Genomic DNA, 53,387 nt, shown 5'->3' on the forward strand with positions numbered 1-53,387 from the left:
TTTATAGCAGATGGATATGGAAAAGCTAAAATAATGATGATAGGCTTTATTTTAATGGGAATTGGTGTTATTTTTTTAATGCTTAGTTCAAAATTAAATGGATTTTTACAAATGAGTGTTTTAACTTCTGCTTGTGTCATAATTTATATAGCTATGTATTCTAATTTTGGAATTTATTATTCTTTACTTAGTGAGGGAAAAATTCCTATACATTTAGCGGGTATGGCTATAGGTATTGTATCTACTTTTGGGTATTTGCCTGAAGTTTTTGCACCATTACTTGCTGGAGATTTATTAGATAGATACCCAGGTGTAAAAGGTTTTCATATATATTTTACCATCATGATAGTTATGGCTATTTTGGGCGTAATGTTTTGTTTGATTTGGATTAAAAAATACAATAAAAAGGAGATGAAATGAAGGAAATTGTTTTTAACTTTAAAAACAAGGTTAGAGTAATAGAAAATGAATGGATAGTTTTAAAAGATGGCACTAAGCTTTCATCACGAATTTGGCTTCCTCAAGTAAAAGAAAAAGTTCCTGCTATATTAGAATACATTCCTTATAGAAAAAATGATGGAACAAGGGGTAGAGATGAGCCTATGCACGGATATTTTAGTGGTAATGGCTATGCGGTTGTTAGGGTTGATATTAGAGGAAGTGGGGAATCTGATGGTTTATTAGAAGATGAATATTTAAAACAAGAACAAGATGATGCCTTAGAAGTCATTGAGTGGATTGCAAAGCAAGAATGGTGTGATGGGAATATTGGTATGATGGGTAAATCTTGGGGTGGCTTTAATTCTTTACAAGTTGCAGCAAGAAGACCTAAAAATTTAAAAGCAATTATAGTAGTAGGTTTTACTGATGATAGGTTTAATGAGGATATTCATTATAAAGGCGGATGTTTGCTTAATGATAATTTTTGGTGGGGTAATATCATGCTTGCATATCAATCACGCTTTGTTGATCCAAAAATTGATCCAAATGGTAGAAAAAAATGGTTCAATAGGCTTGAGAACATGCCTTTATGGCCCACATTATGGCTTGGGCATACTTTAAAAGATGATTATTGGAAGCATGGGTCTGTTGGGGAAAATTATGATGATATACAAGTTCCTGTTTTTGCATTAGATGGATGGGCTGATTCTTACACTAATCCTGTTTTTACTCTAATGAATGGTTTGAAAGTTCCAAAAAAAGCTATCGTTGGTCCTTGGGCTCATGTTTATCCTCATGATGGCTTACCTTTGCCTGCAATGGGTTTTTTACAAGAAGCACTTAAATGGTGGGATAAATGGCTTAAAAATGAAGAAAACGATGTATTTGAAGCTCCTATGATACAAGCATATATTGAAAATAGCTCTAAGCCAAATTCAAAAACAGAGAAAGTAGAAGGTCGTTTTGTTGCTTTAAATGATTTTAAAAATGATATTAGCTATAAAAGATACTATTTAAATCCGCATAAATTAACATGTAAAAAATCAAGTGAATTTATCAAAATTAACACCCCGCTAAATCATGGGCTTTTATCCGGAGAGTGGATGGGAGCTGGTGTTTTAGGAGAAAGTCCTAGCGATCAAAGGTTGGATGATGGGATGGCAGTTGTTTTTGAAAGTGATTTTTTAGAACAAGATTTGGATGTCTTAGGCTTTCCTATGTTAAATATAAAAATTGCAAGCGATCAAGAAAAAGCTATGCTTTTTGCTCAACTTAGTGAAGTTAGAGCTGATGGTTTTGTAAAAAGAGTAAGTTATGGAGTAATCAATCTTGCATTAAGTGATAATAAAGAGCAATTTATACCTTTAAAAAAAGATGAATTTATCCAAAAGCAAATCAAACTTGATGCTTGTGGATATAGATTTGCTAAGGGTTCTAAGATAAGATTATCATTAGCAAATTCTTTTTGGCCTATGTTTTGGCCTATGCCAAAAATTTCAACCTTGACTTTAGATTTAAATGAGTGTGAATTTAATTTACCATGTTTTAATGGTCAAGATAGCAATAAAATCAATATGCAAGCACAAAGTGCTCCTTTAACTCCAATAACACTTTTAGAAGAAGGTAGGGTAGATAGAAGCATTTCTTATGATATTTTAAACGATACTTGGACTTGTATTACAGATGGTGTTGGCGGGGTTTTTGGAGAAGGTGTTTATAGATTTGATGAGGTTGATGTTTTAGTAAAGCATAATTTAAAAAGAGAATTAAAACTTCAAAATGAAAACCCATTAAGTGCAGAATATACCATTACCCAAACAATGCAAATAGGACGCGAGGGTTGTATGATGGAGGCGGATATAATCTTAACACAAACTAGCGATTTGGAGTATTTTTATATTAAGGGAAAATTAGTAGTTAAGGAAAATAATAAGCTTGTTTTTGATAAAAAATATGATTATAAAACTAAAAGAAATAGTTTATAAAATTTCCCAAAGTAAAATTTACTTTGGGAATTAATTTTCTTGCAAGATTTTAGCTAAATCTTTAGCACCTTTTAGATCCACTTTGCCAGAGCCTAAAAGTGGGATTTGTTCTACTTTAAAATATTTACTTGGTTTAAAAATAGCAGGCATAGTAGAGTTTTTAATCGCTTCGCAAATTCCTTCAAAATCTTGCTCTTGGCATTCTACTAATAAGCATACCATTTCACCTTTTTTATCATCATCTAGTGCAACTGCGCAAAATTTTACTATATCTGTATTGATAAATTTAGCAATTTCTTCTTCTAAAGCTCCTAAAGATATCATCTCACCACCAATTTTTGCAAAACGAGAATAACGATCTACTATATATAAAAAGCCATCCTCATCTACATGGCCTTTATCGCCGGTATTATACCAGCGTATGCCATCGATTTCTTTGATAACTTCATCGGTTTTTTCTTTATTGTTTAAATAACCCACCATAACCTGATGGCCACCAATGAGTATTAATCCATCTTCTCCATGATTTAAACTTTCATAAGTAGATGGATCTACTATGCGTATAGCGCTTCCTGGTAAAGGCATACCTACACTACCTTCTTTATTTGCACGATGTAAAATCCAATAGTCAGGATCAAATTTATTCGGTAAATTCACACTTGCAACTGGAGTGGTTTCAGTGGCTCCATAGCCTTCAAAAATAGGTTTTTTAAATTTAATTTCAAAGGCAGTTCTTACTTCGCTTTTGAGTTTTTCAGCACCTGAAACGATAATCCTTAGGCTTTCAAACATAATCGCATCAAGTTTTTTATTTCTTGCATAAATACCCAAAAAAGTTGAAGTAGCACACATAATGCTAACATTGTTTTTTACTATAGCTTTTGCTACACCTAGTGCATCTGTTGGATCAGCATGTGTTATGCTTTTAATCCCTTCTAATAAAGGCATAAAAGTAGTTACAGTTAATCCAAAAGCATGAAAAGGTGGCAAAGAAGATAAGACAACATCTTCATTTTTTGCACATAATACATCTGAAATTTGAGCTATATTGCTTAAAATATTGCGATTATTTAGCATTACTCCTTTAGGTGTTCCCTCGCTACCACTACTAAATAATATAGCAGCTATGGCAAGGTTTTGTTTATTAGATGCAAATAATGCTTTTATTAAACAAGTAGGTAAGATACTTACTAAAGCAAGCATAGAAAAGATTTTGAGTTTTTGTCTTTTAAAGTTTGCGATAATATCTTCCATAAAAATAATTCTAACATGCTCTTCAAATTCTAGTTTTATGCCTTTATTTTCTAATTTTTCCATAAATTTTCTAGAAGTATAAATTTGTTGAATTTGAGAGCTTTGAATGGCTTGATTTATTGCTTTTACACCTGCTGTGAAATTTAAATTTACCACGATTTTATTTGCAAGTAATACAGCTAGATTACAAAGAGAACTAGCCATGGAAGCAGGGAGTAAAATTCCTATACATTCTTCTTTTGGAGTATAGCTTCCTTGGGTAGGTTGTATATTTAACTCATGTGATCTATTTTTTATAAAAGAGCTAAAAACTAGACTTAAAGCAAGCATTTTTCTATAAGTAATACCACCTATTAAAGGATCAACAATAGCTATTTGACTTAAATTTCTTTTAGCACTATCTATCCAAGCTCTAGCTATAGTATGCATACTTTCACATTGAGATTTCCAAGCAATAAATGAAAGTTCAAAAACCTTTGCTTTAACCACTTCTTTTTTAGTGTGTATTGGCAAGCTTTTTCCAAAAGCAATAGCGATTTTTCTTTTGCTTATTTTGCGGTTTCTTGCTGAAAATTCTTCATCACTTCTTGAAAAAGCACTTCCCCAAAGTCCTCTAATATAAAAAGGTAAAATCACTCCATCTTGTTCTTCTAATTTTGAGCAAACTAACTCAAACCCACCTTTAAATTCATTAAGCTGTCCATGGCGTGAAAGCACTCCTTCTGGGAAAAGGCAAACTAAATTTCCATTTTTAATATGCATAGCAATAAGCTCTAAGCTTGATTTGCTAGAAGCACTTGAAACAGGAATAACTCCAAATTTATCAAGAAAAATTCTAATATACCACTTAGAATAAATGCTTTTTTCCATAACAAAATAAATTTTTCTTGGTATAGCCATTTGCACAATAGCCCAATCTATAAAAGATATATGATTGCCAAGTAATAACGCTCCACCTTTTTCAGGAATATTCTCAAAACCTTCTACCAATAAACGGTAGCGTTGAAAAAACGCTATACTCATTAATAAACGCACTAAAGAAAAAGGCAATTTACTTAGCACATAAATGCTTCCAAAAAATGCCACAGCGATGATAAAATAAAACAAATTTATCACTTCAATTTTAGCATAAGCAGCAAAAGTAGCTAGTGTTAAAAAGCCTAACATAAAAAAATTTTGTATGAAATTATTTCCTGCTAAGACTTTTCCTAATTCATTTTCTTTTGCATGAAATTGTATTAGAGAGTTTAAAGGTATGATAAAAAATGCTCCGCTTAAACCAAAAATAAAAAACACTACACTATAACTTAATAAGTTTTCTAAAAATGGCATTAAAATGCTCATTAGAAAAATCCCTAAAGCACCTAGTGGTATAAGACCTAATTCGATGTAATTTTTAGAAAATTTACCACTAATAAGCGATCCTATAATCACTCCTATACCAGAAAAAGCTAAAGAGCATTGTACATAAAAGGTATTTTCTATAAAAAGATCATTTTTTGCATATACAGGAAAACTCACTAAATAAAGTTGTGATATGGCCCAAAAAAGTGAAATTCCTATAATGCAAAGCCAAATAATTTTATGAGAAAATATTGTTTTTAAATTAGAGGTTAAAAGCTTTCCTTGTAAATATTGTTTTTTATCAAAACTTAAATTTTTATCTTCTTCTTTTAAGCTAGGAAGTTTATAAGCTAAAAAAAGTTCTAATAAAGCAAAAGCTATTAATACAAAACCCAAAGGTGCAATTTGTGTTAAAATATCCGAAGGAGTGTTAAAATTTGACTCAAAAAGCATTTCAAAGCTTAGAGAAAATACTGCCATACCGGCTAAAATAGCCACAATACTTACTGCATTGACAGCTCCATTTCCCATAGCTAAAAGCTCTTTTCCTACTAATTCTTTTATAAAGCCATATTTTGCAGGAGAGTATAAGGCAGATTGCACTCCCATGATAAAAGTCATTGTAAATGCAAGCCAAAATGCTCCAAGATAATAACACAAACAAATAATACAAGTTAATATTACTGAAAATAATGCAGATATTTTCATGATTTTATTTTTAGGAAATTTATCCGCTAAAAATCCAGATGGTGAAAGCATAAGAATAAAAGGCAAAAGCATTAAAGCATTGACAATAGCAGTTAGAAAAAGTTGGGTGCTATCTTCATAAAATTTATAAATGGTATTTTGTATGATGATTTTGTGTCCTAAATCCACAAAAGCATTAATAAAAGCTACTGCTAAAAATGGCAATACGCCAAAAATCTTTAAAAAATTTCCTTGCATTTAAAACTCCATTTTATTTTAAAAATATTATTTTATTATATAAAATTTAAATGGAGTTTTGATATTTGATTAATCTTTAAATTCTACCACTTCATTAAATGCAAAACGAGCTTTTTCTGTACTAGAATTTTTTTGGGCATGTCCTAGAGCAATGAGCATAGATACTCTTTGTTTGGTAGTGTCTAAATTTAAATATTGATTGATTTTATCTTTATCAAAACCACCGATAATACACGAACCTAAATTTAAACTATAAGCAGCATTGATAATATTTGCAATAGCAAGATGACTTTGCTCTTTTGCATAAATAAAACTTTGTTCTAAATCCATTGCGTCTAAAAATGGCTTATAGGTTTGCAAGCGTTTATTTAACTCTTCTTGGCTTAAACCACGCTTTTTTAGTTTTTCTTCAAAATAATCTTTAAAATCAGCTCTTGAGATCACAACAATAATAGCAGCACAATTTGCTACATGATTTTGATTGTTAGCTATTTTGGCAATTTCTTTTTTATGTTCATCTTTTTGAAAAACCAAGAATTTCCAAGGTTCAAGCCCTAAAGAACTAGGAGATAATCTAGCACATTCTAAGATATATTCTAAGTTCTCTCTAGAAATTTTTTCTTGAGTATATGCTCTAATAGAAGAGCGATTTTGCATTAAATTTAAATAATCTTGCATATAATTTCCTTATTTTTAGTTTAATTTATCTTATATCTTATAAGCTTTAAAATTGTTAAAATTATATTTTATTGCTACAATTTTATTTTTACTTCACACAAATGTTTTATTATGCGGTTTTTAAAGGATTAAAATGAAAAAAATAATTTATTTAAGCATATTTTTGATTATACTCATTATAGGGATGTATTTTTTCTTTTTTGCAAATAAGGAAGAATATAATTATCTAACTTATGAGGTTAAAAAACAAGACATTACTCAAAGCATAGAAGCAATAGGTGAAGTTTATGCAAAAACCCAAGTTGATGTTGGTGCACAAGTTAGTGGGCAAATTACTAAACTATATGTAAAATTGGGCGATCGTGTTAATGAGGGTGATTTAATCGCACAAATTGATAAAGATAAACAACAAAATGATTTAGATATTACCAAAGCTAGACTTGAAAGTGCAAAGGCAAATTTAGAAAGTAAAAAAATTGCTCTTGATATAGCTACTAAACAATACCAAAGAGAGCAAAAGCTTTATGCTAAAAAGGCTACCTCTTTAGAAAATCTTGAAAATCTTAAAAATACTTTTTATGCCTTAAGGGCAAATGTGGCTGATTTAAAAGCTCAAACTACTCAACTTGAAATTTCTTTAAAAAATGCTCAAAAAGATTTAGCTTATACTACTATAACTGCACCTAGTAAGGGTGAGATTATCAATGTAGCAGTTGAAGAGGGGCAAACTGTAAATGCAAACCAAAATACACCAAGTATAGTGCGCTTGGCCGATTTAAGTGAAATGGAAATTCGTATGCAAATAGCTGAAGCTGATATTAATAAAATCAGTGTTGGAAAAAAGGTAAAATTTAGCATTTTAAATGAGCCTGATAAAAAATACGAAGCAACTATTTCAAGTATAGATCCAGCAAATACTACCATAAGTGATGCAACAAGCAATACAAATTTAAACTCAAACTCAAGTACTAGCACTAGCGCTGTGTATTATTATGCAAGGGTTTTTGTAAAAAATGATAATAATTTTTTACGCATAGGTATGAGTACAGAAAATGAAATTGCTATTAAAACAGAAAATAATACTTTAGTTATACCAACTTTAGCTATAAAAAGCGATACAAGTGGTTATTATGTAGAAATTTTAAAAGCCAATAATATAAGTGTAAAAACACCTGTTAAATTAGGCATCAAAGATAGTTTAAATACTCAAATTTTAGATGGTATTAATGAGGGCGATTTAGTTATCATAGGTAAAAATAAAAAATGATACGCTTAGAAAATATACAAAAAAAGATTAATAATACAACTATTTTAGAAAATATTAATCTTTATATTCAAAAGGGAGAATTTGTAGCCATTATAGGACAATCAGGAAGTGGTAAAACCTCTCTTTTAAATATTATAGGCACACTTGATGAGCCAAGTAGTGGAAAATACTTTTTAGATCAATATGAAGTTACAAATTTAAGCAAAGATGAAAAAGCAAGAATTAGACGCGAAAAAATTGGTTTTATTTTCCAAAGATATAATTTGCTTAGTCTTTTAAATGCTAAAGATAATGTAGCCTTACCTGCTGTTTATGCAGGAAAAAACAAACAAGAAAGATCGCAAAAGGCTAAAGAATTACTTTCTTTTTTAGAGCTTGATCATAAAGAATTATCAAAGCCAAATGAACTAAGTGGTGGGCAACAGCAAAGAGTTTCTATAGCAAGAGCTTTGATGAATGGTGGTGAGCTTATTTTAGCAGATGAGCCAACGGGTGCGCTTGATTCTAAAAGCGGTAAGATAGTTTTAGAAATTTTAAATAAACTAAATGAGCAAGGACACACCGTAGTTTTAGTCACTCATGATAGGGAAATAGCTGCTAGAGCAAAAAGAGTTATAGAAATTAAAGATGGTAAGATTATAAGCGATAATGGTGTAAAAAAAGCAGATGAAATAAAAACTAAGTTAATGCCAAAAGAGAAAAAAAGCTTTAATTTGCTTAAAAATCAGCTTTTTGAAAGTTTGAAAATGTCTATAACTTCCATTGTAGCACACAAGCTACGCTCTTTGCTTACTATGCTTGGTATTATCATAGGCATAGCTTCAGTAGTTTGCGTGGTTGCTTTAGGACTTGGAGCCCAACAAAATATACTTGCTTCTATTAGCTCTATTGGGACTAATACCATAGAAGTTGTTTCAGGGCGTGGTTTGGGAGATATTCGATCAGGTAAAACAAGGCTAAATTTAAGTGATTTAAAAACCTTAAGTTCTTTGCCTTATTTAGAAGCAGTAGAAGCAGATGTGGGCAAAATAGGGGTAGTAACTTATAAGAATAATTCTTTGCAAGCTAGAATTTATGGAGTAGGGCCAAATCATCTAAGGCTTAGAGGTTTTGTGATGGTAGATGGTAGGTTTATTAATAATGAAGATATAAAAGATAATACTAATATTTGCATTATAGATGAAAATGCTTTGAGAATTTTATTTGATAATATCAGCGCTAAAGATGTTTTAGGTAAAAGCGTGATTTTTAACAAACAGCCTTTAACTATAGTTGGAGTTTTAAAAAAAGAAAGAGATAACAAAGGCTTTAGAGCTGATGAAAATACCATTAAAATTTATACTCCTTATTCTACTTTGATGAATAAAATCACAGGAGATAAACAAATAAGAGCCATAGTAACTAAGGTAAAAGATGAGGTAAATCCTGCTTTAGCTGAAGAGGCTATGGTAAAAATTTTAGAGATTAAACGCGGAAAAAAAGATTTTTTCACTATAAATTCTGACGCAATTAAAAATGCCATTGAGGAAAATACTGCTACTTTGACTTTACTTATTTCTTCTATTGCAGTGGTATCTTTGATAGTAGGTGGTATTGGTGTGATGAATATCATGCTTGTTTCAGTAAGTGAGCGCACAAGAGAAATTGGAGTTAGAATGGCTATTGGAGCTAGAAAAGAAGATATTTTAATGCAGTTTTTAATCGAAGCTGTGTTGATTTGTTCTTTAGGAGCTATTTTTGGAGTAATGCTTTCTTTTATCATCATTGAAGTATTTAATTCTTTAAATTTTGGTTTTACGATGATACTTTCATTAAATTCGGTATTTTTAGGGCTTTTAAGTTCGGTTTTAATCGGAGTGGTTTTTGGATTTTTCCCAGCAAAAAATGCAGCAAATTTAAATCCTATTAGTGCTTTATCAAAGGAATGAGATGAGAATATTTTTATTATTTTTTATAGCCTTTTTTTTAAATGCCTGCGTAGGAGTAAAATTAGAACAAGTATCTCAAGAACAAATAAAAAAAGAATATTTTGAAGATTTTAACGCAAGCAAGGCTTGGTGGGAAAAATATAATAATCAAGACTTAAATAATATCTTAAAAGCTATTATTGATAATAATAAAGACTTAAATATAGCAAGGGTTAATTTTTTAAGTACTTTAGCTAGATATAAGCTTTTAAATTTAGATCTTTATCCTACTTTGAGTGGAAATTTTGGTGCAAATATAAGAAAAAATTTAAACAATGGCACAAAAACGCATAGTTTTTCAAATGGCATTATGTTAAATTATGAGCTTGATATATATGGCAAAATTTCAGATCAAGTTGCTAGTTCTGAATTTTTAGCAAAGGCAAGTGAGTATGAGTTACGCTCTTTAGAGCTTGATACGATTAATTTAGCGATAAATAGTATTTTTGAATTTGTTTATTTCAATGATGTAGATCATTTATTAAACAAACATTTAAAAAATCTAGAGCAAATGCTAGAAATTTATACTACTAAACTTAATTATGGAAAAGTTGAATATATAGATCTTTTAAATATTAAAAAATCTTTATTAAACACTAAACAAAATATCATTACAAATTTGCAAAATAAAGACTTAACTCTTAAAAATATAAAAGACTTACTGGGTAAAGATGATGAGCATTTGATTAATAAAATGCTAAATTATACTCTTGAAGATTTTTCTTTGCAAAAAATTAATTTTGATATAGAATTAAAAATGCTTGCTTATAGACCACAAGTTCAAGCAAAACTAAATCAACTTATGGCTTCTTACAAGGATTATACAAGTGTGCAAAAAAGTATTTTACCTAGCATAAAAATATTGGGAAATTTAGATGGGAATGATAAGAATATTGATGAGAGTTTTAAATTTTTAATTTTAGGAGGCAATGTCGCCATTGACTTACCATTTTTGGACTTTTATAGAGTAAAACAAAATGTAAAAATTTCTGAATTAACATACCAAGCTCGTTTGGTTGAATATAAAGATGTATTACAAAGAACTATCCATGAATTTAATTTTTGTTATGAAAATGACAAGTATTATAATGATTTGTTAAAATTAGTAAAAGACATTAATGTTAATCAAGAAAAAATTACACAGCTATATTTAGAAAAATATGAATTAGGTCGCAGTGAACTAAAAGATTATCTTGATGCGGATGCTTTGCTTATAAATTCACTCCAAGAGCTTAGCAGAGCAAAGCTATCTTTGCTTAAAAATATTAATTTATATCATAATATTGTTTTAATTTCAGAGTAAAAAAGACTAAAAGTGTTTCATTTTGTAATATTATAAGAAAAGAGTGTTGTTTATTTGCGTTGTTTTAAAGTCATTTAGAATACAATTGATAAATAAATCAAACAAAGGAGAATTATGAAATTTGATTTTTATGCAACGCTAGTTACTATGGTTATAGTATTGCTTTTAGGCGTATTTGTCATTAAAAGGGTAAAATTTCTTCGTGATTATAATATCCCTGAGCCAGTTGTTGGTGGTGGGATTGCTGCGATTATTCTTTTGATCTTACATAGTTTCTTCTCATTGGATATTAAATTTGATGAATCTATGAAAGATCCTTTAATGCTTGCATTTTTTTCAAGTATTGGTTTGTTAGCTGATTTTGCTTCTTTAAAAAAGGGTGGAAGAAAATTAGCAATTTTTTTAGTTGTTGTTGTTGGCTTGCTTTTTGCGCAAAATATAGTTGGCATAGGTGTGGCAAGTGCTATGGGGCAAAATCCACTAATGGGACTTATAGCAGGTTCTGTTACAATGAGTGGTGGTCATGGAACAGGTGCAGCATGGGCAGCTGAATTTATTAAAGAACCTTATTTTTACTCTAGTGCAACTACTGTTGCTATTGCTTGTGCTACTTTTGGGCTTATTTCAGGTGGTATCATAGGTGGGCCTGTCGCAAGATATTTAGTCAATAAATATAAGTTAGTAGTTCCAAAGCAAAATGATGATAAAGATGCGATTTTAAATTTCCAGTCTCCAGAAAAAGAAAGACTAATCACACCTTCTTCTTTTATAGAATCTTTGGCATTAATTGCTTTATGTTTATTAATAGGTAGTGCTTTGTCTACTTATATTAAAACAAATACAGGTTTTACTTTACCAACTTTTGTGTATTGTCTTTTTGTAGGTGTGGTTTTAAGAAATGTTTTATCAGCTACAAAAATTCATCATGTATTTGATAGAGAAGTATCAGTTTTAGGTAATGTAAGCTTATCTTTATTTTTAGCTTTAGCTCTAATGACTATTAATCTTTGGGATTTAGTAACTCTTGCACTACCGATGTTGGTAATTTTAGCTGTTCAGGTTGCTATGATGGCTGCTTATGCTATATTTATCACTTTTAGGGTATGTGGAAAAGATTATGACGCAGCAGTTTTAGCAGCAGGACATTGTGGTTTTGGTTTGGGCGCTACTCCAACAGCTATGGTAAATATGCAAACTGTAACAAATCACTATGGTATGAGCCATATGGCATTTATTATTGTACCTTTAGTGGGTGCGTTTTTCATAGATATAGTAAATGCTTTAGTGATTAATGCTTTCTTGTATCTACCATTCTTTCATTAAAATCATCTAGCACTAAATTGGTGCTAGATTAAATTTTCTTATCTTTACTTTTGCATAAATGATTTAAAAAGCACTCTTTGCATAAAGGATTTTTAGCTTTACATGTATAACGCCCAAAAAGCACCATAGCTTGATGAAGATAGTTTAGATTATCTTTAAAAATTTTAGTTAAGTCTTTTTCGGTTTCTTCAGGAGTTTTGGCTTTGCTAAGATTAAGTCTGTGTGAAACTCTAAATACATGGGTATCTACAGCCATGCAATTAGCCCCGCACCATTCTATCATCACTACATGTGCAGTTTTTTGTCCTACACCTGCTAGAGTTTTCAAATCTTGCTCGTCCATTGGAATTTCACCATTAAATTGCTCGCAAACTGCTTGAGCCATTTTGATTAAATTTTGTGCTTTATTATTATAAAATGAGCAAGAATTAATCAAAAGTTTTAAAGAAGATAAATTTGCCTTAGCTAAATCTTGCACACTAGGGTAAGCTTTAAATAAAGCAGGTGTGATGAGATTAACCCTTTTATCAGTACATTGAGCTGAAAGCATAACACAAACTATAAGTTCATAAGCATTACTAAAAACTAATTCTGTTTTTGCTTGTCCAAAATGTTTTAAAAATAATTCTTTAATTTCTAAATTTCTTTTCATAAACTTATTGTATGTTAATCGGCTTTAAATAAAGTTTAGATATAATAAAATTAACAAAACTATTTCAAAGGAAAAACAATGAAAAAAATTTCTTTAGTTGCTGCGGCTTTATTAACAGGTTTGAGTTTAAATGCTGCGGTGGTTGCAACCCTTGATGGAAACAATATTAGCGATACAGAAGTAAATGAGTTTTTTGCTCCTATGTTAAGAGGTGCTAAAATCACTGACTTACCAGCTGAACAAAAAAAAGCAATCATTGATCAATATATCATCCAACAACTTGTATTAAAAGACGCTAAAGCTCAAAAAATAGAAAATGATCCTTCATATAAAGAAGAATTAGAGCGTGCTAAAGAAGCTATCATGGTAAATATCTATCAAAAGAAAATTTTTGATTCTATCAAAAATGATGATGCTAAGGCTAAAAAATACTATGAAGCAAATAAAGATAAATTTACTAAACCAGCTCAAGTAAAAGCTAAGCATATTTTGGTAACTAGTGAAAAAGAAGCTAAAGATATTATTGCCGAGCTTAGTAAGTTAAGTGGAAAAGCTTTAAATGATAAATTTGCTCAACTTGCAAAAGAAAAATCAATCGACAAAGGTTCTTCAGCTCAAGGTGGTGATCTTGGATGGTTTGCTGAATCAACTATGGTAAAACCATTTGCTGATGCAGCTTTTTCTATGAAAAAAGGTACTATTTCTAAAACACCAGTAAAAAGTGATTTTGGATATCATATTATTTTAAAAGAAGATGCTAGAGCGAAAAGTACTATGAGTTATAATGAAGTAAAAGCAGGTATTGAAAGCAATATCAAAATGGAAGAATTTAAAGAACTTATGAATAAAAAAGCTCAAGAGCTTCGTCAAAAAGCAAAAGTGGAATATAAATAATGGGTGTATTAGATCTTGTCAAACCAGGTGTTTTAAGTGGCGATGATCTAAATACCGTATATAATTATGCAAAAAAAGAAGGATTTGCTATCCCTGCGGTAAATGTCGTGGGGACAAATTCTATTAATGCGGTTTTAGAAAGTGCTAAAAAAGTTAATTCACCTGTGATTATTCAATTTTCAAATGGTGGAGCTAAATTTGTAGCAGGAAAAGCTTGTCCAAAAGCTGATGTGCTTGGTGCTATAAGTGGTGCAAGACATGTACATTTAATGGCAAAAGCTTATGGAGTTCCAGTAATTTTACACACAGATCATGCTGCTAGAAAATTACTTCCTTGGATTGATGCTTTGATTGAAGCAAATATTGAGTTTAAAAAAGAAGCAGGTAAGCCTTTGTTTAGCTCTCATATGATTGATTTAAGTGAAGAGGATTTAGAAAGTAATCTAGGCACTTGTGAGAATTATTTAAAACAAATGTCTGAGCTTGGAATTTCTTTAGAGCTTGAGCTAGGATGTACGGGTGGTGAAGAAGATGGAGTGGATAATACTAATATTGATAATGCAAAATTATACACTCAGCCTGAAGATGTAGCATTAGCTTATGAGAGACTTTCTAAAATTAGTGATAGATTTTCAGTTGCAGCTAGTTTTGGTAATGTACATGGAGTATATAAACCAGGAAATGTGATTTTAAGACCTGAAATTCTTAAAAACTCTCAAAATTATGTAAAAGAAAAATTCAATCTTGGTGAAGATAAACCAATCAATTTTGTTTTCCATGGTGGCAGTGGTAGCGATATAGAGGATATCAAAGCAGCACTTAGCTATGGTGTAATTAAGATGAATATTGATACAGATACACAATGGGCTTTTTGGGATGGTGTTAGAGAGTATGAGCTTAAAAATAAAGCTTATTTGCAAGGCCAAATTGGTAATCCAGATGGAGAAGATAAGCCAAATAAAAAATATTATGATCCAAGAGTATGGCTTAGAGCGGGCGAAGAGAGTATGATCAAACGCTTAGAGTGCGCTTTTAGCGATTTAAATTGTATCGATAGAAACTAAGAGTTTTATAACTCTTAGTTAATTTTCCTGTGAAGATTTTAAATTTTTAGAGTAAAATTAACAAAGGTTTATAAAATGGAAGTTAAAACAACTGATGATTTTTCTGATCTTGTATTACCTGAAGGAAAAGGTAGCACAGGAATTGTTGCTTATTTAAAGATTATTTTTATCCCTGCTATATTGTATATTTTAGTGCTTTTAGGGTATTTTGGAAAGATTGATTTTAAAGTAGAATTACATAGTGTTGTAATGATAGGGATTATCTTTTTAGTGGCTTTGATCTTTGCTAGACATAGTGCTGATTATGCTTCAAGTATTTTTGAGCAACAAAAAGATGAGTTTAAGCTGATATTAAAACGCTATATTATGAAGCATTTTTTAGTTATAGGTAAAGAAACAAAGTCAAATGCTAGCTTTGATGATTTTGCATATGCTTATGTGAAAGATTTGAGAAATGAAAATTTTGCTTCTGTGGGTGCAGCTATTTTTCCTATGCTTGGTATTTTAGGAACTTTTATAAGTATAGCCATGTCTATGCCAAATTTTAATTCAAGCGACACAGCAGGCTTAGAACAAGAAATTTCAGTTTTATTAAATGGAGTAGGAACAGCCTTTTATGTATCAATTTATGGAATTTTCTTAGCACTTTGGTGGATATTTTTTGAAAAATACGGTAGTAGTAAATTCCAAAAACTTCTAAATCGTCAAAAAAATGCAACAAACGATTTTTTCTGGTCTAAAGAAGAAATTGATAGAAAATACCTTCAAGAAAGTTTGCAACATTTTGAAAAAATAGGCACGATTTTTGAACATGTAAGCAATGAGGAATTTTTTAAAGAACTAGATAATACAATAGATAGAAAATTTAAAGTTTTTCAAGAACTTGTAAATGCTGAAGAAAAAGCTGTAAGATTAAGCAGTGAGCATGTAAAACAAACTATGAGTGATTTATCTAAAACCCAAAGAGAGCAAAAAGATATTGTTAAAACTTATAGCGAGATTGCAAATGCGGTAAATATGTTAAATTCAAACATAAAAGATTTAACTTTAAGAATTTCAGAGCAATATAATAGACTCTTAGATGTGAGTTCAGATAAGATTGTGCATTTAGATAAAAGTGTGAGTGCTTTAGATGAAAAGGTAAATAATTTTTCAAATAATATTGAAAAATATCAAAATCTTATGCTTGATAATCAAACTAAGCTTTTTGAAGGCTTTAGGGCAAGTATTATAGAGGGTATGCATACTTTTAAAGAAGCTTATGAAGATGAAAAAAATATTGACGAAAAAATTTCACTAATGCAAGAATTTAAAGAAGAAAGCAAAGAGTTAGATGAGCAAACCACACAAGTTATTGCAAAGCTTGAAAATCAAAAAGAAGATGAAAAAATAGATGATAAAAAATAATTCTAGCAATGAAGAAAATAATTTTTGGATAGCTTATGCAGATTTAATGGCGGGCTTGCTTTTTATATTTATTTTGCTTATTGGAGCTATAGTTGTTAAGTATGTTTTAACTCAAAGTGATTTACAAATCATAAAAGAAAATTTGCAAAAACAAGAAGAACGCTTAAGAGAGAATAAAGAAGAATTAAATCAAAAAGAAGATATTTTAAAAAGTCTTAGCCAAAAATTAAGTAATACCTCAAGTACACTTGATAATATCAACAAGCAAAAACAAGCTTTAGAAGCTAATATTACTAAACTTAATCAAGATTTAAATTCAAGTTTAGATGAAAAAGATCAGCAAATTTTTGCTTTACTTGAAAGATTAAATAAAAAAGATGAGGAAATCAAAGAATTAGAGCGTAATTTTGATGAGGCGAAAAGCAAAATCAAAGAACTAGGATTAATCAAAGAAAATACCATCAAAAATCTTCAAGCAAAATTTGATACTAATATTACCTTAGATTCTAATACAGGCGCGATAGTTTTACCTTCTGAAGTGCTTTTTGATACAAATTCTTTTACTCTAAAAGCTCAAGCAAAAGAGAATTTAAAGGCAATTTTAACACAGTATTTTGACAATATCTTAAAAGATGAAAATATCTTAAATAGTATAGAAAATATAGTCATAGAAGGGCATACGGATAGTGCAGGCTCTTATATATATAATCTTGATTTATCACAAAAAAGAGCTTATGCTGTGATGAGTTTTATACACTCATTTTACAAAGATCCAAGATTGCAAAAACTTTTAATGGCAAGTGGTAGATCTTATTCTGATGTGATTATGAAAGATGGTAAAGAAGACAAAGGGGCAAGTCGTAGAATAGAGATTAAGTTTAATATCAATACAAATAATGCTTTAGAAAAGGTTGAAAAATACCTTGATAGCAAGTAGAATTGATGTTTTAAAATACAAAGATTTTGAATTTTTACTCAAAAGAGATGATTTATTAGGTTATATTAATGGAAATAAGGCTAGAAAACTAGCCTTTTTTGAAAAAAATAAACATTTATTTAAAAAAGGACAAAGATTTATTTCTTTTGGCTCCTCTCAAAGTAATGCTTTAGTTGCTTTAGCTAAGTTTTGTTACGAAAATGATTTTTTGCTCATTTTTGTTTGTGAAAAAATGAGTTCTTTTTTAAAAGAAAATCCCCATGGAAATTTAGAATTTGCATTAAAACACAATGTGAAGTTGATAGAAAATATAAATTATCCCACAAGAAGACTGCAAGCTTTAGCCTTGAAAAAAGATGATGATATTTTTATAGAAGAGGGTGTGGCTATAAAAGAAGCTGAATTTGGATACCAGCAACTAGCCTTAGAGCTTAGTGAGCAGTTAAGTGAAAAAGTAAGTATTTTTTTACCTTCAGGTACAGGAACTTCTGCGGCTTTTTTGGCTAAACATAGTAAATTTAAAGTTTTTACATGTGCTTGTGTGGGCGATAGTGCATATTTAAAAGAGCAAATTTTAAGCTTAGAGCCAAATTATAATTTTAATAATTTAACCATACTAAATCCACCTAAAAAATATCATTTTGCTAAGCTTTATTTGGAATTTTATGATCTTTATAAGGATTTAAAAAAAGAATGTGGAGTGGAATTTGATTTGCTTTATGATATGGTGGGTTTTAAAACTTTATTAGCTCATAGAGAGCAATTTGGTGGAAAAATCTTATATATCCATCAAGGAGGCCTTGAAGGAAATATAAGCATGTTAAAGCGTTATGAGTATAAATTAAAAAATTCCAAAATAAAAAATCACTAAAATAATCAAAGGTATAATAAATTTAACATAATAATACCATAGTTTAAAAATACTTCCTTTTAGGATATTTTGATTGGAAAGTTCATAAATAGCATCTTTTTTAAGCACCCAACCTACATAAATACAACAAAAAAATGCGGTTAAAACAAAGAATATATTTCCACTAATAAAATCAAAGCTATCAAAAATATTTTTTCCCTTGATGATAGTAATATCTCTTAAAGGACCATAAGTAAGTATGCATGGTAAATTTCCCAAAACAAAAATACTTCCAAGTGTTAGATTGATAGCAGTATTTTTAGCTAGTTTAAATTTTTCCTCTAAAACACTAATGATTACTTGATAAATTGGCAAGCTTGTAGTAAGTGCAGCGATGATTAAAAGTAAAAAGAAAAACACGCAAATTATACTTCCAAAAGGTATATGTGAAAATGCAACAGGTAGGGTTTTAAAAACCAAAGATGGCCCACTATCAGGGGTTAAACCTACGCTAAATAAAGCTGGGAAAATCATAAATCCAGCAAGCACTGCTATGAGGGTGTTTAAAATTCCTGTATAAACAGAAGTTTTGATTAAATTCTCATTTTTCTTAAGGTGAGATGATAAGGTTATCATTACACCAAAACCCAAAGATAAGGCAAAAAATACTTGCCCTAAAACATCTATAAACAATTTGGGAGTGATTTTAGAAAGATCAGGAGTAAGGTAAAATTTCACACCCTCGCTTGCTCCTTCAAGAGTTAAATTGCGTGCAACAACAACCAAAAGGCAGATAAACAAAAATGGCATAAGATATTTTACTGACTTTTCTATGCCATCAATCACACCTTTTTTTAAGATAATCCAATTAATTATCACAAATATAGTAGTAAAAATTCCTATTAATAAAGGATTATTTTCTATAGTAGAGCTATAAAATTCGCTTGTATATTGAGCGTTAATGGGACTTGAAAGATTAAAATCGCCTATGATAATTTTAAAAATATAAGCTAAAACCCATCCGCCTATTACCATATAATAAGCCATGATTCCAAAACTTCCCAAAAGTCCCATATAGCCAACACTTTGCCAAGAATTAGATATTTTAACTCCATCGTTTGTTTTTCCGCCAAAAGCATCGACTGAATTTAGCATTCTGCGTCTTCCTATGACATTTTCGACCAAAATCACAGGAATTCCTATAAAAATCATAGCTATACAAAAGGCCAAAACATAAGCACCGCCTCCATTTTCACCCACTAAATATGGAAAACGCCAAGTGGCTCCAAAACCAATAGTCGCTCCTGCTACTGTAAGGATATAAGTTAGCGTATTACTCCAAGTTTGTCTTTGCATGCTTTTTCCTTGCTAAATTTAAATAAAAAATATTTTAAGATAAAAAATAATACCATTATGCCAAATTTTTATTTATTTTTTTATCAAATTAAAGGAAAATCCATGCAAAAAAAGAAAATTTTGTTTTTAGGTGCAGGATATGCTACTTTATCGGCTATAAAAGCCTTACCTGATGAGTTTTTTGAAAAAGCACAAGTGAGTTTGATTAATAATAATTCTTATCATTATCATACTATTTTACTACACAAAGTAGCTTCCAATGAAGATATTTATAGTTCAAAATATGATCTTTTGCCTTTATTAAATCCAAAAATCAACTTTATCCAAGATGAAGTTTTAAAAATTTCTAAAGACAAAGTTTTTACTAAAAATAATGAATTTGACTTTGATATTTTAGTATGTGGGCTTGGTTTTGCCAAAGAAACTTTTGGTATTAAAGGCATGCAAGAATATGCTTTGAGTATAGATAATTATGAAAATGCTTTAAAAATTAATGAAATAATATATGAGAAAATAAAAAATTATAAAACCACCCAAAATGAAGATGATTTAAAAATCGCAGTTTGTGGCGGGGGCTTAAGCGGGGTTGAATTTGTAGCTTCTTTAGCTAAAGAGCTTAAAATATTTTGTCAAAAAGAGCAAATTTCTTATGAGAAATTAGAACTTTCTATTATTGAAGCTATGGATCAAATTTTACCTATGTTTGATAAAAGTTTGGCTCTAAAAGCAAAGCAAAGACTAGAAGCACTTGGTGTAAAAGTATATGAAAAATCTAAAATTATAGAATGTGAAAAAAATGGTATAAGGCTTGATGGGGGAGAATTTATTAAAGCTAATACTATCATTTGGACTGCAGGAGTTAGAGGTAATAGCGTTATAGAAAATAGCTCAGATTTTCCAAGCACAAGATCGCGTATAGAAGTAGATGCTTTTATGCATCCATTAAATGTTGAAAATTCATCAAAATATTTTTTTATAGGCGATAATAGTTTATTTAAAAACCCTAAAACTAACATTCCATATCCTCCAACAGCTCAGCTTGCATTAAGAGAAGGAGCTTATGTGGCTAAAGCTTTAATGGCTATGATTGATGAGAAAGATTTTAAACAAGAATTTTCTTTTGTGAGTGGAAATACCGTTTGTTCAATAGGAAGAGATTATGCAGTTGGCACGGTTTTACATAAACCAATTAGTGGTCTTTTGGCAATAAAACTTAAAATTTTTATAGAAAAACTATGGCAATATCAGCTTGAAGGATTGAAAGGTTTTTTGAAATAAAATTAATTTTAAATAGAGTCCTTTAAGGAACTCTATTTAAAAATTCATTTGCATCTACATAGCCTATAATGCGTCCTTTTTCTTCACTTTTGTTAAAAAATATCATCACAGGAGGTCCAAAAACTCCAAATTCTTTCATAAGAGCTAAATCTTCTTGGCTATTATGTGTTACATCTGCTTTTAAAAGTGTATAATTAGCAAGTAAATTTTGTACTTTAGCATCTGTAAAAGTATATTCTTCTAAGAGCTTGCAGTTTTCACACCAAGCGGCTGTAAATTCAAGCATAACAGGTTTGGTAGAATTTTGTAATTCTTGCTTAAGTTCTTTTAAATTTTTAATGGTTTTAAAACTTAAACTAGGACTATTTTCTTTTGAGGCAAGGTTAAACTCAAGAGGTTTTAGTAAGCTTTTTGAACCCATTGAACCACCTAAAATTAGGCTTAAACTGTAAGTTAAAACTAAAATCATACTCGCTTTTTTAAATTTGTCAAAATTAGTTTTAGCTTCATCAAATAAACCCATAAAACTAGCAAAAAATACCCCTATAATTCCATAAAGCATCAAAATGATATTTGCACTAAGTATTCTTTCTAGCATCCAAACTGCCATAATGAGCATGATAAAACCAAAGAAAATCTTTATCTTAAGCATCCAAGCTCCGCTTTTTAAAAAACTTCCTCCAAGACCTATTAAGAGTAAAGGCATGCCCATACCAAAACTCATCACAAATAAAGAAAGTCCTCCTAAAAATACATCACCACTATTAGTAATATAAAGCAAAGCTCCTGCTAAAGGTGCAGCCACGCAAGGACCTACAATAAGAGCTGATAAAAAGCCCATGATAGCTATACCAAAAACTCCATTTTTACCTTCTATTTTTTTATTGATAAAATTTTGAAATTTAAGCGGTAATTGTAATTCATAAAGTCCAAACATAGAAAGTGAGAGCAATACAAAAATACCTGCAAAAGTAATGATAATCCAAGGTTGTTGCAATAAACCTTGTACATTAGCCCCTGCAAGGCCTACTAAAGCACCTGCTATAGCATAAGCTAAAGACATAAAAAAGACATAGATAAAAGATAAATAAAAGCTATGTTTTTTAGATGGTTTGTCTTTGAGCTTCATTGCAATTAATGAAGAAAGAATAGGTATCATTGGTAAAATGCAAGGAGTAAATGCTAGTAATAAGCCATAACCAAAAAAAGTTAAAAGTGTGATAAATATATTTTGTGTGCTTAAATCATTAGCAATTTGCTCATCTTCGTTTTGCTTTTTAAATTGATCTTTAGTGGATTTTATAGTATAAATTCCATTTTGTTTATTAAGTTCATAATTTACATATACAGGACGATAGCATAAACCTTCTTCTGAACAACCTTGATAAGCTAGGGAAAGTTTTGCTTTGTTATTTTTAATAAAATCATCTAATAATAATTGAGGTATGAAAAGTTCAAGTTGGCTAAAAATTACTTCTTTGTTTTCTCTAGTTTGAGTTTGTGGGAAATTTAATAAAGAAGTAATATCATTAGAGTCTAATTCTACTTTGATTTGATCTTTATAAAGATAAATTCTATCTGCAAGATTGATTTTTAAAAAAATTCCTTGATTATTGCTGTGAGTATTGAGTTTAAAGGCTTCATTAAGTGATAATACTCCATTGTTAGCAAAAGCTAAATTTAAAAAAATAAAAAATACCGCTAAAAAACGCATTTTTCTCCTTGAAATTGAAAATTAAATTTGTTTTATTTTACTTATTTGTGGTAAATTTAAGTTAATAATTATCCTAAATTAAGGAGTTTGTTGTGGATAAGGATAAATTTACTCTTATTAAAGTGAAAAAATCAACACTTGAGTATGAAAGCGAGCTTAGAAGATTACAAATTGAGCTTTTAAAATTTCAAAATCATGTCAAAGATAAAGGATTAAAAGTTTTGATTTTAATTGAAGGGCGTGATGCAGCAGGAAAAGGTGGTGCTATTAAAAGATTAATTGAACATTTAAATCCTAGAGGTTGTCGTGTGGTAGCACTTGAAAAACCAAGTGATGTGGAAAGAACTCAGTGGTATTTTCAGCGTTATGTGACACATTTGCCTGCAGCAGGAGAGATAGTGATTTTTGATAGATCTTGGTATAATAGAGCAGGGGTGGAACCTGTGATGGGCTTTTGTACTCCAAATGAGCATAAAAAATTCTTGCGTGAGGTGTCTTCTTTTGAAGAAATGCTACTTGATAGTGGAATTTTATTTTTTAAATTTTATTTTTCAGTTTCCAAACAAGAGCAAAAAAGGCGTTTTGAGCAAAGGAGAACAGATCCGCTAAAACAATACAAACTTTCTGTTGTTGATGAAAAATCACAAGAATTATGGGATAAATACACTCTAGCCAAATATTCTATGCTTTTAGCTTCTAATACACCAAAATGTCCTTGGGTGATCATTAATTCAGATAGTAAAAAGAAAGCAAGGATAAATTTGTTTAAATATCTACTTAATTCTTTAGAGTATCCAAATAAAATTAAAAATAAGTATTTTAAATATGATAAAAAATTAGTCCGTAGCGGTGAGGAAGAAATTCGTAAGATGGAACTTAGTTTAAATGATGAAAAACTTAAAAAATTTGATAAAAAATAAAGGCTAGAATTGAATCATCTTTTTATAGTGCGTAATAAATTTAATGAGCATAAAAAAATCAGTCCAAAGGTGTTTGCAGTTAATGCCTTTTTGCTGGCATTTTTATTGTTTTTATTTTTTTATTTATCTTTTTTAAGTGCTAGTTATAATTTTGATTTTATGGCAATTTATGAGTATAAAAACAAAATGATACAAGGTTTTTTTACGAGTTTTTTTATTAGTGTTTTGTCTTTGATTGTAGGTGTGATTTTTGCTTTGATTTTGTGTTATATGAGTCTTTGTAAAATCGTACTTTTTAATATGTTTGCAAGAGTTTTTATAGAGCTTATTAGAGGCACACCTTTGCTAGTGCAAATTTTATTGATTTATTATATTTTTGCAGATAATTTGGGGCTTGATAATCGTTATGTTTGTGGAATTTTGATTTTAGCTTTATTTGCTAGTGCTTATATTTGTGAAATATTTAGAGCAGGGATTTTAAGTGTTGATAAAATGCAATATGAAAGTGCTAAGGCTTTGGGTTTGAGTGAGTTTGAAATTTATAAAAGTGTGATTTTTCCTCAAGCTTTAAAAAATATCTTAGCACCACTAAGTGGACAACTTAGTAATTTGATCAAAGATAGCTCTCTTTTAAGCGTTATAGCTATTTCAGAATTAACTCAAAATGCTCAAGAAATTAATGCTTTTACCTTTTCTACTTTAGAAATTTATATTCCCTTAGCGCTTTGTTATTTGGTTTTAACTTTACCTATTTCTATGTTTTCAAGAAAGCTTGAAAAGAGTTTTTCTTAAAAGAAAAACTCAAGCTTTTGTTCTTTGAAAACTTCTTGCATATCTTTGAGATATTTTTGACTTAGCTTATCAAAAAGACCATTTTCTTTAGATTTTAAAATAAACTCATTGAGCTCTTCTTTTAATTTGGTATTGTTTTTATTTAAAGCTATAGCCCATTGCTCAGGTGTTTTTTCAAAAGGGGTAAAAATAGCTTTTGTTTGCTCAGGATGTTTTTTCCATGCTTTATAAATACTCATTTGATCATAAATAAAAGCATCAGCTTTTGCTTGAATGACTTCTAAAATAGCTGCATTTTCTTTATCGAATACTAATATTTTTGCATTTTTAAGATTTTTTTGAGCATATAAATGCGCACTTGAACCTCTTTTTAAAGCAAGGATTTTTCCTTTTTGATTTAAATCTTCTATGGAATTAATATTTGATTTTTTAGCGCTTAATATCGCTAAATTTGCCTTAGCATAAGGCAAGGTAAAATCTATTACTTTTTTTCTTTGCTCGCTTATACTCATAGAAGACATGATGAGATCTATTTTTTGAGTCCTTAAAGCAGGTATAAGTCCATCCCAAGCTATGTTTTGAATTTTTAAATCATAGTTTTTTTCCTTAGCAAAGGCTTGTAAAAACTCTACACTAATACCACTTGGATTGCCTTTAGTATCACTCATTTCAAAAGGAGGGTAGGCTAACTCCATGCCTACGATTAATTCTTTTGCATGGAGTGTAAAAAACAAGCTTAGTAAAAAAAGTATTTTTTTCATTTTTTAACTCCAAATTTAGCCAAAGCCCTCTCGTAATCTTCTTTTGTATCTATACCTATGCTTTGACTTTGTATTTTTAACATTTTGATTTTTTTGCCATTTTCTAAGGCTCTTAATTGTTCTAATTTTTCACATTCTTCCAAAGCTGAGTTTTTCAAAGTACAAAATTCTTGTAAATTTTTAACCCTATATGCATAAATTCCAAGGTGGGCTTTAAAATTTTGTTTATAATTTGCCCTTTCATAAGGAATTTTAGATCTTGAAAAATATAAAGCATAATCATTACTATCAGTAACTACTTTAACCAAATTTGGATCATCACAAGCTTTTGCATCTACTTCTTTGTAGCAACTACTCATAAAACAAAGCTCATCTTCAAAAGCTTTTTGGCTAAATTCTTTAAAATCTTTAATATTTTGTGTTTCTATAAAAGGTTCATCAGCTTGGACATTAATGATTAACTCATTTTCATTTAGTTTTAAAATTTGACAAGCTTCGTTGATCCTATCAGTGCCACTTTCATGATTTTTGCTTGTTAAAACTGCTTTTATATTGTGTTTTTGTGCTATTTTTAAAACCTCTTCATCATCAAGTGCCACACACACTTCATCAACTTCTTGCATTTTTTTAGCTGTATAAATAAACATAGGTAAATTATCAATTTCACATAAAATTTTATTTTCAAAACGACTTGATTTTAATCTTGCTGGTATGATTATCATTGTTTTATCCATTCTATAATAGTTTGTTTTAGATTTTTGAGTTTGCAAACTTGATTTTGCTTTTGTGTGCTTATAAATAAGCTTGCGATATTTGGATGAATTTCTTGCTTAAATTCTTTTGCAAGTTCTTGCATGCAAACTTGTTCATCTTGGCATTCTTTGTTATAAATTGCTTGATACATGCTTGGGGTAAATTTACTCCATTGTGCTGTGGAAGTAATAAGCGTAGTGGTGTTAGAATCAAGCATTTTAAAGCAAGTGCAAGTGTGAGGGTCTAAAAGTCCTAAGTGGCTGTATTGTTTGATATATTGCATACACTCATCATCATTGCAAAAATCAGCTTCAAAGTCTTCTTGTAAAAGCTCTAGCTCTTTTTGGCTAAGCTCATAATATTTTTCATTCTTTAAAGCTTGCATTAACTCTTTGGTGCGTTCATCTTTGAATTTATCAAAAAGCAATCTTTCTATATTTGATGATATGAGTATATCCATAGCAGGGGAAATAGTCTTTTGTAAGTTTTTATTTCTTAAATCATATTTACCTGTATTAAAAAACTCACTTAAGATATTGTTTGAATTGGAAGCAATTTTAATTTTACCTATATTTGCTCCCATTTTTTTAGCATAATAAGCTCCCAAAGCATCGCCAAAATTTCCACTTGGAATGATGATGTCTATTGTTTTATCAATTTTTAAGCTAGCATAATAATGATAGATGATTTGAAAAAGTATTCTTCCAAAATTAACTGAATTTGCAGCACTTAGACTTAACTTTTCTTCTTTTAAGGTGTTTTTAAAATCTTCATCATTTAAAAGTGTTTTTAGGGCATTTTGTGCATCATCAAAATTACCTTCAATGGCTATGGATTTTAAATTGCTTGCATTTGAGTGTGTCATTTGTAAAGCTTGAGTTTTGCTTGTGCCTTCATTTGGGTAAATGCAAACTACTTTTATGCCTTTTTTATTTTCAAAGCTTTTTAGCGTAGCAGGTCCTGTATCGCCACTTGTAGCACACATGATTAAAAAATCATCATCTTTTTTTAAGCATTCCAAAAGCACGCCAAAAGGCTGCAATGCCATGTCTTTAAAAGCTCTTGTTGGCCCATGAAATAATTCATTAATATAAAGCTTATCATTAATTTTTCTTAAATTAATAGGGCAGGTTTTATCATCAAAACTCTCATAAGTTTTCAAAGCTTTTTCAAAAACTTCAGGCTCTAAATCAAAATCAAAAGCTGCGATGATTTTTAAGGCTAATTCTTTGTAGTTTAAATTTTTTAAAGCTTCATTATCAAGCTTTGGTAGATTAAGTGGTGCATATAAAGCATTATTAGGTGCACTAGGGCTAAGTAAGGCCTTTGAAAAGCTTACTTGGTGATTTTTATCTTGGGTTGAGTGTAGTAACATTTTTTTCCTTATTGTTAAATTTATCAATATAATCTTGCAAAATTTGCTTAAAGCTGTCTTTTAAAATAATATCAAGATGAATTAATTCTGTTTTAAAGCCAAAATCTTTTACCTTGACATAGTCTTTAAAGGTTAGCATTAAGGTATCACAATTGTGTTTTTTTAAAAGTTTTTCTAATTCTTCTTTTTGAAAAGTGTAATGATCAGCAAAAAAATAACAAGCCCTAGCTTTGATAAAATGCTCATATAATCTAAAAGGCTTTGCAATAGAGCTTATTAAAATAGCTTTTTGATTTTCTTTTACATGAGAATAACGCACAAAATCTTCATTTTCTTTAGCTATAAAATCAGCCCTTTTAGCAAAAGATTTTGGCAAACGATAAGCCCCGCTAGGTAGGGTAAAATCAAAAAAAGGCTCATCTTTGCTTTGTAATAAAATACTAAGTTTTTTAATATGAAATTTAGAAAAAGCATCGTCTAAAAGTATGATCTTTGCTCCAAGTTCGATAGCTTTTTGTATGCCTTTAACTCTATCTTCACTTACTATCACTCCATTAATGTGCTTTGTAAGTGCATACTCCATAGCTTCATCGCCACTTTCTTTAATGCTGCATAAAATTTTATCTTTGTGTTTAACGATGATTAAGCCTTCACTTTGTCTTTTATAGCCTCTTAAGATGATAAAACAATTTTCAAACTCAGCAGCTATGGCTTTACAAATGGGAGTTTTTCCATTGCCTCCTAGGGTTAGATTACCTATGCTTATAATGGGTAAATTAAAATCAAGTTCTTTTTTAAATTTAGTATTTAAAATAGCTATAATCATATATAAAAAGCTAAAAGGTAAAAGCAAAAAGGCTAGAATTTTTTGCAAAAAATTAGGTTTAAAAAAATACCGATCAAGCCAAGTCATATGTATTCTTTAATGTTGTTGGAAGTTTTCTTTTAAAGGCATTGTTTTGCATACGCTCTAAGATTAAATTTTTTAAATTTTCATCAAAATTTTCTAAGCTTTGATTGTTTTCTAAAGCTTTTAAAACTTCATCTAAAACTTCATATTTATAGCCAAGATCTTTTTCATCACTTTGATTTGGCCAAAGATCAGCACTAGGAGCTTTTTGTATGAAATTTTCATGTACACCTATAAATTTAGCAAGCTCAAAAACTTCACTTTTATAAAGTGTAGCTAAAGGATTAAAAGCGCAAGCTAAATCTCCATAAATAGTTCCATAACCAAGCATAAGTTCACTTTTATTAGAAGTGCCTACCACTAAAGCATTATGCAAGGCTGAATAATCATAAAGCAAGCTCATACGCACTCTTGCAGCTAAATTCCCAAAGCGTAAATGGCTTAAATCTTGACAAATTTTTTCATAAGCACAAAGTACTTCATCAATATAAATGATCTTGTGATGAATTTGCAAATGATCACATAGCATTAACGCATCATCTAAATTTTCTTTTTTAGAATATTTTGTAGGCATTAAAAGCACAAAAAGTTTTTCACCTACTGCTTTTTTGCAAAGATGAGCTACTAAAGCCGAATCTATCCCACCGCTTAAACCTAAGATGAGATTTTTATCTCTTGCTTGTTCTTTTATAAAATTGATCAATAATTCTTGTAATTTTGTATAATTCATAAAAAATCTTTAAATATTAATTTTTTAAAATTATATTTGATTTAGTTAAAAGGAAGTTTATATGCGTATTTTGAAACAACCATGTGGAATGTATGAAACAAATTGTTATATTATAGATCATAATAACAAGCAAATTATCATCGATCCAGGAGAAAATGCTTATAAGTTTATCAAAGAAAATACAAGCAAACCTTTAGCTATTTTAAATACCCATGGTCATTATGATCATGTTTATGATAATGCTAAAGTTAGAATGGCTTATGAAATTCCAATTTTTATCCATAAAGATGATGCTTTTATGCTAAAAGATCCTTTTAATTATGGTTTTGAGCATTCAAGTGCTGATGTATTGATAGAAAATGAAAATGAATTTAGTATAGATGAGTTTAAGTTTAAATTTCATCATTTCCCAGGGCATACTCCAGGGTGTTGTATGATAGAACTTGTGGGCGAAGATGTGCTTTTTAGTGGGGATTTTTTATTTTATCGTAGTATTGGTAGGTGGGATTTTCCTTACTCAGATGCAACTAAGATGAAAGAGAGTTTGCTTAAAGTTTTAGCTTATGAAAAAAATTTTAAGCTTTTTCCAGGGCATGGAGAAGAAAGTTCTTTAAGAGAAGAGCAAAGTGCAATTCCTGCTTGGTTAAGGTATTTTCATTAATGGATAAGGTTTTATATTTTTTAAGTTTTTTACTGATTTTAAGTGCGATTTTGAGTTTTTTAAAACCCAAAGAAACAAAAAAGAAATTTTTTCACAAATGTCCATGTTTTAGAGCAGTAGAAAATGGTTTAATGAGTAGAATTTGCATTTATGTAGGAAGTTTTGGTTTTATGTATTCTGTGCTTTATATTGGTTTTGGAGTGTATGATAAAAAGCTTTTTATGATTTTGCTTTTATCTTTTGCGATATGGTATTTTGCTTGGGTTTTAAAAAAAGAATAGCTAGAATTAGCTATTCTTAAAAATTATTTTGTATTAATATATAAAGGTTCAAAAGGACCATAACGATGTTGCTCTATACTAAATTTATCATGTTTAGCATAAGGTTTTACATCCATATCTGCAGGTTTTACATCACGATCTGGAAAGTCTTTATTTCTATTCTTTTTAATAGGTCTTGGTTGAGAATTAATATAAGCTGCCACATCATAAGCTTGTTCTAGAGTTAAGGTTGCATCATCTTTTGGCATATTTGCTTTGATATAACTTGCAGCTTTGATAAGTCTATACATGCCAGCACCTGTGTTGTAACTATCATTTCCCCATAAAGCAGGATATATGTAATAACTCATACTAGGATCATTACTTTTTACCCCCTCTCCATTTTCTCCATGGCAGGCTACGCACTTATTTTGATAAATTTCTTTACCTTTTTTAGGATCTGCTGCTCTTTTTAAAAAGGATATTTTAGGTAATCCTTGTCCTTGTGTTTTTGCTCCTACTTCTATACCTTGAGAAATATAATGCATATAAGCAAGTATGGCTTTCATTTGAGGAGAGTTGTTTGGAAGCCTTTTGCCATTCATGGATCTTTCCATACAGCCATTAATCCTATCTTCTAGAGTGATTATTTTATCCGCTCTTGCATTATATTGTGGAAAGCGTGCATAAATTCCTACAAAACCTGATTGATTTTTTATAGTTCCAGCATTAGCATGACAGCTTGAGCAAGAAAGATTATTACCTGTATAACGATTTTTAGGATTTTTTGCTTGAGGTCCTATATAGCTTGTGGTGTAATTTAAAATTTTATTACCCAAAATGACTGCTTGAGTATAAGGTGAATTTGGAAGCTTATCTTCAATGATAATACCATTTTCTATAGTATTTGGGACTTTCCATTGTGCACTTTGTAAATGGATACCTGTTTGCTTTTTTGCTTGAAGTTTTGCTTGATCAATGGCAAAAGCAGAACTCATTAAAAAAGATAAAGATAAGACAGAATATACAATTTTTTTCATTTTACCTCCTTGAACTTGTCTTATTTTCATCCTATAACTTGAAATTTAAAAAAATATTAAATGTTTTTAATGTAAAAGTATCTTTAAATACTACTATGCCGTTTTTAAAGATAAAAATGATATTATTAATATTTTTTAGAATATGTAATTAATGTTACCTTTTTATACATTTTATCCAAAGGAAATTATCAATGAGACAAAGCATAGCAGAATGGGAAAAACAGGAACTACTTTTACTTTCATTACCCCATAAAAATAGCGATTGGAGTCCTTATTTAGAGGAAATTATGCAAAGCTATGAGGAATTTATTAAAGCTGTGGCAAATTTTCAAAAAGTTTTACTTATTACTCCAAGTGAAAAAGATTTTCAAAGATTTAAACATATAAAAAATGTAGATTTTTTTAAGTGTGATACTAATGATACTTGGATTAGAGATTTTGGTGCAATTGATGCGCGTGAAGATGATAAAATTATAGGGCTTGATTTTACTTTTAATGCTTGGGGTGATAAATTTCAAAGCACTTTAGATAATGCGGTAAATTCAAAACTTTTTGCACAAAAATTATCTGGAAAATTAGAAAAAATTGATCTTATTTTAGAAGGTGGGAGTATTGATTTTAACGGGCAAGGAGTAATGCTTACAACGAGTGCTTGTTTGTTAAATGAAAATAGAAATTCACATTTAAATAAAGAGCAAATTGAAGCTAAGTTAAAAGAAATTTTTGGCTTAAAACAAATTATATGGTTAAATCATGGTTATATAAAAGGCGATGATACTGATCATCATATAGATACTCTAGCAAGATTTATAAATGAAAAAACTATTGCTTATTGTGTGTGTAAAGATGAAAATGATGAGCATTATAAACCTTTAAAGGCTATGGAAGAGGAACTTAAAAAAACAGGATTTGATTTATTAGAGCTTCCTTTACCTAAGCCTTTGTATTTTGAAGGTAAAAGACTTGGTGCTACTTATGCAAATTTTGTTTTTGTTAATGGTGGTTTGATAGTGCCAACTTATAATGATGAAAATGATGCTTTGGTATTAGAAAATTTACAAAAAGCATGCAAAGATAGAAAAATAGTAGGGGTTGATGCAAGGGTGTTTTTAAGACAAAATGGTTCTTTGCATTGCTCTTGTCAAAACCGCTATGAAGGTCAAAGATGAATTTGCAAAAAAGTGCGACTATCATTGCAAGTGTATGTGCTATTTTTTTAGCTATTATAAAATTTGCAGTAGGATTAGCTTCGGGTTCTGTTGCAGTACTTTCTAGTGCGATTGATTCTTTGCTTGATTGTGTGATTTCGGGTTTAAATTTTTTAGCTTTGAAAAAAAGCTCTCAAGGCTCTAGCAAGGAATATAATTTTGGCCTTAGTAAAATTGAAGCTTTAATGGGGCTTTTTGAAGGTCTTGTTATTAGTGGGATTGGGGTTTATATTTTTTATGAGAGTGTTTTGAAAATTCACAATCAAGAAAGTGTAGAAAAACTTGATCTTGGAATTTTTGTCATGGCTTTTGCTATGGCTGTGACTTTGTGTTTGGTGGTTTTTTTAAATTATGTTGCTAAAAAAACAAAAAGCTTGATTATAAAAGCTGATAGCTTACACTATAAAATAGATTTCTTGACTAATGCTTTAACGCTTTTAGCACTTGTGATTATAGCTTTTACAAATTATCATTTTATTGATGGATTATTTGGCATAGCTATAAGTTTATATACGATTTTTTCAGCTTTTAAAATCATTAAGGAAAGTTCCAAAATTTTATTAGATGTAGCTATTGATAAAGAACAAGTTGAAGTGATTAAACAAATCATAAGTGCAAATAAAGAAGTCAAAAGTTTTCATCATTTAAAAACTAGAAAAAGTCCTGATATGCTTTATGTTAGTGTGCATTTAGTTTTTGAACCTACAATATCACTTTTAAAAGCTCATGAGATTGGTGATGAGATTGAAGATAGCATAAGAGAACATTTTAAAGATGATTTTTGGAATATCCATATACATTTAGATCCTTATGATGATTCAGAAGAAGAAAGGAGTAAAAATGAAATTAGCACTCATTCAGCAAGAATTTAAACAAAATAAAGAAAAAACTATAGAAAAAACATGCGAACTTATTAAACAAGCAGCAAAAGAAAAGGCTGAGCTTGTGTGTTTGCAAGAGCTTCATCAAACGCAGTATTTTTGTCAAAGTGAAAATACAAACTTTTTTGATTTGGCAAATGACTATGAAGAGGATGTTAAATTTTGGTCTAATGTAGCTAGGGAAAATAAAGTTGTTTTGGTAACTTCTTTATTTGAAAAAAGAAGTGCAGGGCTTTATCATAATACTAGTGTGGTATTTGAAAAAGATGGCTCCATAGCAGGCAAATATCGCAAAATGCATATTCCTGATGATCCTTGTTTTTATGAAAAATTTTATTTTACTCCAGGTGATTTGGGTTTTGAGCCTATACAAACAAGTGTTGGAAAGCTTGGGGTTTTAATATGCTGGGATCAATGGTATCCTGAAGCTGCTAGGTTAATGGCTTTAAAGGGAGCTCAAATTTTAATTTATCCTACCGCTATAGGTTGGTTTGATAAGGATGAAAAAGAAGAAAAACAAAGACAGCTTGAAGCTTGGATAGGTGTGCAAAGAGGTCATGCTATAGCTAATGGCTTACCTGTAGTAGCTATTAATAGAGTGGGTTTTGAAAAAGATGAAAGCGGTGTGGAAGATGGCATAAGATTTTGGGGGAATTCTTTTGTTTTTGGGGCTCAAGGTGAAGAGCTTTTTAGGGCTGATGATAAACAAGAGCTTTGTAAAATCGTTGAAATTGATATGCAAAGATGTGAAAATGTGCGTAGATGGTGGCCATTTCTACGCGATAGACGCATAGAATATTTTCATGAATTAAATAAAAGATTTATTGACTAAAAGGAGGAAAAATGAAAAAAGTTTTAGTGCCTTTGGCAAAAGGTTTTGAAGAGGCTGAATTTATAGGTATAGCTGATGTTTTAAAAAGAGCAGGGGAGGCTAGTGGAAATTTAGAAGTTATTATTGCTTCACTAGATGATGAGCTTTTAGTGCAAGGAGCTAATGGAATTAGCATAAGGGCTGATGTGAGTTTGGCTAGTGTTGATCAAGAAAATTTAGATGCAATCGCTTTGGCAGGTGGATTTGAAGGTATGATGAATTTAAAAAACAATTCACTTATCATAAAAATCATACAAGATTTACATGCTAAGAAAAAAATCGTAGCTGCTATTTGTGCTTCACCTATGGTATTGGCAAAAGCAGGAGTGATTAACGGGGAGTTTTCTTGCTATCCTGGTTGTGAAGTGGGTATTGAAGGTATAAGAATAAATAAAGCAGTTGTGGTAAATGAAAATGTCATCACAGCAGCTGGGCCTGCTACGGCTATTTTATTTGGTTTAGAGCTTGCTAAACATTTATGCTCAGAAGAAATTTATCAAAAACTTTATGAAGGTATGCTTGTTCCTTTAACAAAATAAACCCTCGCTAATGAGGGTTTAGCTTACATTTGTTTCATAAGCTTGGTAATTTCACCCTCATGAGGAAATCTATCTACTTCACAATTAAACAAGTCTTTTTTAGAGTAAATGATTTTACCATCTACTTCTACTATAAAATGACCACCACCTTTTTCTATGGTAGAAATTTGCGCATCTTTGAATTCATTTTGTATTTCTTCTGCAACCCTTGCAGCTTGTGGTTTGTAATTTCAAAGATTACAATAATAAATTTTTACTTCCATTTTTTACTCCTTTTTTGAAAGTAAGCTATTATACATTTTTTATGCTTGTAAGTTTTAAATTTAAGGTTTTTTTTTATAATAATAAAAAAATACAAGGAAAAATATGAGCCAATTTACACATTTGCATTTACATACAGAATATTCTTTACTTGATGGAGCAAATAAACTCAAAGAGCTAGCTAAAACGCTAAAAGCACAAGGTGCAACAAGTGTTGCTATGACTGATCATGGAAATATGTTTGGTGCTATTGATTTTTATAAAACAATGAGAGCTGAAGGAATTAAGCCTATTATAGGGCTTGAAGCATATTTACATAATCACGATGATTTAAGTGATAAAAGCTCAAGACAGCGTTTTCATCTTTGTTTATTTGCTAAAAATGAAATTGGTTATAAAAATTTGATGTATTTGAGCTCGCAAAGTTATATACATGGCTTGTATTATTACCCAAGGATTAATAAAAAGCTTTTAGAGGCTCATAGTGATGGTTTGATTTGCTCTTCTGCGTGTTTGCAAGGTGAGATTAATTGGCATTTAAATACCAAGAATGAAAGAAATATAAAATTTGGCGCAAAGGGTTATGAGGGTGCAAAAGAAGCAGCTTTATGGTATAAAAATGTTTTTGGAGATGATTTTTACCTTGAAATTATGCGTCATGGTATTGATGATCAAAAATTTATTGATGATTCTATTATCAAACTTGCTAAAGAGCTTGATATAAAAATTATTGCAACTAATGATACGCATTACACTTTTAAAGAAAGAGCGGCTGCTCATGAAGTATTTATGTGTATTGCTATGGGGGTTAAGCTTGATGATCCAGGGCGTTTAAGACATGAGGTGCATGAGTTTTATGTAAAAACACCAGAGCAAATGAGCGAACTTTTTGCTGATATTCCTGAAGCCATTGAAAATACTCAAGAAATAGCTAATAAATGCAATTTAGAATTAAAACTAGGCGATCCAACCCCACCAAATTTTAAATTTACCCGTGAATATGCAAAAAAATATAGTTTAAATCTAGCACAAGAAGATCAAGAATTTAGCTTTGATAATGATGATATAGTTTTTGAGTATCTTTGCAAAAAAGGCTTAGAAGAAAGACTTCAATTTATCGATGAGAGTAAGCACCAAGAGTATAAAGATAGGCTTGATTTAGAAATTAGTATTATTAAAAATATGAAATTTTCAGGTTATATGTTAATCGTTCATGATTTTATCGCCGCAGCTAAGGAAAAAGATATACCAGTTGGCCCAGGGCGTGGGAGTGCAGCGGGGAGTTTAGTTTCGTATTGTTTGAAAATTACAGATTTAGATCCTATACCTTATAATCTTCTTTTTGAGAGATTTTTAAATCCTGAGCGTGTATCAATGCCTGATATTGATGTGGATTTTTGTCAAGATAGAAGAGGGGAAGTGATTGATTATGTGATCGATAAATATGGAGCTGAAAAGGTTGCACAAGTCATTACCTTTGGTAAGCTTTTAGCAAAGGGAGTAATCCGTGATGTAGCTAGGGTTTGTGATATGAGCATACCTGATGCGGATGCTTTGGCAAAATTAGTTCCTGAAGAACTAAAAATCACTTTAGAAAAAGCTTATGAGCAAGAACCAAAAATCGCTGAATTTGTAAATTCTCATCCAAAAGGACGTCAGGTTTGGGACTTTGCTAAAGCACTAGAGGGTTTAAATAGAAATGCAGGTATGCACGCAGCCGGAGTTGTGATATCTAATGAAGCTTTGTGGAATAAAGCTCCTCTTTTTAGGCAAAGCAAAAATGATGAGCGTCATTTAGTTACGCAGTATTCTAAAGAATATCTTGAAGATGTGGATTTAATCAAATTTGACTTTTTGGGTTTAAAAACTCTTACAGTGATTGATAATGCGATTAAGCTAGTGAAAAAGCGTTATGGTAAAGATGTAATTTGGGAAAAGATTGATATGAATGATCCTAAGGTTTATAAAACCATACAAAGTGGAAATACCTTGGGCATTTTCCAAATAGAATCAGGCGGTATGCAAAGTTTGAATGCTAGGTTAAAGCCTGAAAGATTTGAAGATTTAATCGCGGTTTTAGCTTTATATAGACCAGGCCCACTTGATAGTGGGATGGTGGATGATTTTATCGATATCAAGCATGGTAGAAAGGCTGCTACTTATGCATTTGAAGATTTAAAACCTATACTTGAAAACACTTATGGGGTTATAGTTTATCAAGAGCAGGTTATGCAAATAGTGCAAAAAATCGGTGGTTTTTCTTTAGGTGGGGCTGATAATGTGCGCCGTGCTATGGGTAAGAAAAAAAGAGAAATTTTGGATAATCTTAAAGCAGAGTATTTAGAAGGAGCTAAAAAACAAGGCTATGATGAGAAAAAGGCTGATGATTTGTTTGAGCTTATTTTGAAATTTGCTGAATATGGTTTTAATAAATCTCACTCAGCTGCTTACGCACTTATAACCTTTCAAACAGCGTATTTAAAGACTTATTATCCAAGTGAGTTTATGGCTGCGCTTTTAACAAGTGAAGAAAGCAATGTAGATAAGGTCGCAAAATACATTGAAGAGATGAAAAGAATGAATATTAAGCTTTTGCCACCAAGTATTAACAAAGCCCAAAGAGAATTTAGTGCAACTAAGCTTGAAGATGGTTCTGAAGCTATTATTTATGGGCTTGGAGCGATTAAGAGTGTGGGAATTCCTGCGATAGAAAATATTATGGCTATTCGCAAGGAAGAGGGCTTTAGTGATTTTGATGATTTTATAAGCTCGATTGACCCAACTAAGATCAATAAAAAAACCATAGAAAATTTAGCCAAATCAGGCGCTTTTGATGAGTTTGGCTATACTAGAAAATGTTTAGTGGATAATCTTGAGCTTATTTCAGAAACAAGTAGAAAAATCGCTGAAGTTAAAAGAAACTCTACTGCTTCGCTTTTTGGAGAAGAGGAAATAGCTGCAGATATCAAAGTAGGGCTTCATGATAGCAAGATAGAATTTGAATTAATGGAAAAACTAGGCTATGAAAAAGAAATCTTAGGAATTTATGTATCAGGCCATCCTTTAGATAAATTTGCAAGTCAAATAGAAGGTATAGAGTATTTTAAAAGTATGGATTTTGAAACACTCAAAGGCGAAGGTGAGCTTTTGGTTGTAGGAAAGATTGAAGATTTTAAATCGATGATGAGTAAAAGCGGTAAAAGATATGCTAAGACTGTGGTTTTAGACTTTTATTCTACTTTTGATATGATTATCTTTGAAGCTCAAGTAGAAAAAGTTGAGGCACTTTTTAAAGAAAATAAAGATGAAGCCTTTGCTTTTTTACTAAGATATAAAAACAACGACAATGACTTAAGTTTTAGTTTAAATGAAATTTACACCCTAGAAGAAGCAAAGGAAAATGAGCTAAAATCTTTTAGTAAGAAAAAAAGCTTTGCAAAAAAAGAAAACAAAGAAGAATTTACCCAAGAGCCTATGAAATTTGAAGAAAATATCATAGAACTTGATATTAACAAGCTTAGTAAAGATATGGTGTATGAAATTTATGATCTAGCTAATACAAGACACAATCCAAAAGATACTAATAACAAAAAGCTTGTACTAAAAGTACTTGATATGGGTAGTTGCTTGCTTTATCATACAAATTTTGTTCTCTCACAAGAAGCTATGGATGTGATAGCTCAAAAATGTAAAGGTTAAATATTAATTTAAGCTATGATAATCATAGCTTAAATTAATAATATGTTTGAAATTTTTTCTATTAAATCTTTCTCTCTTTTTTCAAGAGACTTTACATTCCACTCAGCATAATTATGTATTATATCTTGAGTTATTGTATAGCAAGTTAAAACCTCTTTGTTTGCATAAATTTCTTTTTTTCTAGTAAAATCATAATTTAACGCTTGAACATTTTTTCTCATAGATATTAATGTTAAATTTGCTAACGCATTAGTCCAATCTTCTCTTTCATCTTCTGTAAATATTTTATCCCAGTTATATTCTTTGTATTTTATAGGTAATACATGTTCTATTTGTATATCTGCATTTAAAGGTATAAATTTATGATGATTATTATCTGTGGCAAAATATTCAAGCATTAGTAAGATAGGTTTATCCCATTTTTTACCATAAACATAATGATATTTTAGGTTTTCCATATAATTTTCTTCTGTGTTATTATTTTTTATATTTTCTAATATTTCGCTTCTTATTTCCTGAATATCGGATTTTTCTTTTACTAATTTTAAAATTCTAAAACTTGTTTGTTTTATTGTAGCAACTGTATTTCCAGCAACCCAATTTTTATAATAATAAGATAATAGTAATTTTTTAAGTTCATTAAAATACTCATAATTATTAAATAAAGCTGTTGTTAATATGCTAGTCCAATATATTTCATGTCTTAAATATTTTAATAAATAAATATACTTATCTTCCATTTTTAATAAATCTATATATGATTTTGAAAAATTTTGTATATCATTAATTATTTCTAGTGAATTTTTATTATTTTTTTTAAAATTATCTAATAATTCTTTATCTAGTCTAGTTTTAGGATTTGAAGTTATGGTGTAATATAAATATACATTTAATAAAGAAAATAACTCTAAACCATTATTTTCAACATTATCATTTATGGAATTCCAAGTAGCTTTAAATATTTTTCTATCTTCATCATCTAAATTATACATCAATGATGATTTTAAAATATCAACAGGACTTAGTGGCATACCTCTATCATTTAAAACATTAAATATTTTAATAGCACTATCTTGAGATGGACAAATTATAACTGTTAATACTACTTTTTCATATATCCAAACTATAAAATCATTTATATTTATTTCTTTATATTCATTTAATTTATTTTGTAAAAGATTTTTAAAATAATAAGCATTTATAATATATTTATTATTTTTTAAATCATTTTCCATTTCTCTGATATTTTTAAATTCTTTAAAATTTATACCTTGTAAAACATTTTGCTCAAAACTATTTTGATTATATTCATTTGTTAGAAATCTTAACTTTCTTTTTGTTTCTTCATATCTATCTTGAATAGATTTTAATATAAAATCTTTTGCTTTATCATTTATTTGTTCCCAATATAAAGCTTTGAAAACACAAGATAAAATTATAAAAGTGGTCATTCTTTGTTGCCCATCTATAATATCAAATCTTTGGTCTTTTTCATTATTTACTAAAACTAAAGAACCGCAAAAATAATTTTCGTCTTTATTGTCAATATATGCATTAAATAAATCGTCAATTAAATCCGATAGATTTTCTTTATCCCAAGAATATGGTCTTTGATAGTCTGGTATTTGATAGAATTTTCTATTATCAGCTAATATATCCTCCAAACTACTTATGCTAGCTTTTATTTCCATTTTTACTCCTTTTAAAAAATTTATTTATTATAGTTAAAATTTAATTTTTATTTGCTTAAAATAAAATTCCTGTTATTATTACTACTAATATAAGGATTATATCAAATAAATTATTTTTTATATAAGCGTAAATTCTTTTCATAAAAATCCCATGTTGATTTTTTCATCATCTGATTTGAGTTTTGATTCTTTTTCTAATTTTTCTAAAAACTCATCGGCGTTTTTGATTTTAAAAATTTTATTTTGTCTAAGGATTAGCGCAAAATCGCCCAAACAAATGTTTTGAAGTCTTAAGAGTCTTTTTGCAATTTGCTTTTTATCAAAGCTTAAATTTAATTCTTTAGCAAAAAATTCAAAAGCCTTTAAAAGCTTTTCTTGTTTTAGTGCCTGAAATTCTATCTTTAGATCAAATCTTCTTATGCTAGCTTTATCAAGGTTTTGTAGGTAGTTTGTAGAAGCTATGAAAATACCTTCAAAATTTTCCATTTGCATAAGCATTTCATTGACTAAGCTTTTTTCCCAGCTTTTATTTGCTTCGTCTCTACTATAAATTAACGCATCGATTTCATCAAGTTGTAAGATAGCATTATCATTAGAAGCTTTTTTGAAAATGTTTGCGATATTTTTTTCATTATTGCCCACAAAAGGATCTAAAATATCACTAAGTTTATAAGAATGTAAAGTTTTGTTTAAAACATTAGCTAGTTCTTTGCCAAATTCGCTTTTTCCACTACCTGCTATGCCATAGCTTAAAATTCTCAAACTTGAATTTTTATCGATATTGTTTATTAGTTCCTGTAAATTTAAATCACATTCTATCAAGCTTAAATCGTATTTTTTGTCTTTTTTTGGCATTGAAATGCCCTGAAGTGATCTTGCTTTTAAATTTTCATTGATCAATCTTACAAATACTTCTTGGCTTTTGCTTTTAAAGATCTTAGCATTATTTGCACATTTTAAAATAAGCCCTTGAGAAAGTTCAGGATGAGAAGCTATATTTTCTATAATGGCTTCATCTATTTTTATATTTTTCTTGTTGAATAACTTTTTTACATTTTGAATTTTCTTTTCTTTGGGCATACTTTCAAGCTCTAAAATCACATCAAAACGCCTCAAATACGCTTCATCCATGTCTTTAGAATTTGATAAAAATACACAAATGCCATTTTCTTCATCTAAGATTTTATTGATTTTTAATTTTTCTTTTAAAGAATCATAGCAAAGGCTATCTTCACACTCATCAAAGACTACCATTTGTTTTTTTGGATTGAGTATCTTTTTAAGTGCGTAAAAATTTGAAATTCTACTTGATTTTTTATCATTTTCGCAATCTTTAACGCACAATGCTTCTTTATCAAGCTCTTTAGCTATGAGTGCGCTAAGCTCGTTTTTGCCTACGCCTGCTTTTCCATATATAAAAATATTTCCTTTTTGGCGTTTTTTTAAAAAAGTAATGATAGTATTTAATTCTTCTTGTATATAGTCAAAATCACTCAAATTTAGTCTAGTTTTAGGTAAAAAATACGAAAACTCACCCATAAGTGTAGTTTTGCTAATATCTTGAGTGAAAATGCTTTCAAAATTGTTTACATCTATACCAAAGGCATCACTATCATAATAGCACAAGGCATCTAGCTTAAAAAGCATAGAATCATCACTTAAGGCTTTATTGACATCTTTTGAAGTGTGGTTGAAAATTTTTTCTATGATCTTTTTGCCCAAAGCAGTGCTATAACCTTGGTGTAAAGCAAATCTACCTTTGTTTGCATAGTAAAAAAACGCAAACACATCACATTCTGCTTGAGTAAAATTTAAGTATTTTTTAAGATAACTTAGATTTTTCTTTAAAAAGCTAGGATAGATAAATTTGGAGTATTGTTTGTAGATAAAACTAGTGATTTTACCATCTTTTTCTAGTGTATCTTCAAATTCGCTGTAAAAATCTTTTTTGATTTGTTTGCTGTTTGAGAGCATTTGTGCGTGTAGTGAGATGACTTTTACATTATGTGAGTAATAATCAAAATCCGTAATGTGAGTAAGAGTAGAAGTATTTGTTTGCATTATAAACCTTTAAACTAAGATATATAATGCAATTATAAACAAAATAACTAGACTTTAGTTGTCTAGTTATGAGAATTATTTGGTGTTTTTTCTAATAATGCACTATAAAATTTTTTGATACTCACGCTAAAATAATCTTTAAAGTCACTAGTACTTATCATATCGCTTTTTGCATTATTGCAAATACAGCAGGCTAAAACACAATTTTCTTCATTGTAGCCTTTATCTGGATTTAGCCTTTCAATTTGCAATGAGCTATTAAAAGATGGTTTTTTGGAAGTTATAAGCTTGTTTTTAAATAGATTTGCTAGATCACTTTGCGCTATTTTGCAGTAATAACATTCTTTCTCTTGTTTTTTATACCATGATATAAATTTTCTAGCACTTCCAAATGGTTCTTTATTATCATTTCTTCTTTTTGTAGAGCGATATCTGCTTTTTAAATCTTTTAATGAGCTTTGCATTTTTTTATAAAGTTTATCATATTTCTCATTGTCAAATTCTCCATGCGACTCATTTGACTTAAAAACTATATAGTCTTTAAGTAACTTATGCTTTTTCTTTAATTCACTCTTTGTTTCTTTTTCATTAAGTTCTTTTATTGCTTTATCCCATTCTGATAAAGCGCCTTTTAGATAAAGCTCTTCAAATTTTTCTTCTAATGTTTGATTTTCCATTTTTAATCCTTTAAATAAATTTAATCATTGTAAAATATTAGCACTAATGCAATGCAAAGCACCACCTTTTTTGATAATAGGCTTTAGATATATACCTATGATTTGCTTGTCTTTATAGATATTTTGTAAAAAGCTTAAAACTCTCTCATCCTCATCTATATCATAAGTTGGCACAAAAATCACCTTATCAAGCTCTAAAAAATTTAAATACGCACCCCATTTGTATTTTTGCATAAATTCTTTAGAATAGCTCATTTTTGTAACCTTAAAATCTTTTAAAGCGGTGTGTAATTTCTCAAAAAATTGCACATTTTCTAAAGAAAAATCATTGATTAATACATGATCTTTGCTTATAAATCTTACCATACTATCGATATGTGCGTATCTATCATAAGCTAGTCTTGGTAAAAAGACTATGTGTTTTAAATTTAGACTTTGTTTTAAAGTATGGATAATATTTTCCTTGCTAAGTGTTGGATTTTGGCTAAAAATTTTCTCACACATAAAGGCAACATCATGTTTTCTTATGAAATTACCTCCATCAAGGATTAAATTTAAGTGATTTTTTAGAGGTTTTATAGTGGTTTTTAAATGTGGATAATTTCTAAGATAATCAGGATCATAAATATAGCTTGTTGCCGTATTTTCATACACTAAAGGCATGAAATCTCTTAACCATATATCATTACTTGGTATTTCTTTAAAAGCGATGTTAAATTTAGCAAAATTTTGCACAAGATTTTGATAAATTCTTTTATGTTTTGATGATAAAAGTGTAGAAATAGCTATCATTCATCGCTCTTTTGCATGCTTAAAACTAACAACTCATCATCATAAATAATGTCATATTGTAAGATATCTCCCCAAAGCTTTAATTTACCTTGTGAATTTTCATAATGCTTTATAGCTAGTTCTTTGAGCTTTTGCATGACTTGTGTTTTATCAAGATAGAGCATATCATTGCTAATAGGAAATTTAAGCACACGCAAATGAGATAAAAACATCAAAGCATGCAAAGGCTCGCTTTTGCGTTTAAAATTTGTTTTTATGATGGCTTTTGCTTCTTGTAATTTTATGTGTTTATCTTTTAATAAAATACTTTGTTCTAAAATTGAATTTAAAATTTCTTTATCTAAGATAAAATCAAATTTTTGTATAAATTCTAAAGAGGAATTTACCATATCATAATGTCCTTTTAAAAGCCATTCTTGTATGCTTTCGCATTCTAAAAACAAAGTTTTTGTTTTGGTAAATTTTTCTACATTGTTATAACCAAATTTCTTTGCAAGCAAAGTCTCATCGGTGTGAGTTAGGATGTGTTTCATGGTTTGAAGCATTTTTATCCTTTTTAAATGATTTGAAAAATCATAGCTAAAAAAAGCAGACAATGGTAGTCTATATTTTTGTAGTATAATTGTGAAAAATATTTAAAGGCATTGTGAATGAAAAATTTTATTGAAGAATTATTAAAGGTTAATGATAAATTTGAAGAAAATACCAAAAAAGGCATGAGTGATATAAATATTTTCGAAGCTTTGGGAGTTGAGTATAAAGAAAACTATCATTCTAAATTTATAGCTTATTTGATCGATCCGCATGGTGATCATTATCAAGAGCTTTTTGCAAATGAGTTTTTAAAAAAGCTTGGAAGATACACAAAAGCTAAGAAATTTAAAAATCTTACAGCCCATGACATAGAAAGCGTAGAAACAGAAGCTTGTGCTAAAGATAATAGAAGAATCGATATACTCATAAGTTTAAAAGATAAAAGATATATCATCATAGAAAATAAACTTTATGCAAAAGATCAACCAGATCAACTCAAAGATTACATAAAACACATAAGAGAAAAAGTTAAAAACATAGATGATTTTCATGAAAATATACTTACTATTTATTTGCATAAAAATGAAGATACCGAGCCTAGCAAATATAGCTTAGGCGCAAGAAATGGATTTAAAATAAATAATGGTCTTATATATGATAGCTATGATAAAAAAATGAGTTTTTATCTAAAAATGGATTATAAATGGATAAAAGAGTGGATTAATGCTTGTATAGGTGTGTGTGAGAATAAAGTTAAAAACAATGAAATTGATAAAAAATTTAAAAATGATATGCAAAATGTAATTTTTACTTTAAATCAGTATAAAACTCTTTTAACTTGGTATGTAGCTATAGATGATTATGTGGCTAAAGATTATGTCATGGAATTTTTGAAATCGAGTAAAGAAAATTTAAACAATGCTACAAATTTATATAGATATACTAAAAATAAAAGTGATTTTAAGGATATAGATTACGATAAATATAAAAAAGCAAAAGAAATAGTAAGAGAGAAATGGGATGAAATTTGTGAAGAATTAGTAAATGATTTTTTTAATGAGCTTGAAAAAGAATTTGAAAAAGAACGAACTATATGTGATGAAAAATGGTTTGGATATAAGCTTGATGAGAAAAGAGTTAATTACGATTGGTTTGATTTTTATCCAAAAATTTATGAAGATGATAATGATGTGTGGCCTAGTGTGGGTGTTTTTTTTGGAAAAAGTGATTATGATAATTTCGGATTGACTTTTAAAATTAATTGCAATGAAGAGGATGAAAAATATAAAGAATTCTTTCAAAACTCAAATATGAGAAATGATAATATCCGCAGAAGTGGCGATCATTATTACTATGATGTATTTGAAAATTTTAACTTTAAAGAAAAATATGCTTTTGCGTATTGGCTAATAAATAATCATGGTAATTGGATGACAGAATTTTCCAAAATTTTAGAAGAGTTTTTAAATAAAGAAACCATAAAAAGCACTTTAGAAAATATAAACAATGAATTAAAACCAAACAAATAAGCATTTATTTGCTTATTTGATCAAGATATTCTCCAACTACTTCTTTGACTTTATTTGCTATAAAATCAGGTTCTAAAACCTTTATATAAGGTATGTAATAATACACTAAAGGTAAAATTTCCATTTCATGAGTTATCTCAAGCTCTATTTCTATGGAGCCGTCTTTGTCTTTACCGGTGATGATTTGTGAATTTAGAGGCTTTCTTTCAAAGTATTTTCGTATCGGTTTTTCTACTAAAAGCCTTACTGTAAAAGGCTTATCAAGGCTAAACCATATAGAATTTACTCTTTGAAGTTTTACTTCTAAACTCTCATCGGTTTGAAAATGCTCTTGGGTTAGGGTGATGTTTTGGATATTTTTTAAATAAAATTTTTTGAAAATATCACGTTTTTTCATATCAAAAGCAAGCAAATACCAAAAGCCACTAAAAAAAGCTAGTTTTAAAGGTTTTACTTGGAAAAGTTTATTTTCGTATTTAAAGACAATTTGTGTTTTGGTGTTGATAGCTTGTTCGAGGATTTGAAAATTGCTTAAATCTTTTTCTTCTAGCTTTTCTGCATCTAAACTAGTATGGATGGGGTTAGAGATATTTTGAGAAAGTTTAGAAAGTAGGGGATGAGCCTTAGCATAAAAGCTATTTCCGGCGCTTTTTGCCATGGTATCAAGCACTTCAAGGATTATTTTTTCATCATCTTGCTCTTGAGCGTCTTTGTTTGTATCAATACGCCATTTTCTTCCATTTTTAATAAGCCCCATAGGCTCAAAAACCCCTTGCATATCTCTTTTTATGGTTTTAGCGCTTACATTGAGTTCTTGGGCTAGTTCTTTTATGGTTATGCCATTTTCAGACTTTACTAATTTTTCATATAAAACTTCAAGGCGTGTTAGTTTGGAATTTGCGATGTATTTTTTAAGATCTTTCATGATTTTTCTCTAAATTTTTTCAAAATATTAACAACAATTGCTTTATAAACAAATAAAGTCTAGTTTATAAACGCTGTAAAACTTATAGTTTGGAAATGAAAGTTTATTTAGAAAACAATGTTTGAGAGTAAAAGATGATAAATATATAATTATTAGAATACAAAAGGTTGTTTTTACTAGGTTTAATTAAGAGTGATGAAAGTATAGGTCAAAGCAGACAAGCTTGTAAAAAATTATATGACTTGTTATATCAGCAAGATTTATCAAATATAAAATTAGAAATCACAAATAAATTTTAGAAAGGAGATAAAAGTTTAAGTAGGCCAAGGTGGTATTCTAACTCCCCTTTTTAAAGGGGAAATCAAAGCTAATAAGCCTTGACTATAATTATACAAAGTAGTATAATTATTACTAGAATTTTATGATTCAATTTAATCACCACCTAACTGAGTGTTGATTAACACCAAAGGCGGCCACCTTTGGTGTTCCACCCTTTGAAATTATACTCAAATCTTACTTAAACTTCTAAAATAAGAAATGATAAATCTTTTATTTAAAAACACAAAGCTTTATATTGCTTTAGCTCTAATGCTTATGCTTAATGTATTTTTATATCTTAAGCTAGATAGCACAAACGCAAAATTAGAAAAAAGTCAAAGTGATTTAAATTTAGTTTTGGGTGTAAATAATGAACTCACGAGGATTACTCAGGAGTTGAAAACAAGACACGAACAAGAGCTAAAAGCACTCTTTTATGCAAATACTCAAAAAAATCAAATCAAAACAAGGGTTGATGATGTTAAAAACTATATATCCAAAAGCAATGAAACTAATACCACTAAGCTTTTTAATGCTATGCTTGATAGGCTGTGGGAGCAAAACACAAGTATTAACCAAAATACAAATTCAAAAGGTATAAATACTAATTGAAGTATAAAAAATGTAGTAAAATTTTTTAAATAGTGTTATGTTGCATTATAATATACTACTTTCTTTTGGATTTTTAGTATATGTTGTGACAATATATCGTTTATTGAAATTACCATTCCAAAAGCCAAGAGATAATTTAGCGATAGATTCTAACAATGATGGTTTTAACGGATAATAAGTATCAATGCGTTCCATTTCCTTGTAAAGAAGATGAAAAAAGCTAGCAAAACTCAATAAGCAAAATAGATGTGTAGAAGTTGGTGAATATTGCTCTAAAAAAATTAAATTCATAGCTTGTATTCAGCATAAAAAAACACATTGTTGTTTTAATTCAAAATTAGCAAGAATATTTAATGAACAAGGACGCCCACAAATTGGAAGAGGTTGGGGTTCTCCAAAAAGTCCTGATTGTAGAGGATTTACTCCAGAAGAATTTCAAAAGTTAGATTTTAGTGAAATAGATTTAAGTGAATTTATTGCTGATATTGTTGGAAGTATTGATGTAGATAAAATACAAGCTGATTCTATAAAAATACAAGAAAAGATTGAAAGCAATCTTGAGAATTTAATAAGAAAACCTACTAATTAAAAAGAAAATAAAATTATAGAAAGGAGATGAAGTTTAGTTAAAAGTTTGTTTGGTAAAAGCCACAAGGGAGTTTCGCCCCTATAAAAGGGGCAAGGTTAATAAGCCTTGACTATAATCATACAAACAAGTATAATTATAAGTACGAAACGAAACATAATTATTTCACCCCCTCTCTAGGGCGTGATTATGCCACAGGGTTGCAGCCTTGTGGCAAACCCTTCTATAATTATACCAAACAAACTCTTTAACTTCTTTAACACAAACAATGGAAAAAATTACTTTTTTTATTATTTAAAATTTATTTTTTTGTGCCTTTATTTAACACAAATGCTAAAAAACAATATATAAAACTAAAAGAAAGGAGATGAAGTTTAGTTAAAAGTTTGTTTGGTACCGCAGGTAGCTCACTCTAGTTGCCCCAAAAAGGGGCTTGGTTAATATATCTTGACTATAAATAGGCAAAGTAGTATAATAACCACTAAAATGAGCTTTACGAACCTCATTGAGTTACCTCCTTTCAGGGGTTTCACAATTTAGCCGTAGGGGGTCAGCCTGCGGCTTAAACCCTTAATACAATTATATCAAACAAACTCTTTAACTTCTTTAATACAATTGATGAAAAGATTTTACATTTTATTCCTTAGTGCTTTAATTTTTGCACCTTCTTTATTATTTGGTGCTACAAATATAGATGATAATCATATTATCTTTACTTGGGGCTATGGTGAAGTAGCAAATGATATTTTACAAGCCATAAAAGGTATAACAAGTGGTGCTGATTATATGGTTAAAATTGTTATGGCTATTGCCTTTTTTACTTTTGCTATTAAAAAAGTAATGGATGAAAGAACTAGCCCTATATTTGAATTTGGTAAAATGATTTTTATCATGGTTATTATTTGGCAATGCTTTTTAAAAGCACCAAATGACGCTCAGCATAGATATATGATACATGATAATATAACAGGTAAAGATTATATAGTTTCTCAAGTTCCACTTGGTATTGGTTTGACTTTTTCTTTCATGTCAAGAATGGAAGATTCCATTACTAAAGCTATGGAAAAATTTTATTCTACTCCACAATCTACTAATTTTTCTAATGCTGGATTTGGTTTTACTTTAAGATCTACTATGGATTTACCAGATTTAGAATTAAGTCAATTTAGTCCTAGAACACAAAAAAATCTTGATTTATTTTTTAGAAACTGTGTTATTTATGGAATGGAATTAAATAAAGGCAGAATGGATACTAATTTTAGACATAGTGATAATTTATATGAGGATTTATTTGAAATAGGCAAGGGTAGTCAATTTACTTTATATTTTGGGGAAAAAGATAAAGGTAGTATTAGATCTTGTACTCAAGCAGGTGCTTTGATTAAACAAGATTTAGGTTCTTTAGCTCCAAAAATAGAAACTATCCATGCGCGTATTTTAGGTAGTAAAGATGAAAATGCTTATAGAGCTTCAATGCAGGGTGTTTGGGAAATTTTCTCAGGACAAGCTACACAAGCAAGATCTCAATTAATGCAAGCTATGTTAATTAATGCTTCAAGAGATTCTTTAATTAATACTGCAAAAATGGTAGGACTTGATCCAAATGCAGTAGCTACAAATACAGCAGTAGCTGAGCAAAACTTCATGTCAAGTATGCTAACTCAAGGTATGATGGCTCAAACTTATTTGCCACTAGCTAAAGCTTATTTAACAGTTTTAATTATAGGTTTATCATGGATTATGGCTTTACTCTCTATTATGTTTGGTGATTTTAGACATATAAAAATGTTTTTTACCTTATGTATATGGATAGTTTTATGGACTCCTATATTAAGTATTATTAATTATTTTAATGATTTAAATCTATCAAAAAGTGTTCAAGTGTTATTAGACGGCTCATTAAGCTTTTCTATGAGTAATAGCTTATCTTTCTTTAAACAAATATCTGAGCAAACAAATTTCATTAATTATCTTGTAATGCTTACTCCATTATTAGCTTTTGCAGTAGCTAAAGCTAGTGAGCAAGGTTTTGTGTCAGTAGCTTCATCTTTATCACAAACCCTACAAGGTGCTTCAAGAAGTGCAGGAAGTTTTACAAATCAGCAAGCTTTATCTACTGAAACCAAAATAGCTTCTCCTTTAGGTGAAGAAGTTATTGCTAAGCATGCTGGTGTAACTTCTTATTTGGGGGCGTATAATGTAGGTAATCATAGTTTTTCTGTTAATTCTATATCTGGTGGTGGAAATACTGTTACAGATGTTAATACTAATTCAAAAGTAAGCTATGATAATAATGGGGTGAATTCTGCAAATATAACTGGACTTGACGCAAGCTCTATTAAGACAATGCAATCTAGCGCAAGCAATGATGTATCAAAAGCAATTGGTGATACCCTAAAAACTGGAAGAACTTCTCAGGATATTGCTAACATGGCATTTGATCATTCTTCTTCTCATGGTATTAACGCTCAAGCGCAAGAAGTATTTAAAGCTTCTGCCACTAAAGCATTTGATAAAATGGCTCAAGCTGGAGATACTAAAGCAAGTGAAATTTCTGGCGCATTAAAAGCTGGAGCTAGTGTAGCAGGTATAGTAGGTGGTAATGTGAGTATTACAGAAAAAGATGGAACTAGTAGGACTTATACCTTATCAGATAAAGAAATGGAGCAATGGAATAAAGAATTTGCAAACAATGTTTCTTCTACTTACTCTAATGATTCATCTGTTAGGGCTTCTCTTAATAATGCCTTCTCAACCTTTACAGGTAAAGAATTTTCTCAAGTACATTCTGCTATTGATAAATATAGTTCAACTGAAAGTTTATCTCAAAATGTCAATGTAAATTCTATTCCTAAAGCGCTTAATGACTATATAAAATCTGGTGATAATACAGAAATTACAAACGCATGGAATACTGGAAATAAAAACCATGCTATTACAATGGCTATGAATGACTTCCAAAATTGGGCTGTAAATAATCCACAGCAATTATCTAAATATTTTAATGCTGGAGAATTTGACAATCCATCGAATAATATAGGAGAAATTAGTAATAAAAATTATCACGCTAGTGGTGAAGTTGCTTCGTTTAACAATAGTAACATATCAAAAGTCGATGGTTCAGCAACTAAACACGCTGATCAATATCAAAATAATGTTAAAACGCTAAAAGAAGGACACCAAGATCAAACAGGACAAAGTACTACTTGGGGAGATTCTAGTGGTAATACTCAAAAAGAAGTATCAAGTGGTCTGCAAAATACAGAAAAGGATTTCAAAGATGGAGCAGTTAAGAGAACAGGTGGTAATATTGTCAAAGGAAGTAAAATGGTTACTGACGCATTTGCTGAAATTACAAAATAAAATAACTCCCATAGAATTATGGGAGTATTATTTCCATAAAACCATTTTGTTTCCTATAAAAGTTACATTGCTTATTCTATCAACCAATAAATTAATTAAAAAAAACCTTTTCGCCTTTTTTATTTTTTGTATATAACTCTCCTATACCTTCAGCATTAAGGAAAGAAGGATCATACATATGTTTATTATTTTTTAGCTCAACTGTATCTTCGGTTTGATTTCCGAGATATTTGATTCTACCTATAAGAAAAAATCTTATTATACAATAAGGACTTTTTAATATAGAGAATAATATATCTTTAAAAGTTGGTTTAATGTATTTACTGTCTTTAATACTTTTAATAGTGTTTATCCAAGATAAAACATAATGTAAAATGAAAGTAATTGCTATTAAACCTATGAGAGTTTTAGTAAATATTTCATTTTTGCTTATAAATAAAATACCTATATTAATTAAAATTAATCCAAATAACACAACAAAAGCGATCTTTGATTTAGCATTTTTCCTTACCACATTTTCCATAATCTCAACCTCTTGTTTTTGATTTTCTAATTTTCCTATATATATATTTATACTTCTTTTAACTCTAAATAAATCATACTTAATTACATTAGCAACAGCACTTAATCTAATTTCCTTATTATCGTGAGCTGCGAAATTTCTAGTGTCATTTATTCTTTTTAAATCTTTTTTGTCAAATAAAGATAAGATTTCATCATCAGCACTTTCTTTGATTTTTTTAAAGCTTTCACTGATTTTAATTAGAGAAACAAAAATAAATCTTTGTGAATTTTCATCGTGCAATGTTTTTAATACATTCTCATCTTTGATTTGCTGATAAATTAAATTAATCTCATTTGCAATTTTTTGTAATCTTTTTATGTTCTCTAATCTTATTTCATTTGACATTTAAATTCCTTTACATTTAATATTAAAATTATACCAAAATTCACAATAAAAATCAAGTTTTTTAGTGCTTTTAAATGCCTATTTTATAGTATTTTGCAAGGGTTTTTTATATTTTACATTTTTGTCCTTTATAAAGTTTATTTTAAGTGCTTTTTAAGCGTATTTTTTACACATAAAAGTCCTTTATATATCCCCTAAATGTCCTTTATAAAGTCCATTTTTTCTTTTTTTTATTATTTTTTGCTTAAAATCTACCAAAAAAGTGCTTTATTTCACCCCTAAAGGTGCTTTATATATCCCCCAAAAGTCCTTTATAAAGTCTTTTTTATAAGCATTAAATATTGATATATTAGTATTTATTCTGTTTTATAATTTAACTTGTTAATTTTAACTTTAAAATTAATATTGGTAAGATAAAAAATATTTTTTGTAAGATAAAAGCTGTTATTTTTATTAGCTTTAGAGAGTATAGATTAAGATTGTATTTTTAATTCTTTGTGAGTTATTTTGATATTATTCTTTTCAGTAATTTTTAAATAATTTACTATGACTGCCTAGTTTTAAAATATTTAACTCTAGTTCTTTATCATGTTTTTGATAAATCAATAATAAATTAGACTTTATGTGACACTCTCTAAAATCTTTTAATGCGCCTTTTAGTTGATGATCTTTATATTTTGGTTCTAAAATTTCATCGTTAGAAAGCTTTATAATAACTTTATCTGTTATTTTACGCTCTTCGTTGCTTATTTTTTTATAGGCTTTTATAAAATCTTTATGATAATAAATTTTATATTTTGCCATCTTGATAAGCTTTCACAAAATCTTGATGTGAATTAAAGCTTAATGCAGTGTTATCTTTTTTTTCCTTACTAAGCTCTTTGCTTGCATTTAATATCTTATTTTCAAAACTACTTAGTTTAGGTTTAGAAACTTTACATTTAGCATTTATACTTTTAGCTAAACCTTTAAATGCAGGCAAAAAATCTTCACTGACATTTTCAATAATAAGAGTCATGAAATTCCTTTCTCAAAATCATATAATATAATTATATTGTATTTTAATCAA

46 protein-coding genes and 2 pseudogenes (1 of these 48 only partly in view) are annotated in these 53,387 nt (G+C 29.4%); 26 read left to right on the forward strand and 22 right to left on the reverse strand.

The window, feature by feature from the left end:
• Positions 1 to 420: the final stretch of an MFS transporter gene (locus CAMP5063_RS01900; protein ID WP_337194708.1), read on the forward strand. The gene continues 831 nt to the left of window position 1, outside the view; only the last 420 of its 1,251 coding nucleotides appear in the window; its start codon lies beyond the left edge, outside the window; the stop codon is at positions 418 to 420.
• Positions 417 to 2,426, forward strand: coding sequence for a CocE/NonD family hydrolase (locus CAMP5063_RS01905; RefSeq protein ID WP_337194709.1), 2,010 nt, complete (start codon positions 417 to 419; stop codon positions 2,424 to 2,426). The genes CAMP5063_RS01900 and CAMP5063_RS01905 overlap by 4 nt, the downstream gene beginning before the upstream one ends.
• A gap of 30 nt (positions 2,427 to 2,456) precedes the next feature.
• Here the strand turns inward: CAMP5063_RS01905 and CAMP5063_RS01910 are convergent, their stop codons facing one another.
• Positions 2,457 to 5,969 carry an acyl-[ACP]--phospholipid O-acyltransferase gene (locus CAMP5063_RS01910; RefSeq protein ID WP_337194710.1) on the reverse strand — a complete coding sequence of 1,171 codons (3,513 nt, stop codon included), beginning with the start codon at positions 5,967 to 5,969 and terminating at the stop codon, positions 2,457 to 2,459.
• Positions 5,970 to 6,038: 69 nt separating this feature from the next.
• Positions 6,039 to 6,647 carry an NAD(P)H-dependent oxidoreductase gene (locus CAMP5063_RS01915; RefSeq protein WP_133318817.1) on the reverse strand — a complete coding sequence of 203 codons (609 nt, stop codon included), beginning with the start codon at positions 6,645 to 6,647 and terminating at the stop codon, positions 6,039 to 6,041.
• A gap of 133 nt (positions 6,648 to 6,780) precedes the next feature.
• Between CAMP5063_RS01915 and CAMP5063_RS01920 the strand changes: the two genes are divergently transcribed.
• The 4 genes from CAMP5063_RS01920 to gltS all read left to right on the forward strand — a co-directional run bounded on the left by CAMP5063_RS01920 (position 6,781) and on the right by gltS (position 12,507).
• Positions 6,781 to 7,914: an efflux RND transporter periplasmic adaptor subunit gene (locus CAMP5063_RS01920; RefSeq protein WP_263709352.1), complete on the forward strand. Its 1,134-nt coding sequence runs from the start codon at positions 6,781 to 6,783 to the stop codon at positions 7,912 to 7,914.
• On the forward strand, positions 7,911 to 9,842 hold the full coding sequence (locus CAMP5063_RS01925; RefSeq protein ID WP_263737248.1) for an ABC transporter permease: 1,932 nt from the start codon (positions 7,911 to 7,913) through the stop codon (positions 9,840 to 9,842). Before CAMP5063_RS01920 ends, CAMP5063_RS01925 begins: the two co-directional genes overlap by 4 nt.
• Position 9,843: 1 nt before the next feature.
• Positions 9,844 to 11,184: a TolC family protein gene (locus CAMP5063_RS01930; RefSeq protein WP_263737249.1), complete on the forward strand. Its 1,341-nt coding sequence runs from the start codon at positions 9,844 to 9,846 to the stop codon at positions 11,182 to 11,184.
• 114 nt (positions 11,185 to 11,298) lie between these two features.
• The gene (gene gltS / locus CAMP5063_RS01935; RefSeq protein WP_133318821.1) at positions 11,299 to 12,507 is read left to right on the forward strand and encodes a sodium/glutamate symporter; all 1,209 of its coding nucleotides are present in this window, start codon (positions 11,299 to 11,301) and stop codon (positions 12,505 to 12,507) included.
• Positions 12,508 to 12,535: 28 nt separating this feature from the next.
• Here the strand turns inward: gltS and nth are convergent, their stop codons facing one another.
• On the reverse strand, positions 12,536 to 13,159 hold the full coding sequence (nth, locus tag CAMP5063_RS01940) for an endonuclease III (protein WP_133318822.1): 624 nt from the start codon (positions 13,157 to 13,159) through the stop codon (positions 12,536 to 12,538).
• Between the two features lie 78 nt (positions 13,160 to 13,237).
• Here nth and CAMP5063_RS01945 point away from each other — a divergent pair, with 78 nt between their 5' ends.
• The 5 genes from CAMP5063_RS01945 (at position 13,238) to CAMP5063_RS01965 (ending at position 18,332) form a co-directional block, all read left to right on the forward strand.
• Entirely contained in the window at positions 13,238 to 14,053 is an 816-nt protein-coding gene (locus CAMP5063_RS01945; RefSeq protein WP_133318823.1) for a peptidylprolyl isomerase, read from the forward strand.
• Entirely contained in the window at positions 14,053 to 15,117 is a 1,065-nt protein-coding gene (gene fbaA / locus CAMP5063_RS01950) for a class II fructose-bisphosphate aldolase (RefSeq protein WP_263737250.1), read from the forward strand. The genes CAMP5063_RS01945 and fbaA overlap by 1 nt, the downstream gene beginning before the upstream one ends.
• A gap of 75 nt (positions 15,118 to 15,192) precedes the next feature.
• Entirely contained in the window at positions 15,193 to 16,524 is a 1,332-nt protein-coding gene (locus CAMP5063_RS01955; protein WP_263737251.1) for a MotA/TolQ/ExbB proton channel family protein, read from the forward strand.
• Positions 16,511 to 17,461, forward strand: a complete 951-nt coding sequence (locus CAMP5063_RS01960; protein ID WP_263669786.1) for an OmpA family protein — start codon at positions 16,511 to 16,513, stop codon at positions 17,459 to 17,461. Before CAMP5063_RS01955 ends, CAMP5063_RS01960 begins: the two co-directional genes overlap by 14 nt.
• Positions 17,448 to 18,332 (forward strand): 1-aminocyclopropane-1-carboxylate deaminase/D-cysteine desulfhydrase, encoded by an 885-nt coding sequence (locus tag CAMP5063_RS01965; protein ID WP_263737252.1) that lies wholly within the window; start codon positions 17,448 to 17,450, stop codon positions 18,330 to 18,332. The genes CAMP5063_RS01960 and CAMP5063_RS01965 overlap by 14 nt, the downstream gene beginning before the upstream one ends.
• Here CAMP5063_RS01965 and CAMP5063_RS01970 read toward each other — a convergent pair.
• The gene (locus CAMP5063_RS01970) at positions 18,303 to 19,667 is read right to left on the reverse strand and encodes a sodium-dependent transporter (RefSeq protein ID WP_263709355.1); all 1,365 of its coding nucleotides are present in this window, start codon (positions 19,665 to 19,667) and stop codon (positions 18,303 to 18,305) included. The genes CAMP5063_RS01965 and CAMP5063_RS01970 overlap by 30 nt on opposite strands.
• Positions 19,668 to 19,769: 102 nt before the next feature.
• Here CAMP5063_RS01970 and CAMP5063_RS01975 point away from each other — a divergent pair, with 102 nt between their 5' ends.
• A complete protein-coding gene (locus tag CAMP5063_RS01975) occupies positions 19,770 to 20,945 on the forward strand; it encodes an NAD(P)/FAD-dependent oxidoreductase (protein ID WP_337194711.1) in 1,176 nt (391 codons plus the stop codon).
• Between the two features lie 22 nt (positions 20,946 to 20,967).
• On the opposite strand, the gene dsbD is transcribed toward CAMP5063_RS01975, so the two are convergent.
• On the reverse strand, positions 20,968 to 22,659 hold the full coding sequence (gene dsbD / locus CAMP5063_RS01980) for a protein-disulfide reductase DsbD (RefSeq protein ID WP_337194712.1): 1,692 nt from the start codon (positions 22,657 to 22,659) through the stop codon (positions 20,968 to 20,970).
• Positions 22,660 to 22,736: 77 nt separating this feature from the next.
• Between dsbD and ppk2 the strand changes: the two genes are divergently transcribed.
• Both ppk2 and CAMP5063_RS01990 read left to right on the forward strand, forming a co-directional pair.
• On the forward strand, positions 22,737 to 23,579 hold the full coding sequence (gene ppk2, locus CAMP5063_RS01985; RefSeq protein ID WP_220567128.1) for a polyphosphate kinase 2: 843 nt from the start codon (positions 22,737 to 22,739) through the stop codon (positions 23,577 to 23,579).
• A 9-nt stretch (positions 23,580 to 23,588) separates the two neighbouring features.
• Entirely contained in the window at positions 23,589 to 24,371 is a 783-nt protein-coding gene (locus tag CAMP5063_RS01990; protein ID WP_263669780.1) for an amino acid ABC transporter permease, read from the forward strand.
• On the opposite strand, the gene CAMP5063_RS01995 is transcribed toward CAMP5063_RS01990, so the two are convergent.
• Genes CAMP5063_RS01995 through CAMP5063_RS02015 form a run of 5 tightly spaced genes read right to left on the reverse strand, consistent with a single transcriptional unit; the run spans position 24,368 to position 28,900 of the window.
• The gene (locus tag CAMP5063_RS01995; RefSeq protein WP_220567099.1) at positions 24,368 to 25,132 is read right to left on the reverse strand and encodes a transporter substrate-binding domain-containing protein; all 765 of its coding nucleotides are present in this window, start codon (positions 25,130 to 25,132) and stop codon (positions 24,368 to 24,370) included. The genes CAMP5063_RS01990 and CAMP5063_RS01995 overlap by 4 nt on opposite strands.
• The gene (kdsB, locus tag CAMP5063_RS02000; protein WP_220567098.1) at positions 25,129 to 25,854 is read right to left on the reverse strand and encodes a 3-deoxy-manno-octulosonate cytidylyltransferase; all 726 of its coding nucleotides are present in this window, start codon (positions 25,852 to 25,854) and stop codon (positions 25,129 to 25,131) included. Before kdsB ends, CAMP5063_RS01995 begins: the two co-directional genes overlap by 4 nt.
• Positions 25,851 to 27,260 (reverse strand): threonine synthase, encoded by a 1,410-nt coding sequence (gene thrC, locus CAMP5063_RS02005; protein WP_337194713.1) that lies wholly within the window; start codon positions 27,258 to 27,260, stop codon positions 25,851 to 25,853. The genes kdsB and thrC overlap by 4 nt, the downstream gene beginning before the upstream one ends.
• A complete protein-coding gene (locus CAMP5063_RS02010; protein WP_337194714.1) occupies positions 27,235 to 28,173 on the reverse strand; it encodes a tetraacyldisaccharide 4'-kinase in 939 nt (312 codons plus the stop codon). The genes thrC and CAMP5063_RS02010 overlap by 26 nt, the downstream gene beginning before the upstream one ends.
• Positions 28,160 to 28,900 (reverse strand): NAD+ synthase, encoded by a 741-nt coding sequence (locus CAMP5063_RS02015; protein ID WP_337194715.1) that lies wholly within the window; start codon positions 28,898 to 28,900, stop codon positions 28,160 to 28,162. The genes CAMP5063_RS02010 and CAMP5063_RS02015 overlap by 14 nt, the downstream gene beginning before the upstream one ends.
• Positions 28,901 to 28,961: 61 nt before the next feature.
• Here CAMP5063_RS02015 and CAMP5063_RS02020 point away from each other — a divergent pair, with 61 nt between their 5' ends.
• Together CAMP5063_RS02020 and CAMP5063_RS02025 are read left to right on the forward strand one after the other, a co-directional pair.
• Positions 28,962 to 29,561, forward strand: a complete 600-nt coding sequence (locus CAMP5063_RS02020; protein WP_337194716.1) for an MBL fold metallo-hydrolase — start codon at positions 28,962 to 28,964, stop codon at positions 29,559 to 29,561.
• A complete protein-coding gene (locus tag CAMP5063_RS02025) occupies positions 29,561 to 29,842 on the forward strand; it encodes a hypothetical protein (RefSeq protein ID WP_337194717.1) in 282 nt (93 codons plus the stop codon). The genes CAMP5063_RS02020 and CAMP5063_RS02025 overlap by 1 nt, the downstream gene beginning before the upstream one ends.
• Before the next feature lie 23 nt (positions 29,843 to 29,865).
• Here CAMP5063_RS02025 and CAMP5063_RS02030 read toward each other — a convergent pair whose 3' ends face one another.
• Positions 29,866 to 30,861: a c-type cytochrome gene (locus CAMP5063_RS02030; RefSeq protein WP_337194718.1), complete on the reverse strand. Its 996-nt coding sequence runs from the start codon at positions 30,859 to 30,861 to the stop codon at positions 29,866 to 29,868.
• Positions 30,862 to 31,052: 191 nt separating this feature from the next.
• On the opposite strand from CAMP5063_RS02030, the gene CAMP5063_RS02035 reads away from it, so the two are divergent.
• The 4 genes from CAMP5063_RS02035 to CAMP5063_RS02050 are packed head-to-tail and all read left to right on the forward strand — an operon-like array spanning position 31,053 to position 34,360.
• A complete protein-coding gene (locus tag CAMP5063_RS02035; protein WP_337194719.1) occupies positions 31,053 to 32,030 on the forward strand; it encodes an agmatine deiminase family protein in 978 nt (325 codons plus the stop codon).
• Positions 32,027 to 32,941, forward strand: a complete 915-nt coding sequence (locus CAMP5063_RS02040) for a cation diffusion facilitator family transporter (RefSeq protein WP_263666199.1) — start codon at positions 32,027 to 32,029, stop codon at positions 32,939 to 32,941. Before CAMP5063_RS02035 ends, CAMP5063_RS02040 begins: the two co-directional genes overlap by 4 nt.
• Complete coding sequence (locus CAMP5063_RS02045; RefSeq protein WP_039628382.1) at positions 32,910 to 33,782, forward strand: N-carbamoylputrescine amidohydrolase; 873 nt, start codon at positions 32,910 to 32,912, stop codon at positions 33,780 to 33,782. The genes CAMP5063_RS02040 and CAMP5063_RS02045 overlap by 32 nt, the downstream gene beginning before the upstream one ends.
• Before the next feature lie 11 nt (positions 33,783 to 33,793).
• Entirely contained in the window at positions 33,794 to 34,360 is a 567-nt protein-coding gene (locus CAMP5063_RS02050) for a DJ-1 family glyoxalase III (protein WP_337194720.1), read from the forward strand.
• Between the two features lie 23 nt (positions 34,361 to 34,383).
• Here CAMP5063_RS02050 and CAMP5063_RS02055 read toward each other — a convergent pair whose 3' ends face one another.
• Entirely contained in the window at positions 34,384 to 34,623 is a 240-nt protein-coding gene (locus CAMP5063_RS02055; protein ID WP_257396702.1) for a SelT/SelW/SelH family (seleno)protein, read from the reverse strand.
• Between the two features lie 103 nt (positions 34,624 to 34,726).
• Between CAMP5063_RS02055 and dnaE the strand changes: the two genes are divergently transcribed.
• A complete protein-coding gene (gene dnaE, locus CAMP5063_RS02060; protein ID WP_337194721.1) occupies positions 34,727 to 38,320 on the forward strand; it encodes a DNA polymerase III subunit alpha in 3,594 nt (1,197 codons plus the stop codon).
• 29 nt (positions 38,321 to 38,349) lie between these two features.
• Here dnaE and CAMP5063_RS02065 read toward each other — a convergent pair whose 3' ends face one another.
• From CAMP5063_RS02065 to CAMP5063_RS02085, 5 genes are all read right to left on the reverse strand, one after another.
• A complete protein-coding gene (locus CAMP5063_RS02065; protein WP_337194722.1) occupies positions 38,350 to 40,011 on the reverse strand; it encodes a DUF262 domain-containing protein in 1,662 nt (553 codons plus the stop codon).
• A 138-nt stretch (positions 40,012 to 40,149) separates the two neighbouring features.
• Entirely contained in the window at positions 40,150 to 42,072 is a 1,923-nt protein-coding gene (locus CAMP5063_RS02070) for an AAA family ATPase (RefSeq protein ID WP_337194723.1), read from the reverse strand.
• A 62-nt stretch (positions 42,073 to 42,134) separates the two neighbouring features.
• Positions 42,135 to 42,749, reverse strand: coding sequence for a hypothetical protein (locus CAMP5063_RS02075; protein WP_337194724.1), 615 nt, complete (start codon positions 42,747 to 42,749; stop codon positions 42,135 to 42,137).
• A 24-nt stretch (positions 42,750 to 42,773) separates the two neighbouring features.
• Entirely contained in the window at positions 42,774 to 43,541 is a 768-nt protein-coding gene (locus tag CAMP5063_RS02080) for an agmatine deiminase family protein (RefSeq protein WP_337194725.1), read from the reverse strand.
• Positions 43,538 to 44,086 (reverse strand): hypothetical protein, encoded by a 549-nt coding sequence (locus CAMP5063_RS02085; protein WP_263737282.1) that lies wholly within the window; start codon positions 44,084 to 44,086, stop codon positions 43,538 to 43,540. The genes CAMP5063_RS02080 and CAMP5063_RS02085 overlap by 4 nt, the downstream gene beginning before the upstream one ends.
• Positions 44,087 to 44,191: 105 nt before the next feature.
• Between CAMP5063_RS02085 and CAMP5063_RS02090 the strand changes: the two genes are divergently transcribed.
• Entirely contained in the window at positions 44,192 to 45,604 is a 1,413-nt protein-coding gene (locus tag CAMP5063_RS02090; RefSeq protein WP_337194726.1) for a PDDEXK-like family protein, read from the forward strand.
• Positions 45,605 to 45,608: 4 nt separating this feature from the next.
• Here the strand turns inward: CAMP5063_RS02090 and CAMP5063_RS02095 are convergent, their stop codons facing one another.
• Positions 45,609 to 46,529, reverse strand: a complete 921-nt coding sequence (locus CAMP5063_RS02095; protein WP_263737284.1) for a helix-turn-helix transcriptional regulator — start codon at positions 46,527 to 46,529, stop codon at positions 45,609 to 45,611.
• Positions 46,530 to 46,702: 173 nt separating this feature from the next.
• Here CAMP5063_RS02095 and CAMP5063_RS08505 point away from each other — a divergent pair.
• Together CAMP5063_RS08505 and CAMP5063_RS02100 are read left to right on the forward strand one after the other, a co-directional pair.
• A pseudogene (locus CAMP5063_RS08505) lies at positions 46,703 to 46,828 on the forward strand (DUF5675 family protein); the annotation flags it as partial.
• A gap of 238 nt (positions 46,829 to 47,066) precedes the next feature.
• The gene (locus CAMP5063_RS02100; RefSeq protein WP_263737285.1) at positions 47,067 to 47,459 is read left to right on the forward strand and encodes a hypothetical protein; all 393 of its coding nucleotides are present in this window, start codon (positions 47,067 to 47,069) and stop codon (positions 47,457 to 47,459) included.
• A gap of 45 nt (positions 47,460 to 47,504) precedes the next feature.
• Here the strand turns inward: CAMP5063_RS02100 and CAMP5063_RS02105 are convergent, their stop codons facing one another.
• Positions 47,505 to 47,654, reverse strand: a complete 150-nt coding sequence (locus tag CAMP5063_RS02105) for a hypothetical protein (protein WP_337194727.1) — start codon at positions 47,652 to 47,654, stop codon at positions 47,505 to 47,507.
• A gap of 82 nt (positions 47,655 to 47,736) precedes the next feature.
• Between CAMP5063_RS02105 and traN the strand changes: the two are divergent.
• Positions 47,737 to 48,048 (forward strand): annotated as a pseudogene (gene traN, locus CAMP5063_RS02110) (conjugal transfer protein TraN); the annotation flags it as partial.
• Positions 48,049 to 48,663: 615 nt separating this feature from the next.
• Positions 48,664 to 51,408 carry a conjugal transfer protein TraG N-terminal domain-containing protein gene (locus tag CAMP5063_RS02115; RefSeq protein ID WP_337194728.1) on the forward strand — a complete coding sequence of 915 codons (2,745 nt, stop codon included), beginning with the start codon at positions 48,664 to 48,666 and terminating at the stop codon, positions 51,406 to 51,408.
• Positions 51,409 to 51,499: 91 nt separating this feature from the next.
• On the opposite strand, the gene CAMP5063_RS02120 is transcribed toward CAMP5063_RS02115, so the two are convergent.
• The 3 genes from CAMP5063_RS02120 to CAMP5063_RS02130 all read right to left on the reverse strand — a co-directional run bounded on the left by CAMP5063_RS02120 (position 51,500) and on the right by CAMP5063_RS02130 (position 53,336).
• On the reverse strand, positions 51,500 to 52,318 hold the full coding sequence (locus CAMP5063_RS02120) for a hypothetical protein (RefSeq protein ID WP_337194729.1): 819 nt from the start codon (positions 52,316 to 52,318) through the stop codon (positions 51,500 to 51,502).
• A gap of 522 nt (positions 52,319 to 52,840) precedes the next feature.
• A complete protein-coding gene (locus CAMP5063_RS02125; RefSeq protein WP_337194730.1) occupies positions 52,841 to 53,122 on the reverse strand; it encodes a type II toxin-antitoxin system YafQ family toxin in 282 nt (93 codons plus the stop codon).
• Positions 53,109 to 53,336: a hypothetical protein gene (locus CAMP5063_RS02130; protein WP_039628376.1), complete on the reverse strand. Its 228-nt coding sequence runs from the start codon at positions 53,334 to 53,336 to the stop codon at positions 53,109 to 53,111. The genes CAMP5063_RS02125 and CAMP5063_RS02130 overlap by 14 nt, the downstream gene beginning before the upstream one ends.
• Positions 53,337 to 53,387: the final 51 nt, after the last annotated feature.

The organism is Campylobacter sp. RM5063 (genome assembly GCF_024723655.1).
Lineage (GTDB): Bacteria > Campylobacterota > Campylobacteria > Campylobacterales > Campylobacteraceae > Campylobacter_D > Campylobacter_D lari_D.

Excerpts from the sequence above, each read along its gene's own strand:
- CAMP5063_RS02065 (WP_337194722.1), bottom strand. The coding sequence starts at position 40,011 with ATGGAAATAAAAGCTAGCATAAGTAGTTTGGAGGATATATTAGCTGAT.
- CAMP5063_RS02095 (WP_263737284.1), bottom strand. The coding sequence starts at position 46,529 with ATGAAAGATCTTAAAAAATACATCGCAAATTCCAAACTAACACGCCTT.
- CAMP5063_RS01930 (WP_263737249.1), top strand. The coding sequence starts at position 9,844 with ATGAGAATATTTTTATTATTTTTTATAGCCTTTTTTTTAAATGCCTGC.
- CAMP5063_RS01970 (WP_263709355.1), bottom strand. The coding sequence starts at position 19,667 with ATGCAAAGACAAACTTGGAGTAATACGCTAACTTATATCCTTACAGTA.
- thrC (WP_337194713.1), bottom strand. The coding sequence starts at position 27,260 with ATGTTACTACACTCAACCCAAGATAAAAATCACCAAGTAAGCTTTTCA.
- gltS (WP_133318821.1), top strand. The coding sequence starts at position 11,299 with ATGAAATTTGATTTTTATGCAACGCTAGTTACTATGGTTATAGTATTG.
- CAMP5063_RS02115 (WP_337194728.1), top strand. The coding sequence starts at position 48,664 with ATGAAAAGATTTTACATTTTATTCCTTAGTGCTTTAATTTTTGCACCT.
- CAMP5063_RS02125 (WP_337194730.1), bottom strand. The coding sequence starts at position 53,122 with ATGGCAAAATATAAAATTTATTATCATAAAGATTTTATAAAAGCCTAT.
- CAMP5063_RS01995 (WP_220567099.1), bottom strand. The coding sequence starts at position 25,132 with ATGAAAAAAATACTTTTTTTACTAAGCTTGTTTTTTACACTCCATGCA.
- nth (WP_133318822.1), bottom strand. The coding sequence starts at position 13,159 with ATGAAAAGAAATTTAGAAATTAAAGAATTATTTTTAAAACATTTTGGA.
- CAMP5063_RS02025 (WP_337194717.1), top strand. The coding sequence starts at position 29,561 with ATGGATAAGGTTTTATATTTTTTAAGTTTTTTACTGATTTTAAGTGCG.
- CAMP5063_RS02020 (WP_337194716.1), top strand. The coding sequence starts at position 28,962 with ATGCGTATTTTGAAACAACCATGTGGAATGTATGAAACAAATTGTTAT.
- CAMP5063_RS02085 (WP_263737282.1), bottom strand. The coding sequence starts at position 44,086 with ATGCTTCAAACCATGAAACACATCCTAACTCACACCGATGAGACTTTG.
- CAMP5063_RS02045 (WP_039628382.1), top strand. The coding sequence starts at position 32,910 with ATGAAATTAGCACTCATTCAGCAAGAATTTAAACAAAATAAAGAAAAA.
- CAMP5063_RS02100 (WP_263737285.1), top strand. The coding sequence starts at position 47,067 with ATGATAAATCTTTTATTTAAAAACACAAAGCTTTATATTGCTTTAGCT.
- CAMP5063_RS02070 (WP_337194723.1), bottom strand. The coding sequence starts at position 42,072 with ATGCAAACAAATACTTCTACTCTTACTCACATTACGGATTTTGATTAT.
- CAMP5063_RS02120 (WP_337194729.1), bottom strand. The coding sequence starts at position 52,318 with ATGTCAAATGAAATAAGATTAGAGAACATAAAAAGATTACAAAAAATT.
- CAMP5063_RS02040 (WP_263666199.1), top strand. The coding sequence starts at position 32,027 with ATGAATTTGCAAAAAAGTGCGACTATCATTGCAAGTGTATGTGCTATT.
- CAMP5063_RS02075 (WP_337194724.1), bottom strand. The coding sequence starts at position 42,749 with ATGGAAAATCAAACATTAGAAGAAAAATTTGAAGAGCTTTATCTAAAA.
- CAMP5063_RS01955 (WP_263737251.1), top strand. The coding sequence starts at position 15,193 with ATGGAAGTTAAAACAACTGATGATTTTTCTGATCTTGTATTACCTGAA.
- CAMP5063_RS02015 (WP_337194715.1), bottom strand. The coding sequence starts at position 28,900 with ATGAATTATACAAAATTACAAGAATTATTGATCAATTTTATAAAAGAA.
- CAMP5063_RS02080 (WP_337194725.1), bottom strand. The coding sequence starts at position 43,541 with ATGATAGCTATTTCTACACTTTTATCATCAAAACATAAAAGAATTTAT.
- dsbD (WP_337194712.1), bottom strand. The coding sequence starts at position 22,659 with ATGCGTTTTTTAGCGGTATTTTTTATTTTTTTAAATTTAGCTTTTGCT.
- CAMP5063_RS01910 (WP_337194710.1), bottom strand. The coding sequence starts at position 5,969 with ATGCAAGGAAATTTTTTAAAGATTTTTGGCGTATTGCCATTTTTAGCA.
- CAMP5063_RS02090 (WP_337194726.1), top strand. The coding sequence starts at position 44,192 with ATGAAAAATTTTATTGAAGAATTATTAAAGGTTAATGATAAATTTGAA.
- CAMP5063_RS01975 (WP_337194711.1), top strand. The coding sequence starts at position 19,770 with ATGCAAAAAAAGAAAATTTTGTTTTTAGGTGCAGGATATGCTACTTTA.
- CAMP5063_RS01915 (WP_133318817.1), bottom strand. The coding sequence starts at position 6,647 with ATGCAAGATTATTTAAATTTAATGCAAAATCGCTCTTCTATTAGAGCA.
- CAMP5063_RS01945 (WP_133318823.1), top strand. The coding sequence starts at position 13,238 with ATGAAAAAAATTTCTTTAGTTGCTGCGGCTTTATTAACAGGTTTGAGT.
- fbaA (WP_263737250.1), top strand. The coding sequence starts at position 14,053 with ATGGGTGTATTAGATCTTGTCAAACCAGGTGTTTTAAGTGGCGATGAT.
- CAMP5063_RS02010 (WP_337194714.1), bottom strand. The coding sequence starts at position 28,173 with ATGACTTGGCTTGATCGGTATTTTTTTAAACCTAATTTTTTGCAAAAA.
- CAMP5063_RS01920 (WP_263709352.1), top strand. The coding sequence starts at position 6,781 with ATGAAAAAAATAATTTATTTAAGCATATTTTTGATTATACTCATTATA.
- CAMP5063_RS01905 (WP_337194709.1), top strand. The coding sequence starts at position 417 with ATGAAGGAAATTGTTTTTAACTTTAAAAACAAGGTTAGAGTAATAGAA.
- CAMP5063_RS02105 (WP_337194727.1), bottom strand. The coding sequence starts at position 47,654 with ATGGAACGCATTGATACTTATTATCCGTTAAAACCATCATTGTTAGAA.
- CAMP5063_RS02130 (WP_039628376.1), bottom strand. The coding sequence starts at position 53,336 with ATGACTCTTATTATTGAAAATGTCAGTGAAGATTTTTTGCCTGCATTT.
- CAMP5063_RS02050 (WP_337194720.1), top strand. The coding sequence starts at position 33,794 with ATGAAAAAAGTTTTAGTGCCTTTGGCAAAAGGTTTTGAAGAGGCTGAA.
- CAMP5063_RS01925 (WP_263737248.1), top strand. The coding sequence starts at position 7,911 with ATGATACGCTTAGAAAATATACAAAAAAAGATTAATAATACAACTATT.
- CAMP5063_RS02035 (WP_337194719.1), top strand. The coding sequence starts at position 31,053 with ATGAGACAAAGCATAGCAGAATGGGAAAAACAGGAACTACTTTTACTT.
- CAMP5063_RS01960 (WP_263669786.1), top strand. The coding sequence starts at position 16,511 with ATGATAAAAAATAATTCTAGCAATGAAGAAAATAATTTTTGGATAGCT.
- kdsB (WP_220567098.1), bottom strand. The coding sequence starts at position 25,854 with ATGATAATCATACCAGCAAGATTAAAATCAAGTCGTTTTGAAAATAAA.
- CAMP5063_RS02030 (WP_337194718.1), bottom strand. The coding sequence starts at position 30,861 with ATGAAAAAAATTGTATATTCTGTCTTATCTTTATCTTTTTTAATGAGT.
- dnaE (WP_337194721.1), top strand. The coding sequence starts at position 34,727 with ATGAGCCAATTTACACATTTGCATTTACATACAGAATATTCTTTACTT.